General features: G+C 44.9%; 49 protein-coding genes and 1 other annotated feature (2 of these 50 only partly in view). Of the genes, 44 read left to right on the top strand and 5 right to left on the bottom strand.

All coding sequences use genetic code 11. The features are described 5' to 3' along the window. The 6 genes from dnaX to DWX57_RS05685 all read left to right on the top strand — a co-directional run. Positions 1–1,226: the 3' portion of a DNA polymerase III subunit gamma/tau gene (dnaX, locus tag DWX57_RS05710; protein WP_120123213.1), read on the top strand. 421 nt of this gene lie to the left of the window's left edge; 1,226 of the gene's 1,647 nt are visible here — the last part of the coding sequence; its start codon lies beyond the left edge, outside the window; the stop codon is at positions 1,224–1,226. A gap of 48 nt (positions 1,227–1,274) precedes the next feature. Beyond that, positions 1,275–1,625: a YbaB/EbfC family nucleoid-associated protein gene (locus DWX57_RS05705; RefSeq protein WP_015534286.1), complete on the top strand. Its 351-nt coding sequence runs from the start codon at positions 1,275–1,277 to the stop codon at positions 1,623–1,625. Then, the gene (recR, locus tag DWX57_RS05700) at positions 1,625–2,224 is read left to right on the top strand and encodes a recombination mediator RecR (RefSeq protein ID WP_022217523.1); all 600 of its coding nucleotides are present in this window, start codon (positions 1,625–1,627) and stop codon (positions 2,222–2,224) included. The genes DWX57_RS05705 and recR overlap by 1 nt, the downstream gene beginning before the upstream one ends. 53 nt (positions 2,225–2,277) lie before the next feature. Continuing rightward, positions 2,278–3,354, top strand: coding sequence for a 6-phosphofructokinase (locus DWX57_RS05695; RefSeq protein WP_015534284.1), 1,077 nt, complete (start codon positions 2,278–2,280; stop codon positions 3,352–3,354). Positions 3,355–3,450: 96 nt separating this feature from the next. Next, complete coding sequence (locus DWX57_RS05690; protein ID WP_015534283.1) at positions 3,451–4,008, top strand: hypothetical protein; 558 nt, start codon at positions 3,451–3,453, stop codon at positions 4,006–4,008. Then, entirely contained in the window at positions 4,009–6,726 is a 2,718-nt protein-coding gene (locus DWX57_RS05685; RefSeq protein ID WP_120123212.1) for a hypothetical protein, read from the top strand. A gap of 99 nt (positions 6,727–6,825) precedes the next feature. On the opposite strand, the gene DWX57_RS05680 is transcribed toward DWX57_RS05685, so the two are convergent. Further along, complete coding sequence (locus DWX57_RS05680) at positions 6,826–6,996, bottom strand: DUF362 domain-containing protein (RefSeq protein ID WP_004852414.1); 171 nt, start codon at positions 6,994–6,996, stop codon at positions 6,826–6,828. Positions 6,997–7,191: 195 nt separating this feature from the next. On the opposite strand from DWX57_RS05680, the gene DWX57_RS05675 reads away from it, so the two are divergent. Beyond that, complete coding sequence (locus DWX57_RS05675) at positions 7,192–7,404, top strand: DUF1858 domain-containing protein (protein WP_015534281.1); 213 nt, start codon at positions 7,192–7,194, stop codon at positions 7,402–7,404. 35 nt (positions 7,405–7,439) lie between these two features. Next, entirely contained in the window at positions 7,440–8,219 is a 780-nt protein-coding gene (locus DWX57_RS05670; RefSeq protein ID WP_015534280.1) for a CpsB/CapC family capsule biosynthesis tyrosine phosphatase, read from the top strand. A 64-nt stretch (positions 8,220–8,283) separates the two neighbouring features. Here DWX57_RS05670 and DWX57_RS05665 read toward each other — a convergent pair whose 3' ends face one another. Both DWX57_RS05665 and DWX57_RS05660 read right to left on the bottom strand, forming a co-directional pair. Beyond that, a complete protein-coding gene (locus DWX57_RS05665) occupies positions 8,284–9,177 on the bottom strand; it encodes an adaptor protein MecA (RefSeq protein ID WP_015534279.1) in 894 nt (297 codons plus the stop codon). Between the two features lie 553 nt (positions 9,178–9,730). Beyond that, on the bottom strand, positions 9,731–10,501 hold the full coding sequence (locus DWX57_RS05660) for an N-acetylmuramoyl-L-alanine amidase (protein ID WP_117549731.1): 771 nt from the start codon (positions 10,499–10,501) through the stop codon (positions 9,731–9,733). Between the two features lie 176 nt (positions 10,502–10,677). On the opposite strand from DWX57_RS05660, the gene DWX57_RS05655 reads away from it, so the two are divergent. The 21 genes from DWX57_RS05655 to DWX57_RS05555 all read left to right on the top strand — a co-directional run bounded on the left by DWX57_RS05655 (position 10,678) and on the right by DWX57_RS05555 (position 31,931). Continuing rightward, positions 10,678–11,730: an L-threonylcarbamoyladenylate synthase gene (locus tag DWX57_RS05655; RefSeq protein ID WP_015534277.1), complete on the top strand. Its 1,053-nt coding sequence runs from the start codon at positions 10,678–10,680 to the stop codon at positions 11,728–11,730. A gap of 42 nt (positions 11,731–11,772) precedes the next feature. Continuing rightward, on the top strand, positions 11,773–12,198 hold the full coding sequence (gene rpiB, locus DWX57_RS05650) for a ribose 5-phosphate isomerase B (protein WP_015534276.1): 426 nt from the start codon (positions 11,773–11,775) through the stop codon (positions 12,196–12,198). Between the two features lie 378 nt (positions 12,199–12,576). After that, a complete protein-coding gene (locus DWX57_RS05645) occupies positions 12,577–12,888 on the top strand; it encodes a vacuolar (H+)-ATPase G subunit (RefSeq protein ID WP_015534275.1) in 312 nt (103 codons plus the stop codon). Between the two features lie 37 nt (positions 12,889–12,925). Next, positions 12,926–14,953 carry a V-type ATP synthase subunit I gene (locus tag DWX57_RS05640; protein WP_120123211.1) on the top strand — a complete coding sequence of 676 codons (2,028 nt, stop codon included), beginning with the start codon at positions 12,926–12,928 and terminating at the stop codon, positions 14,951–14,953. A 28-nt stretch (positions 14,954–14,981) separates the two neighbouring features. Then, entirely contained in the window at positions 14,982–15,455 is a 474-nt protein-coding gene (locus tag DWX57_RS05635; protein ID WP_004850778.1) for a V-type ATP synthase subunit K, read from the top strand. Positions 15,456–15,479: 24 nt separating this feature from the next. Continuing rightward, a complete protein-coding gene (locus DWX57_RS05630; RefSeq protein WP_118649458.1) occupies positions 15,480–16,082 on the top strand; it encodes a V-type ATP synthase subunit E in 603 nt (200 codons plus the stop codon). 14 nt (positions 16,083–16,096) lie between these two features. Next, positions 16,097–17,068 (top strand): V0D/AC39 family V-type ATPase subunit, encoded by a 972-nt coding sequence (locus DWX57_RS05625; protein WP_120123210.1) that lies wholly within the window; start codon positions 16,097–16,099, stop codon positions 17,066–17,068. After that, positions 17,061–17,381, top strand: a complete 321-nt coding sequence (locus DWX57_RS05620; RefSeq protein WP_119999270.1) for a V-type ATP synthase subunit F — start codon at positions 17,061–17,063, stop codon at positions 17,379–17,381. The genes DWX57_RS05625 and DWX57_RS05620 overlap by 8 nt, the downstream gene beginning before the upstream one ends. A 36-nt stretch (positions 17,382–17,417) precedes the next feature. Further along, positions 17,418–19,181 carry a V-type ATP synthase subunit A gene (locus DWX57_RS05615; RefSeq protein ID WP_120123209.1) on the top strand — a complete coding sequence of 588 codons (1,764 nt, stop codon included), beginning with the start codon at positions 17,418–17,420 and terminating at the stop codon, positions 19,179–19,181. 4 nt (positions 19,182–19,185) lie between these two features. Further along, positions 19,186–20,556 (top strand): V-type ATP synthase subunit B, encoded by a 1,371-nt coding sequence (locus tag DWX57_RS05610; RefSeq protein WP_004850771.1) that lies wholly within the window; start codon positions 19,186–19,188, stop codon positions 20,554–20,556. 284 nt (positions 20,557–20,840) lie between these two features. Next, positions 20,841–21,515 (top strand): V-type ATP synthase subunit D, encoded by a 675-nt coding sequence (locus tag DWX57_RS05605; RefSeq protein ID WP_117549719.1) that lies wholly within the window; start codon positions 20,841–20,843, stop codon positions 21,513–21,515. Between the two features lie 82 nt (positions 21,516–21,597). Continuing rightward, positions 21,598–21,771 (top strand): hypothetical protein, encoded by a 174-nt coding sequence (locus DWX57_RS05600; protein ID WP_243106178.1) that lies wholly within the window; start codon positions 21,598–21,600, stop codon positions 21,769–21,771. Positions 21,772–21,793: 22 nt separating this feature from the next. After that, positions 21,794–23,251, top strand: a complete 1,458-nt coding sequence (locus DWX57_RS05595) for a glycoside hydrolase family 32 protein (RefSeq protein WP_120123208.1) — start codon at positions 21,794–21,796, stop codon at positions 23,249–23,251. A 315-nt stretch (positions 23,252–23,566) separates the two neighbouring features. Continuing rightward, positions 23,567–24,349 carry a TraX family protein gene (locus DWX57_RS05590; protein WP_117875099.1) on the top strand — a complete coding sequence of 261 codons (783 nt, stop codon included), beginning with the start codon at positions 23,567–23,569 and terminating at the stop codon, positions 24,347–24,349. Then, entirely contained in the window at positions 24,346–25,500 is a 1,155-nt protein-coding gene (locus DWX57_RS05585; protein WP_120123207.1) for a M20 metallopeptidase family protein, read from the top strand. The genes DWX57_RS05590 and DWX57_RS05585 overlap by 4 nt, the downstream gene beginning before the upstream one ends. Positions 25,501–25,552: 52 nt before the next feature. Beyond that, positions 25,553–26,446, top strand: a complete 894-nt coding sequence (locus DWX57_RS05580; protein ID WP_120123206.1) for a hypothetical protein — start codon at positions 25,553–25,555, stop codon at positions 26,444–26,446. Positions 26,447–27,050: 604 nt separating this feature from the next. After that, positions 27,051–27,275: a hypothetical protein gene (locus DWX57_RS05575; RefSeq protein WP_015534264.1), complete on the top strand. Its 225-nt coding sequence runs from the start codon at positions 27,051–27,053 to the stop codon at positions 27,273–27,275. A 33-nt stretch (positions 27,276–27,308) separates the two neighbouring features. Further along, positions 27,309–28,757, top strand: a complete 1,449-nt coding sequence (gene potA, locus DWX57_RS05570; protein ID WP_117549711.1) for a polyamine ABC transporter ATP-binding protein — start codon at positions 27,309–27,311, stop codon at positions 28,755–28,757. A 14-nt stretch (positions 28,758–28,771) separates the two neighbouring features. Beyond that, positions 28,772–29,572 (top strand): ABC transporter permease, encoded by an 801-nt coding sequence (locus DWX57_RS05565; protein ID WP_015534262.1) that lies wholly within the window; start codon positions 28,772–28,774, stop codon positions 29,570–29,572. Then, complete coding sequence (locus tag DWX57_RS05560; protein ID WP_120123205.1) at positions 29,572–30,363, top strand: ABC transporter permease; 792 nt, start codon at positions 29,572–29,574, stop codon at positions 30,361–30,363. Before DWX57_RS05565 ends, DWX57_RS05560 begins: the two co-directional genes overlap by 1 nt. Next, the gene (locus tag DWX57_RS05555) at positions 30,360–31,931 is read left to right on the top strand and encodes an extracellular solute-binding protein (protein ID WP_120123204.1); all 1,572 of its coding nucleotides are present in this window, start codon (positions 30,360–30,362) and stop codon (positions 31,929–31,931) included. The genes DWX57_RS05560 and DWX57_RS05555 overlap by 4 nt, the downstream gene beginning before the upstream one ends. A gap of 125 nt (positions 31,932–32,056) precedes the next feature. Here DWX57_RS05555 and DWX57_RS05550 read toward each other — a convergent pair whose 3' ends face one another. Continuing rightward, positions 32,057–32,698 carry a phosphoribosyltransferase gene (locus DWX57_RS05550; RefSeq protein WP_022217543.1) on the bottom strand — a complete coding sequence of 214 codons (642 nt, stop codon included), beginning with the start codon at positions 32,696–32,698 and terminating at the stop codon, positions 32,057–32,059. A gap of 55 nt (positions 32,699–32,753) precedes the next feature. Continuing rightward, the gene (locus tag DWX57_RS05545) at positions 32,754–33,824 is read right to left on the bottom strand and encodes a pyridoxal phosphate-dependent aminotransferase (protein WP_022217544.1); all 1,071 of its coding nucleotides are present in this window, start codon (positions 33,822–33,824) and stop codon (positions 32,754–32,756) included. A 186-nt stretch (positions 33,825–34,010) separates the two neighbouring features. Between DWX57_RS05545 and DWX57_RS05540 the strand changes: the two genes are divergently transcribed. From DWX57_RS05540 to DWX57_RS05470, 15 genes are all read left to right on the top strand, one after another. After that, the gene (locus DWX57_RS05540; protein ID WP_022217545.1) at positions 34,011–37,577 is read left to right on the top strand and encodes a DUF5717 family protein; all 3,567 of its coding nucleotides are present in this window, start codon (positions 34,011–34,013) and stop codon (positions 37,575–37,577) included. Between the two features lie 33 nt (positions 37,578–37,610). Then, complete coding sequence (locus tag DWX57_RS05535; protein ID WP_120123203.1) at positions 37,611–39,620, top strand: DUF5716 family protein; 2,010 nt, start codon at positions 37,611–37,613, stop codon at positions 39,618–39,620. Positions 39,621–39,627: 7 nt separating this feature from the next. Continuing rightward, a complete protein-coding gene (locus DWX57_RS05530; RefSeq protein WP_117549702.1) occupies positions 39,628–40,464 on the top strand; it encodes a hypothetical protein in 837 nt (278 codons plus the stop codon). 61 nt (positions 40,465–40,525) lie between these two features. After that, positions 40,526–40,742: a binding site (T-box leader), on the top strand. A 95-nt stretch (positions 40,743–40,837) separates the two neighbouring features. Beyond that, positions 40,838–43,480, top strand: a complete 2,643-nt coding sequence (locus DWX57_RS05525; protein WP_120123202.1) for a valine--tRNA ligase — start codon at positions 40,838–40,840, stop codon at positions 43,478–43,480. A gap of 130 nt (positions 43,481–43,610) precedes the next feature. Next, complete coding sequence (locus DWX57_RS05520; protein ID WP_117875111.1) at positions 43,611–43,919, top strand: rhodanese-like domain-containing protein; 309 nt, start codon at positions 43,611–43,613, stop codon at positions 43,917–43,919. A gap of 32 nt (positions 43,920–43,951) precedes the next feature. After that, the gene (locus DWX57_RS05515; RefSeq protein WP_118017954.1) at positions 43,952–45,109 is read left to right on the top strand and encodes a THUMP domain-containing class I SAM-dependent RNA methyltransferase; all 1,158 of its coding nucleotides are present in this window, start codon (positions 43,952–43,954) and stop codon (positions 45,107–45,109) included. Further along, entirely contained in the window at positions 45,106–46,800 is a 1,695-nt protein-coding gene (locus tag DWX57_RS05510) for a lectin like domain-containing protein (RefSeq protein WP_022217549.1), read from the top strand. Before DWX57_RS05515 ends, DWX57_RS05510 begins: the two co-directional genes overlap by 4 nt. Before the next feature lie 38 nt (positions 46,801–46,838). Next, positions 46,839–47,441 (top strand): XTP/dITP diphosphatase, encoded by a 603-nt coding sequence (locus DWX57_RS05505; protein ID WP_022217550.1) that lies wholly within the window; start codon positions 46,839–46,841, stop codon positions 47,439–47,441. Between the two features lie 61 nt (positions 47,442–47,502). Further along, on the top strand, positions 47,503–48,027 hold the full coding sequence (locus DWX57_RS05500; protein ID WP_118017950.1) for a metallophosphoesterase family protein: 525 nt from the start codon (positions 47,503–47,505) through the stop codon (positions 48,025–48,027). 180 nt (positions 48,028–48,207) lie between these two features. After that, positions 48,208–49,593 carry a hypothetical protein gene (locus tag DWX57_RS05495; RefSeq protein ID WP_117549687.1) on the top strand — a complete coding sequence of 462 codons (1,386 nt, stop codon included), beginning with the start codon at positions 48,208–48,210 and terminating at the stop codon, positions 49,591–49,593. Between the two features lie 2 nt (positions 49,594–49,595). Next, entirely contained in the window at positions 49,596–51,737 is a 2,142-nt protein-coding gene (locus tag DWX57_RS05490) for a phospholipase D-like domain-containing protein (protein ID WP_158547591.1), read from the top strand. After that, positions 51,712–54,768, top strand: coding sequence for a helicase-related protein (locus DWX57_RS05485; RefSeq protein ID WP_120123201.1), 3,057 nt, complete (start codon positions 51,712–51,714; stop codon positions 54,766–54,768). Before DWX57_RS05490 ends, DWX57_RS05485 begins: the two co-directional genes overlap by 26 nt. 41 nt (positions 54,769–54,809) lie before the next feature. Beyond that, a complete protein-coding gene (gene rlmD / locus DWX57_RS05480) occupies positions 54,810–56,189 on the top strand; it encodes a 23S rRNA (uracil(1939)-C(5))-methyltransferase RlmD (RefSeq protein ID WP_118017948.1) in 1,380 nt (459 codons plus the stop codon). A 190-nt stretch (positions 56,190–56,379) separates the two neighbouring features. Then, complete coding sequence (locus tag DWX57_RS05475) at positions 56,380–56,973, top strand: DUF6037 family protein (protein WP_242992633.1); 594 nt, start codon at positions 56,380–56,382, stop codon at positions 56,971–56,973. A 158-nt stretch (positions 56,974–57,131) separates the two neighbouring features. Continuing rightward, positions 57,132–57,671, top strand: partial view of a hypothetical protein gene (locus tag DWX57_RS05470; RefSeq protein ID WP_117875125.1) — the 5' portion only. Its footprint extends 54 nt past the window's final position; the window shows 540 of its 594 coding nt (coding positions 1–540); the start codon lies at positions 57,132–57,134; its stop codon lies beyond the right edge, outside the window.

Genomic DNA, 57,671 nt, shown 5'->3' with positions numbered 1-57,671 from the left:
AGACTCTCGAGGAGCCGCCATCATATGTAATATTCATACTGGCTACCACGGAGTCCCACAAGATACCTATAACCATATCGTCAAGGTGTCAGAAGTACGACTTCAGACGTATCCCGGTGGATGTCATCTCGGATCGACTGGAGGATCTTATGAACAGGGAGGGACTTGATGCGGATAAGAAGGCGATAGATTATATCGCAAAGTCCGGTGATGGTTCCATGAGAGATGCCTTGTCTATTCTGGATCAGTGCGTTGCATTCAATCTCGGACAGAAGCTTACATATGATAATGTGCTTGAGACCATAGGAGCTGTGGACATAGATACATTTGCAAGACTTCTGGAGTGCGTGCTGGAATCTGATGTTGAACATGCAATAGATGTGGTTGACGAAGTTGTGTGGCAGGGACGTGAGCTTGGCCGTTTCGTAAATGAATTTACATGGTTTCTCAGGAACATACTCGTTGTCAAGCTGTCCTCGGCGGAGGGCGACAGATTGGATATGACCAAGGAGAATCTGGAACGCATAAGAGAGATATCCGGTCATATGGAGGAGAGCACCATAGTAAGATATATAAACGTGTTCTCGGATACAGCCGCCAGCATCAAGTATTCCTCACAGAAGAGGATAGTGCTTGAGATGGCTGTCATAAAGCTGTGCAGACCACAGATGGAGGTTGATACCACAAGTCTGATCGAGAGGGTAAGGATGCTTGAGAAGAAGCTTGATGACCTTGAGGCAAATGGCATACAGGCTGCGCCGGTTCAAAGTGCTGCCCCCGTAAGCCCAGCTGACGATGTGATAGATCAGAAGGGCATGAAGGAATATCAGGACAAGCTGGCAAGGGAGCTTCCAAAGGCAGAGTTCGAAGATTTGCAGAGAGCTGCGGAGAACTGGAATGATATACTGGAGAAGCTGTCGGTTCCTGCGAGAAGATATCTCAAGAGAAATGATGCTGATCCGGCCATAAGGACGAAACTCATACTGTCCGATGATCACAGAAGACTTCTGCTCATGATCCCGCTGACGGATGACGATATGCCGAAGTTATACTTTGACAAGCCTGAGAATGTGGAGCATGTGAAGAGTGTGATCGAGGAATATCTTGGAAGAGAGATTGAATTTGAGATACTTTGTACAAGGAATTCCCACAGTGATAATGGAAGGCTTGAGACGGAGAATATACTGAACCTAAACAAGATCAACTTTCCAATAGATAAGAAATGATGATATCATATTATAAATTATTTAATCAGAATAAGGAGGACTATTGTAATGGCTAAGAGAGGCGGTTTCCCAGGAGGTATGATGCCTGGTAATATGAACAATCTTATGAAGCAGGCACAGAAGATGCAGAAGCAGATGGAGGAGACAACTAAGACACTTGAGGATAAGGTGTATGAGTCATCTGTAGGTGGCGGAGTTGTCACTGCAAAGGTGTCAGGTAAGAAGGAACTCATGGAGATCAAGCTTGATCCTGAGGTTGTTGATCCTGATGATATAGAGACACTTGAGGATCTTATCATATCGGCTGTGAACGAGGCACTGAGAGCACAGGAGGATGACTACAATAGCAGTATGGGCAAGATCTCAGGTGGAATGGGACTTGGAGGATTGCCGTTCTAATGGAAGTTTATGGAGGAGAAGTAAACAGACTTATAGAAGAGCTGGGAAGACTCCCGGGAATAGGCTCCAAGACGGCTCAGAGACTGGCGTTTCACATAATCAGTATGCCTGAGGAGAGGGCGCTGGCGTTATCCGATGCCATTGTGAATGCAAAGAAGAACATAAAATACTGCAGTTGTTGCTACACGATAACTGACAGGGAGGTATGTCCTATATGCAGCTCACCAAACAGGAATCACAAGGTGATAATGGTGGTGGAGACCCCGAGGGATCTGGCGGCATATGAGAGAACAGGACAGTTTGATGGTGTTTACCATGTGCTCCACGGAGTTATAAATCCTGCCCTGGGTATCGGCCCGGCGGATATCAGGATATCCGAGCTCATGAGAAGGCTTCAGAATGAAGATGTGGATGAGCTCATAATCGCTACAGGTTCAGGCCCGGAGGGTGAGGCGACTGCGATGTATATATCAAAGCTTGTGAAGCCGGCCGGTATCAAGGTCAGCCGTATAGCAAGCGGTGTGCCTGTAGGCGGAGATCTGGAATGTATAGATGAGGTTACGCTTCTGAGGGCTCTTGAGGGAAGAGTATACTTATAATGTATACAGACAGTCTGTGTACATAGGAAAAATAAAAGGAAGAGGTGCAGAGTATGTTAAGAGTAGGTTTTTTGACTAGTGGTGGTGACTGTCAGGCATTAAATGCAACTATGCGCGGAATCGCAAAGGGTTTGTATGAATTGTTTGACGAGGTTGAGATCTATGGATTCCTTGAGGGTTACAAGGGACTCATAAGAGGCAACTATATCAAGATGAAGCCGGCTGATTTCTCAGGTATTATCAACAAGGGTGGAACGATCCTCGGCAGTTCAAGACAGCCATTCAAGCTCATGGGAGAGCCAACTGAGGATGGTCTGGACAAGGTAAAGTCCATGAAGGATACCTATAAGAAGCTGAAGTTGGATTGCCTGTGCGTTTTAGGTGGAAATGGTTCACAGAAGACCGCAAATCTCCTCAGTGAGGAGGGACTCAATGTCATCGGTCTGCCAAAGACCATAGACAATGATCTGTGGGGAACTGACATGACATTTGGTTTCCAGAGTGCTGTTGATATAGCGACCCAGACAATAGACTGTATCCACACAACCGCTGCATCGCATAACAGAATCTTTATCGTTGAGATTATGGGCCACAAGGTTGGCTGGATAACTCTCCACGCCGGAATCGCCGGTGGCGCAGATGTGATCCTGCTCCCGGAGATCCCATACGATATCGATAAGGTATATAAGGCTATAGACAAGAGAACAAAGGACAACAAGGGCTTCACGATAGTTGCAGTTGCCGAAGGTGCTATTCCGAAGGAGATCGCAGAGCTTCCAAAGAAGAAGAGAAAAGAAGCGATAGCCAACAATCCATATCCATCAGTTGCGTATGAGCTGGCTGATAAGCTCAAAGCGTACACAACACAGGATATAAGAATAGCAATACCTGGACATACCCAGAGAGGTGGAAGTCCGGATGCATATGACAGAGTCATATCATCAAGATTTGGAGCAAAGGCAGCAGAGCTCATAAAGGCAAAGGATTTTGGAAAGCTTGTTGTATTCCTTGACAACAAGGTTACAGCTATCCCACTCTCAGAGAGTGCAGGAAAGCTCAAATACGTATCTCCTGATGACGACATCATCAGCGAGGCAAGAACACTTGGAATCTCATTCGGAGACAGATAAAGTAAGCTCTGAAAAAAGTAACAGAGATATTCACACATTCTCCCCATCTGCATATCTATGTAATAGACACACAACAATGCAGATAGGGAGATTTGTATGAGTGAAGAATTTAAGTATATTCCTTACAGCCCGGACGATGAAAACCTCAGGGGGCTTATAAGGGATGGAAATGTCTATAATATCAAGACACCTGTGATACCCGGTATGGGTGAGACTGGTGGATACAGTATGAGTTCTACAGGAATCATGCTTCCTGACTGTGATGATGGGACAGATGAAATGATGAGGGATATTGAGTACATGAAGGAGATGTACCCGGAAGAACTCCGAAAGGTCAGTATGGCCGTGGAGGAGGAGTGTGACAAGCTCGAGTATGAGGGCAGTCCGATGCTTGTTCAATATCCTGACAGAGAAGAGATGCGCCGTGTTGCGCGAAGGGTGTACGATGATCTGAGCGAAAGTGGACAGATATCGGAGGATTGTTATGCAGGAATGGCTTCGGCAGGTGAAGCTTCGTACGAGGAACCGCCATATGTCCCAGAGGGACCCGGATGCGCCAATTGTGTTATGAGAAATATAATCGAACTGCTTGTGTGCAATGAATTCTGTATGAGACGCGACAGGCATAGAAGACGTAGAAGAAGGTTTTATTAAGTGAAGAAGAAAATAAATGTACTTGTAAGAATACTTGTGATGGCAGCAATATTTGTGATCACAATATATTTGGTCAATATATTTCAGAATAGAAGTTACAAGAATCTGGCTGCGGAGATGAAGGATGCAGAGCTGCCATTAGCTTATGTGAGCTATGGCGATTCGCTTCTCAATTGTATGCATGGTTATACAGGGGAGGTCGACCTCACACTTCTCAGGGACTCCGTGACGCCGATAGATGAGAATAAGAATCTTGAGATAATGGTGGAGAATGATGCATTTAAGGATGCGTCGTATTCGTATGAGATCAGGTCGATATCCGGAGATTCCCTTATAGAGAAGGGTGATCTGGAGGCGGCCTCGGGAACTGATGGCTACGATGTGCTTGATATAAGTGCGAGAATGGATCTCAAGCAGGATATGGAGTATATGCTGGTTGTCAAACTTAAGAGCGGTGATGGCAGGAGTGCTTCATACTATACCAGAGTGGTCGTAAATGACAATTATCATGAGTCCCAACTGCTGAATGCCGCAAAGGATTTCCACGATGCGACATTTGCATTTGACAAGCTGGAGTCGGAATCGGTCATAGGAACCTACAAGCAGGAATACACGGGCGGCGGAACGGGAGATTCCTACGGACTGGGACATGTGAACCTTGCAAATGCATACTCGGATCTCCTCTGGGATGGACTTAAGCCTACGGTTATAAGCGATGTAAACACATATATAAAGGAGATAGATGTCAACTATGCGGTGATCGAGATGGAATATAAAGCCATGTCCATCACATCGCAGGATGTCATGAGCTATTACACAGTTAAGGAGTTCTATAAGATCAGCTACAAGGATGTGCCTGTTGCCAGCCAGACTGATGAGGCGGACGGAGCCGGCACTGATGGAATATATTTTGACGAAACAGCTTCGTATGATGAGGCCTATTCGGATGAACAGGATGCAGATACTGTTACGGAGACTGAGCCGAAGATCACCATGCTCAGCTATGACAGATATGTGGACGAGTATTTTGACAAAGACGGCATAGATGCCATAAACAATGTGTATGAGATAGGTATCGTGTCATCGGATGATCTGGAATACCGCTATACAGAGGATAACAAGAAGATCGCATTTGTGAGAAATGGACAGCTCTGGATGTATGACTACGGCGATGGACAGATAACTCTGGTGTACGGATCAGGAATGGATGACCATGCAAATGACTCAAACACTTACGCCGACCATGACATGAACATCATAAGCTTTGACAAAGATGGAAATATGACATTTGCGGTGTATGGATATATGAACAGCGGAGATCATGAGGGAAAGCTCGGAGTTGCGCTGTATACATTTGATTATACGACTCTGGAGGTGGACGAGCTTCTGTTCGTCGAGTGCAATGTGCCTTATGAGGCTATGAAGAGCGAGACCTCCAGACTGACATATTACGACGGAGATAAGTTTTATTACATGCTCGGCGGAAAGGTGAACGCCGTGGACATGAAGACGAGACAGCAGTCTTATATTGCGGAGGGACTGTCAGCCAGCGATGTCAAGGTGTCGGTGAACATGGAAGTTATGGCGTATGGAGAGAGCGAGGACCAGAGCAGCAATACAAAGCTGACTCTGATGAATATGCATACCGGAAAGAGTTATGAGATAACCGCCGGAGCAGGGGAATGTCTGATATGTTATGGCTTTAAGGACTCAGATATGGTATACGGAGTGTCGAGCATATCTGATGCGCAGGTTGATGTGGATGCCGAGTCATTTGTTGGTACGAGGTACAGCGAGGAGTCCAGAGATAACATACCTGCATCCAGATTGTATATAGTAAACAGTGATGGCGAGCAGATAAAGGAATACGCAAAGAGCGGGTATTATCTGATGCAGGTTGATGTGGATACGAATCTGCTGTATCTGACAAGAGGAGAGAAATCCGACAGTGGCTTCAAGTCTGTGGACGATGATTTCATAACCTTCAAGGAGGACGATACAAAGGAGACGATAGGAACTACCCATCTGTCATCCATAACCGGATATGACAGGCTGTATTTTACGGTTCCGTCAAATATGTATCTGAGCTATATACCGGCGCTGAACATAACAAAGGAAAAGATAGATCCTGATGCTGCAAGTATGATAATGACAGTAGTGCGTGATAAGGTGACCTATCATGTGTACGACAATCTTGGACTTTCAAAGATATATGACGTGGCGGGTGATGCGATAAATTATGCAGTGTCTGTATCAGGTATAGTGGTGTCAAGCGAAGGCGAGGTAATATACAGGCAGGCTGAGAGCCAGGAATACAACACCATTGCCTCTGGAATATTCCATCGCAGTACGGGAAGTGTGGATGCGTCACTCGGCGACTGCCTGTACATGGTTCTGACGTATCAGGGAGTACAGGTGACAGAGGATGATATAGCACAGTATACAGATCCTGTCGAGGCTCTTAACTCTCTTGGAAAGAGACAGGGCATAGATGTTACAGGTCTTTCGCTGGATATGCTCCTCGGTTATGTGAGTTCGGGAATACCGGTAATATCGAGGATAAGCGATGGCAGATATGTTCTCATAGTGAGCTATAATGAGGCAGACATAAGATATTATGATCCTGTCGAGGACAAGGAGATAGTTGTGTCAAGAGATGAGTATACGGATATGATGCTCCAGTGGCACAATGAATCCTACACTTATGTTGAGGAATAAAGATAAAAAGAAAACGGAGCGTGTTACCGCTCCGTTTTCTTTATAATAGTTGTAGTATAAGTTACTTAGCATGGATCCGAATGTTACGGATCATGTAGATTACTCCTCTGAGATTGTTCCTACTGGACAAGAACCAGCACAAGCACCACATGAGATACACTGTGAACCATCGATAACAAATACGCCGCCATTATCGCTGATAGCACCTACTGGACAAGAGCCAGCACATGAACCACAACCGATACATGAATCGCCAATAACGAATGCCATAATTGTTTCCTCCTTATAAAGTAAAAATAATCACACGCTTATTGTAAAACAAAACTCATTAATTAGCAAGTGATAATAATATTTATCAACAACGGGTTTTATCAATAAGTAACAATAAAAGGGATAGACATTTAAAATTGGGTATAATATAATGTGAATGCTGAGTAAGAGTGCAATCTAAGGAGGATATAAATAATGGTAAAGATAAGTAAAGACATGCTTATAAATGACATTCTTGCAGTTGATGCAGGAAATGCAGCAATACTGATGGCAGCAGGTATGCATTGCATAGGATGCCTTGCAGCAGCAGGAGAGAGTCTTGAGGAGGCAGCAGCCGTTCACGGACTTGATGCAGAGGAGCTTGAGCAGGAGATCAATGATTATCTTGCAAAAAAGGAGGCTGAGTAGTATACTTGCCAAAGTAACCAGGTGTACTATAAAGGATGGAGAGATATATGAAGACAGACGGAACAAATCCTCCCGGGCAGGGAATATTTGGACTGATAGATATTAATTGTCATATTTTACCGGGAACAGAGGATGGACCGGATAATTTCCGGGAAGCGGCAGAGATGCTCAGAATAGCGTATGATGAGGGAATAAGGACGATAGTTGCCACCCCGCCATACAACAAGAAGAATCCGATAATGGATGGAGACAAACTGGACAGACTTGTGGAACAGCTCAACGTTGAAGCTGGAAAGATAGATCCAGATTACAGAGTCTATCTTGGAAGAGAGATAGAGTATAACGATGAGAACCACCAGAAGATCATATCTGGTCAGCTGGATTCCATGGCAGACAGCAAGTATGTTATGATCAGATTCCCTTATGATGTGGATTTTGAGACGATATCTGAAGCTATAAGAGACATCAATATGGACGGATATATACCGATAGTTGCCAATGTAGAACAGTATGAATGTCTTGAGGAAGACGAGGACAAGGTCGAGGAGCTCATTCAGTTTGGTGCATATGTACAGATAAGTGCATCGGCTGTGGTTGGAGATCTTGGACATGACATCAAGAATTTTTCGAGAAAGCTTCTCAAGGGAGAGCTTGTTCACTTTGTGGCAAGTGATGCATTGGATTCAGAGGATAAAGCACCATACCTCAGGGAGTGTGCTGAGTACATAGAGCGAAAGTATGGAGAGGATTACATGACGGAGCTCTTCTACACCAATCCAAAAGCAGTTATCGAGAATGATGATATTGACATATAAAACAAAAAGACGTATCGCTTGTGCGGTACGTCTTTTTTGCTGCGCCGGAATCTCTGGCTATTACTTATAATGCTGACAGTGTCTGAAGTGCTTCCTCCGGCATAATAGCGGTGAAGTGCTCCTTGAAATGTGCCGGCATTGCATATGTGAGCTTCTGTGCTGTTCCGTATTCTGCAAGGATATTGCAGACTCTCACAAATTCCTGGCTCGTGTTATTGCTGTTCGTGAGAACCAGATAATATCTTCCGTTGGAAGGATTCTTGTACAAGCAGTTCTCGCTGAAATAGAAAGAAGCAACCTGTTTTGCTGCACTTATGATGGTTGCAAGTGAGTCAAAGATGTACAGTGAGCACATGCTCTCCCTTGCTGAACCTGATTCCTTTGTGCTGCCTGTTGTACTGGCGGCAGTGCCTGTGGTGCTGTCATCAGATGATGTATTGCTGCCATTTGCCGCAGCGGCAAAATCTCCTGCGGTTCCGGCAAGTCCGGATATGGTGTTGAAAATGCCCTCAAGTGCCTCTCTTACGCCCTGTGGAACGGAACCGGATCCACTGATCTCAAGTCTTGCGATGGTTCCGTTGTTATCCCTGGACTCATCGTTGTCGTCAAGATCGTCATCTATGTCATCATCATCCATGTATTCGTCATCGTCATCAATATCATATTCGCTGGTCTTTGAGAATCTGGAAAAGCGGGTATCCAGTTCTTCCGGATCTTCAACCTTTGTCACAATGAGTATGAGACAATCTGGTGATACCGGTATGGCTTCGATCATAAGTGGAGTGTCGTCAGCCTCAAAGCCTAATTCTACAGATGCCTGTTGCATCATATCCTTGAAGAGCTCTTTTGCCTTCGGTGTGCCATAGGCAAGCTCGGAGATCTTGAGCTGCTTTTCGGTGAGATCGGCTTTGTTGAGTGTGCATCTTATCTGATTTTCACTTAGACGTTCAATCTTCATAGAATCGACCCCCTTCAATAATTTAATGGTATTAAAATGTGTATTATAGTTTACCACATTTGTCAAGCAAGTAAATAGGATATATGGAGAAAATATTGGAATTTTCCGTGAAAAAATATCCCTAATTCTACGTTATGTATACTTTTATGAAAATTTCATAAAATATGCTCAAATGGGGTTGGAAAATGGCTTTTTATGCGTTATTGTGGAGTTGTGAGCGGGACGTGCTCAGGATATTTAGATGAGCTCATTTCTTTATTTTTCTACAAATTCTGTCTGATTCTTATCGTCTCAGATACAATTCCCAGAGATAGTGATATGACAGTGCTCACACATTTCCATAACTGACACATGGCACATAAAAGGAGAATAATACATCACAACACATCTGTCTTTACATTGCATGGCAGGGATGGAAAAATAAACTATTTGGGGGTGATGCCTATAGGGGGGTTAAAAGGCAGCAGTAGCATATAGAACATAATTATATGCACAGAATTACACTTAACATCTATTTGGGGGCTCTGCCGCTGTCACAGCAGAGCCCCTGGTTTTATTTGGCGTGCTGTTCATGCCATGTACAGACTGCATTGCAGATGGCGTTTGCTAGGGCGGTCTGGTATTCATCATTGCACAGATCGGAACATTCCTTTGTGTTGCTCAAAAAGCCGCACTCAACGATGACGGCGGTGCATGGACTTTCCCGTAAAACAAGGTATTCGGAATTGCCCTTTGCCGTCCGTGTGTTGGATGGATCGGCTTCGGAGATGAGATGCTCCTGGATGCACTCCGCCAAGGCTTTACCACCGGAGGAAGTGGAGTAATAAAATACCTGCGCTCCGTGGACATACTCAGCTGAATAGCTGTTCTGGTGGATGCTGATGTAGAGATCAGCGTTTACATTTGTGGCGAGGTTGGTGCGGGCTTTCAGATCTGAAGTCTTCTTGCTGGATGCATTTTCACTGTTCAGGGACTTGTCGGAGTCTCTGGTCAGATACACGGAAAATCCCTGATCCGTAAGTGCCGATGCCAGCTTTGAGGCGATGGCCAGATTTATATCCTTTTCCATGATCCCATCCGGGCTGACCTTACCCGGGTCAAATCCGCCGTGTCCCGGATCGATGAGGATCGTAAATGATTTTGCCGCATCTGTGGTGTCCAAACCTTCGGTGGATGTGCGCTCATTTCCTGTATTGGTGGAAGTATCCTGCCCGGCTGTATGGTCTGCGGGACGGACTATAAATATGTAGCAGAGGATAGGAGGAAGTATTACTGCAAATATTATGGCAAATACAAGTATGTATAATTTGGTGGAAGTACGCATCGGTGATCCCCGGGAAGTGTAATTACTATTTTATATGACGGCGGCGGACGTTATATGATATATGTTACCCAAATATAGCCTAAACATTTGACACACATGCGGTGCTGGGCTAAAATATGGGCGTATATGCAATAATATAGAAGCGATAACAATTTATTATAGAAGAAGGTAAAGTGATGAACACTATAATTGCAAAAGCAGGAGTGGATGACGATCGCATGTATGAGCAGGCGGCGGAGATACTTAAGAGAGGTGGTCTTGTAGCATTCCCGACAGAGACAGTGTATGGCCTTGGAGGAGACGCGCTGAACCCGGATGCGTCACATCGGATATATGCGGCAAAGGGCCGGCCATCGGACAATCCGCTCATAGTCCATATAGCAGAGACATCAAGCGTGTATGAACTGGCGGAGACAGTGAGTGACGACACGAAGAAGCTCATGGAAGCATTCTGGCCGGGACCACTCACCATCATACTCAACAAGAAAGAGGTCGTTCCGCACACGACCACTGGCGGACTTGATACGGTTGCCATCAGGATGCCATCGCATCCGGTTGCCATGAGGCTCATAAAGGATTCGGGAGTGTATATCGCAGCTCCAAGTGCCAATCTGTCCGGACGACCATCCCCGACCACTGCGCAGCATGTGCAGCAGGATATGGACGGCAGGATAGATATGATCATCGACGGCGGGGCAGTCGGAATTGGTATAGAGTCGACGATAGTGGACATGACCGGAGACAGACCGACTATATTGCGGCCTGGATATATCACTCCGGAGATGATAAGGGATATCGTTGGCGATGTGACTATAGATCCGGCGATAACAGGTATGAACAATGCTCTGAGACCTAAGGCTCCGGGGATGAAGTATACACACTATGCTCCAAAGGGAGAACTCAGCATAGTAGAGGGCGATAGACTGGCTGCGGCTGAGAAGATAAGAAGTCTTGTTGCGGAGAAAAAGGCACAGGGATACAAGACTGCGATACTGTGTGACACTGACAATGTCAGTCTTTATGATGACGGAGTATGCGAGAACGTATACGATGCCGGAAGCAAGAAGAACGAGATAACTGTGTCTGCCGGACTGTACAGTCTGCTCAGAACCTGTGATGACATAGGTGCACAGTATATATACAGCGAGTCATTTGAGGAGGGGGACATGGGCTACGCCATCATGAACCGTCTCATTAAGGCTGCAGGACACAGGATAATAAGCTGTTAGTTAATTTCGAAAAAAATATTATATAAAAAGGAGAATCAGAACATGATAGCACTTGGATGTGACCACGGCGGATATGAGCTTATGCAGGAGGTTATAAAGCATCTTGAGGAGAGAGGCCTTGAGTACAAGAACTTTGGCTGTTACAGCACAGAGTCAGTTGACTACCCGGTATATGGACAGGCAGCAGCAAAGGCAGTAGCCTCAGGTGAGTGTGATAAGGGAATCATCATCTGCGGAACAGGAATAGGAATATCGATCTCAGCGAATAAGATAAAGGGAATCAGAGCTGCACTCTGCCACGACTGCTTCTCGGCACAGGCGACAAGAGAGCACAACGATGCAAATATGCTGGCTATGGGTGCCAGAGTCATAGGACCTGGACTTGCACTTAAGATAGTCGACATATTCCTCGACACACCATTCTCAAATGATGAGCGTCACGTAAGAAGAATCGGAATGATTGAGTAGTATAATAAGTTATGCCGTAAGGGGGACCCCGTTCATACTCAAAAAAGAATCCCATGACAGTATGGTCAAGACTGTCATGGGATCTTTTTTATGCGGTTTTCGTCAAACTGCATCATTTGTTCGACATATAACCGCGTTAAAAGGAAGAAAAATGATTAATGGATAAACATAAGTATTATCAACATAGTCACATTGTACATTAACAATAAAAAAATATCAAGGGGGTTGTACAAACTTTACAAAATGTTTATTTACAATATAGCCAACTCATTATAAAATAATATTACTTGAGTTTTGACATAATAATCTAAAGTGATGCTTTGATAAAGTGTTTATGGAATTGAGTCTGCTCATAAATTTTTATAAGGGAGGAATGTTATGCTGCAGGAGACTATGAAGAAGATAACCGATGCAGAGTCTGAAGCTGACGAGATCATTCGCAAGGCCAAGGAAGAAGCCGACTATACAGTAGCTGCTGCAAAGAAGGAGGCTGCGGATATGATCGCGGCCGCAGGATCAGCTTCGAGAGAAAGCATGAAGAGTGCCGAGGGAGCCGGCAGATCTGAGGAGGAGAAGCTCACGGTGAAGGCGATGGATATTGCCACCGCTGAGATCGCACATCTCAGGGAACGTGCAGCGTCCATGGAAGGCGAGGTTACTTCCATGATCATCGCAGAGCTGGTGGGATGAAAAGTCCTGCAGGCATTTTAAGAAAGGGGGTAAATGTATGGCGGTACTTCCTATGAAGAAGATTGAGATCTGTGCCATGAAGAGGGACAGAAAAGCAATTCTTGAGAAGCTCCAGTCGCTGGGAATGGTTGAGATACAGACTGATAACGAAGAGACTGATGACTTCAGGAAGATGAGTACCACAAGCCAGAGAGCAAAGTACGAGAAAAGAGTACAGAATACAGATGAAGCCTTACAGATAATTGATAAATATGCTCCGGAGGAGAAATCCATATTTGCCAGCCTGGAAGGACGGCAGGAGGCGTCAGAGGCTGACATTCAGGAGATCATAGCTGGAAGATGGGATTATAACCGTGAGGTTAAAAAGATCCAGGAGATCAGCAAGGACATAGCCGGCTGTGAGGCGGGAATAGTCAAATGTCAGGTGGCTATAGACGGATTGGCGCCGTGGCTGAATATGGACATACCGATCAATACCACAGGGACCGAGAAGACGGATGTGATGATCGGAACTATGCCACCGGGGCTCACGGAGACGGATATTCAGGGGTATATAAGCTCTGCGGAACCGGAGATAGCGGGATACACAGTCACTGTTGTAGGATCTGATAAGGACCAGACTTGTATGGTGGCAATAGCCATTAAAACTGTATCACAGAGGGTGGAGGAGATATTGAGATCCCATGGATTTACAAGAATTTCGTATTTCTCCAAAAGAACACCTGAACAGAAGATGGATAAGTACAGGGCGGATATAAGGGAGTTCGAACAGTGGATAGAGGACAAGAAGAATGAACTAGTATCCATGGCTGATGACAGAGACAAGCTGAGACTTCTGGCTGACTATTACCGCATAAGGGCGGATAAATATAAGGTCCTTGGAAATATTCTCCAATCAAAGAGCACATTTGTCATATCGGGATATGTGCTGGAGAGAGACGTAGACAGGGTAGTGGCTGTACTCAATGAGAAATTTAGCCTTATGGCTGATGTATATGATGTTCCTGAGGATGAAGCGGCACCTATACAGCTTCAGAATCCGAAGATGTTCGCATCGGCGGAGGGCGTACTGGAGTCATTTGGACTTCCGGGAAAAGGTGAGATGGATCCAACCACACCGATGGCGATATTCTATATATTCCTGTTCGGACTCATGTTGTCCGATGCGGCGTATGGACTCATCATATTCCTGGCATGTTTTATTTTGATCAGGAAATTCCCGAGGATGGAGAACGGACTTCAAAAGTCCCTGCGTCTGTTCATGTACTGTGGTATATCCACACTGATATGGGGAATATTATTTGGTGGTTTTTTCGGAGACCTGATAACGGTGGTATCGAGGACGTTTTTCCACCACGAGGTGACGTTCAAGCCGGTATGGTTTGCACCGCTGGATGACCCGATGAAGCTTTTGTTATTCTCTTTGCTGTTCGGACTTATACATTTGTTCGGCGGACTGGCACTCAAGGGATATATGTGCCTGAAGAAGGGAGATGCGAAATCATTCATATGCGACGTGCTGTCGTGGTTCATGCTCATCACAGGACTTGTGCTGATGCTCATGCCGACGGAGCTGTTCGCATCCATAGCACAGATGCAGTTCAATTTCCCTGGCTGGCTTAAGAATACAAGCTACGGACTGGCGATTGTGGGAGCTGCGATCATCGTGCTCATGTCGGGAAGAGACCACAAGAATCCGGTGCTCAGACTTGCACTTGGACTGTATGACATATACAACCTGACAGGCTGGCTGTCAGATCTGCTGTCGTACTCAAGGCTTCTTGCTCTGGGACTTGCGACGGGAGTTATAGCACAGGTAATAAACCAGATGGGAAGCATGGCTGGCGATGGAATATTCGGAGCCATAGTGTTCGTCATCGTATTTATAGTAGGACATCTGTTCAACCTTGCGATCAACATGCTGGGAGCATACGTGCACACATGCCGTCTCCAGTATGTAGAGTTCTTCGGCAAATTCTACGAGGGCGGCGGCAATCCATTCAGGCCGTTCAGGGAGAATACGAAGTACGTTGATATAGTAAGTGGTACAGAAACACAGAAATAAGAAACCAATTTTAGGAGGAGAAAATATTATGACAATGGGAACGGTTTTGGCATTAGTGGGAGCTGCGCTGGCAGTAATTCTTGCAGGCATGGGATCTGCATATGGAGTAGGAGTTGCTGGTCAGGCGGCAGCAGGTGTAGTAAGTGAGGATCCAAGCAAATTCGCAAAGGTTCTTATCATCCAGCTTCTTCCGGGTACACAGGGTATCTACGGACTTCTTGTTGGATTCATAGCATTGTCCAACATAGGAATCCTTTCAGGAACACCGAAGGAGCTCACAGTAGCACAGGGACTTATGATGCTTGCAGCATGTCTTCCAATAGCGGTAGTTGGTCTTGTATCAGCAATGCATCAGGGCAAGACAGCAGTTGCAGCAGTTGGAATAGTTGTAAAGAAGCCTGATCAGTTTGGTAAGGCGATGCTTTTCCCAGCCATGGTTGAGACATATGCGATCCTTGCACTTCTGGTATCAATTCTTGCGGTAAATGGAATCAAATTATAACTTTTTGTAAGGAGGATGTACTTTATGACGGGATTGGAAACAATCGTAGAACAGATCCTTCAGGAAGCGCAGAAGGAAGCTGAAGAGATCAAAGCTCAGGCTGCCAGAAACGCGGATTCCATCATTGCAAATGCCAAAAAGACTGTGGATAAGATGAATGAGGAGACCAGAGAGAAGGTTGCCCAGGCAGAAAAGTCCGGATCATTCAGGGCAAAGTCCTCATCAGAACTTAAGAAGAGACAGGCGATACTTGCGGCAAAGCAGTCCATAATTGGGAATATGCTGGATAAGGCATATGACGCAATGGTGGCGCTCCCGGATGAGGAGTATTTCCAGGTGATCGTCAAATGTCTGGAGAAGTCGGTACAGCCGAAAAGCGGAGAGATATGTTTCTCCGGGAAAGACAGAAAACGACTTACACCACAGACTGAGAAGCAGATAGAGCAGATAGCTGCAGCTCATGGAGGAAGCCTTACGGTGTCCAATGGGAACTGTGATATAGATGGAGGATTTATCCTGATCTACGGAGGAATCGAGGAAAACTGTTCATTCAGGGCAATGCTGGACGCGAACAGAGAACATTTGGCAGACAAGGTAAATGAATTATTATTTGTTGATAACAGATAGCTGGAGGTAGGCAGATGGCAGACAAATATATATATGCAGTTGCCAGGATCAGGGCGCTTGAGATGACGCTTATGAGTCAGGCAGCTATAGAACAGCTCGTGGCCACGGATTCCTACAAAAAGGCGGTTCAGTTCATCATAGAGAAGGGCTGGGGCGATAGTGATAAAGCCAGTATGGATGAAAATGACATACTTAGGGCGGAGGCCGACAAGACGTGGGCTGCTGTGGCTGAGATGGTGGATGATATGTCCGTGTTCGATGTCATAAGACTTCCAGATCTGTATCACAACCTCAAGGCGGCGATCAAGACTGTGGTTGCCGGGGAGACTCCTGCCCATGTGTTCTTCGACAATGCCGAGATAGACGGTCAGAAGATGCTGTCCATCGTAAGTGACAAGGCGTGGGACAGACTTCCAGAACACATGAGAGACTGCGCGAGGGAGGCTTGGGACTGTATGGCACAGGCTGGAGATGGACAGATGTGCGATGCTGTGATAGATCGAGGAACACTGCTGGCGATCATGCAGGCTGCAAAGAAGGCAGATGACAGCCTGCTCAGGGATTATGCAGAGACGACGGTGGCTGTTGCAGATATCAAGATAGCGGTGAGATCCATGAAGACAGGCAAAAACAAGGATTTCATGAAGAGAGCCATGGCGGAGTGCAACACTCTGGATATTGACAGGCTGGCGACGGCTGCGGTGGCCGGCATGGAGGAGATAGAGAGATACCTTGCGGACACAGCATACGCCGGTGGGGCAGAGGCACTTTCTGAGTCGGCATCGGCATTTGAGAGATGGTGTGACAACCGTATCATAGAAACGATAAAGCCTCAGAAGTACAACCCATTTACGGTGGGACCGATAGTGGCGTACATTCTGGCAAGGCTCAACGAGATAAAGACAGTGAGGATCATATTGACATGCAAGCTGAACCAGCTTCCGGAGGAGGCTATCAGGGAAAGGGTAAGGGAGATGTATGTATAAGATAGCTGTTATGGGCGATTATGACAGTATATACGGATTTGCAACTCTGGGCCTGGATACATTCCCTGTAGATAATCTGGATTATGGGGCTACGTTGCTGAAAAGGCTGGCGGAGGACAATTATGCAGTCATATATATGACCGAGGCACTGGCTTCGGATCTCAATAAAGAGATAGACAGATACAGAGAGGTTATGAAGCCTGCGATCATTCTCATACCTGGGATATCTGGCAATACAGGGGCCGGAATAGCGGGAGTAAAGAAATCCGTTGAGCAGGCTGTAGGCTCGGATATTTTATTTAATGAAGAATAGTGGAGCATACAAATAGAAGGGAGCGTGAGCTGTTAAGTGGCTACAGGAAAGATTAAGAAGGTCGCCGGACCACTGGTCATCGCTGAGGGCATGCGTGATGCAAATATGTACGATGTGGTGCGTGTAAGTGAGAGCAGACTTATCGGCGAGATCATAGAGATGCACGGAGATCAGGCATCAGTTCAGGTATATGAGGAGACATCAGGACTTGCACCGGGAGCACCGGTCGAGTCAACGGGAATGCCTCTGTCAGTTGAACTGGGACCGGGACTTATAAGCAGTATATACGATGGAATCCAGAGACCGCTGGATGATATCATGAAGATATGTGGCAATAACCTGAAGCGAGGAGTTGAAGTCCCATCGCTGAAGAGAGATATCAAGTGGACATTTGTGCCGACTGCCAAGGTGGGTGATAAGGTGTCGGCAGGCGATGTGATAGGAACAGTTGAGGAGACTGTGGTCGTCACACAGAAGATCATGGTGCCTTATGGTGTGACAGGAACCATCAAAGAGATAAAGGCAGGAGAATTCACAGTTGAGGAGACTGTGTGTGTGGTTGAGACAGACAAGGGTGACAGGGAGCTGACACTCATGCAGAAGTGGCCGGTTCGTAAGGGCCGTCCATATCAGGAGAAGATACCACCGATCATGCCACTTATCACAGGACAGAGAGTTGTAGATACATTCTTCCCTATAGCAAAGGGAGGAGTGGCTGCGGTTCCCGGACCTTTCGGAAGCGGCAAGACAGTTATCCAGCATCAGCTTGCAAAGTGGGCTGAGGCGGATATCGTTGTCTACATCGGATGCGGAGAGCGCGGAAATGAGATGACAGATGTTCTGAACGAGTTCCCAGAGCTGAAGGATCCGAAGACTGGACATTCACTCATGCAGAGAACAGTCCTCATAGCCAACACATCGGATATGCCGGTTGCGGCCAGAGAGGCATCTATATATACGGGTATAACTATAGCTGAGTATTTCCGTGATATGGGTTACTCGGTGGCACTCATGGCGGATTCCACATCGCGTTGGGCTGAGGCACTCAGAGAGATGTCAGGACGTCTGCAGGAGATGCCAGGTGAGGAGGGTTACCCTGCTTACCTCGGTTCAAGACTTGCGCAGTTCTACGAGAGAGCCGGAATGGTCAAGACTCTCGGCAGCGAGGGCAGAACTGGTGCACTGTCGGTTATCGGTGCGGTTTCTCCTCCGGGTGGTGATATTTCCGAGCCGGTTTCACAGGCAACACTTCGAATCGTCAAGGTATTCTGGGGACTGGATTCATCGCTTGCGTACAAGAGACATTTCCCTGCCATCAACTGGCTGACCTCATACTCTCTGTATGTGGACAATATGGGCAAATGGTTCGAGGAAAATGTAAATGAAAAGTTCATGGTCGACAGACAGAAGATGATGACCCTGCTTCAGGAGGAGGCAGAGCTCGATGAGATCGTTAAGATGGTAGGTATGGATGCCCTTTCAGCGGGAGACCGACTGAAGATGGAGGCGGCGAGATCCATCAGAGAGGATTTTCTTCACCAGAACTCATTCCATGATGTGGACACATACACACCGCTTCACAAGCAGTTTCTGATGATGGAGCTCATCATGGCATTTTATGAGGAGTCAGCGCAGGCACTGGCCGGTGGAGCAAGCATAAGAAATATTCTGAACATGCCGATCAGAGAAAAGATCGGACGATTCAAATATGTGCTTCCTGAGAATGTGGATGAAGAGTACGAGAAGATATCCAGGGAGCTTGACAAAGAGCTTCAGGAAGCTATAGAGAAGGAGGACTAAGACTATGCCAAAGGAATACAGAACTATACAGGAAGTTGCGGGTCCTCTGATGCTGGTGCACGGAGTTGAGAATGTAGCTTATGATGAGCTGGGTGAGATCGAGCTGGCGGACGGCGAGATCAGACGATGCAAGGTCCTTGAGATAAATGGTGAGGATGCCCTGGTACAGCTCTTTGAGAACTCGACGGGTATAAATCTTTCAAACAGCAAAGTAAGATTCCTTGGAAGGAGTATGGAGCTCGGCGTATCAGAAGATATGCTTGGCCGTGTATTTGACGGACTTGGAAGACCTATAGATGGCGGCCCTGAGATACTTCCTGATGAGAGAAGAGATATCAATGGTCTGCCGATGAATCCGGCTGCCAGGAACTATCCGTCTGAGTTCATTCAGACAGGTATATCAGCCATAGACGGACTGAACACACTGGTAAGAGGACAGAAGCTGCCGATATTCTCGGCTTCAGGACTTCCGCACAGCCAGCTTGCAGCACAGATAGCAAGACAGGCGAAGGTGCGCGGAACAGATGAGCCATTTGCCGTTGTATTTGCGGCTATGGGTATCACATTTGAGGAGGCAAACTTCTTCACAGAGAGCTTCAAGGAGACTGGTGCCATAGACAGAACAGTCCTCTTCATCAACCTGGCAAATGATCCTGCGGTTGAGCGTATCGCCACACCTAGAATGGCACTTACCGCCGCTGAGTATCTTGCATTTGAGAAGAACATGCACGTTCTGGTAATCCTCACGGATATCACGAACTATGCGGATGCACTTCGTGAGGTATCAGCCGCAAGAAAAGAGGTTCCGGGACGCCGTGGTTATCCTGGATACATGTACACTGACCTGGCAACTCTGTACGAGAGAGCAGGAAGACAGAAGGGCAAGAATGGAAGTATCACCATGATACCGATCCTGACCATGCCTGAGGATGACAAGACTCATCCTATACCTGACCTTACGGGATATATCACGGAGGGGCAGATCATTCTCTCAAGAGAGCTGTACAGAAAGGGAGTCACACCGCCTATCGATGTACTTCCATCATTGTCCAGACTTAAGGATAAGGGAACAGGTGAGGGCAAGACCAGAGGAGATCACGCCAGCACCATGAACCAGTTATTTGCAGCTTATTCAAGAGGAAAGGATGCCAAGGAGCTCATGACTATCCTGGGTGAGTCGGCACTTTCGGATATAGATATCATATATGCAAAGTTTGCAGAGGCATTTGAGAAGGAGTATGTATCCCAGGGGTACGGCACTGACAGAAGTATCGAGGAGACACTGGCCATCGGCTGGAAGCTTCTCTCCATTCTTCCTAGAGCCGAGCTGAAACGTATCGACGATAAGTGGCTTGACATGTATTACGGAAAGTAGTGGGCGTGGGCAATTTCGAAAGATATGGGTTGTGTTCGGCCCCTCTTGCGGCATATATTGCCAACCGGGGGTCGCTTCCGCTTATTTCGGTCTGCAGCGGTACTAAGGTGCCGCCTTCACGGCGCCACCTAAGGACCGGCGACCTCAAATTCCCCCTATTGGCAATATATGCCGCAAAGGGGGACACAATTCAGTGTATAACATTCGAAATTGCCATATGCACGTTGATTTTATAATACATGTCAGGCAACTGGAAAATATATTTGGAAGGAAGGAGAAGACGGATGGCTAATGTGGTTGTCAATCCTACACGTATGGAGCTGACAAGGCTAAAGAAGAAGCTGGTTACGGCGTCCAGAGGTCATAAGCTCCTGAAGGATAAGCGAGATGAACTGATGAGGCAGTTCCTTGACATGGCAAGAGAGAATATGGAACTGAGAAAGAAGGTTGAGGCTGGCATCAAAGCTGCCAACACCAACTTCGTAATAGCGAAGGCGGGGATGAATGAGCAGACATTGAGTACGGCGCTCATGGCTCCGAAGCAGGAGGTGCGGGTCGCTCTTGGCGACAGGAATGTAATGAGTGTTGACATTCCGGTGTACGACTATAAGACGAAAAGCGCAAATTCAAATGACATATATTCATATGGATTTGCATTTACATCCGGAGAGCTGGATGATGCAGTGAAGTCCCTCTCGGATATACTTCCTGATATGCTGAGACTGGCGGAGGTTGAGAAGTCCTGCCAGATGCTTGCAGCGGAGATAGAGAAGACCAGAAGGCGCGTAAATGCTCTTGAGCATGTCATTATCCCGGAGACCCGGGAGGGCATAAAGTATATAAGCATGAAGCTTGATGAGAATGAGCGAAGCACCCAGGTCAGACTTATGAAGGTCAAGGACATGATGCTGGAGGAGGCTCATCACTACAAAGAGCATCAGTTCGAGCATGCGCAGTAGACAGAATGATATTTAAACTTATAGGACAAAAGTTTTGATAAAAACCGCCCACACCTCAGATAACTAAAGGGGTGTGGGCGGTTTGATCTTCTTGTGGACGGGAAATGAAAATAATCTGTATTTCCAGTTTGCGGGAAGCAAGACTGTTGCAAGAGTATCAAAGTATAAGATAAGCCAGATAGGCGACAAGGTTTCGTTCGTATTCATGCCACATAAGCTGCACTTCTTTGACAGCACAACCGAAAAAACAATCTAATCAAACAGAAGGAGGTCACAGTATGTATACATGCCAGAAGGCAGATGAATATATAGAAAAGAACAGAGTAGACAGAGCAGACAAGCCGGAGTTCCATCTTACAACTCCGGTGGGCTGGTTAAACGACCCTAATGGATTTTCCCTATATGGAGGAAAGGCACATTTGTTTTATCAGTTCCATCCATACAGCACGGAGTGGGGACCTATGCACTGGGGACATTCCACCTCAGATGATTTTATAAGATGGGAGGAGCTTCCAACAGCACTGGCGCCAGACTCGGAATTTGATTCATTTGGGTGCTTTTCAGGAACTGCTATAGAGAATGACGGGAAGCATGTATTGTTCTATACAGGAGTAGTTGAGGAAAAACTGGCTGATGGAACTAAGAATGTTATACAAAACCAGTGTATGGCTGTAGGCGATGGAATTAGTTATGAAAAAATATCCAGCAATCCTGTTGTTGATGGGAAGATCATGCCGGAGGAATGCAGCCGTGCTGATTTCAGAGATCCGAAGGTCTGGAAGGACGCGGACGGCAGGTACTATATGCTGGCTGGAAACCGGACATATGATGGAATCCCTCAGGTTGTACTGTTCTCTTCAGATGATATGTACAACTGGAAATTTGAATCAGTATTTGCAAAGGATGAAACAGGCAGATTTGGCGCAGTGTGGGAGTGCCCAGACTATTTTGAGATGGATGGACATAAGGTGCTTATAGTATCCCCACAGGACATGTCAGCAGATGGAGAGTTTCACAATGGAAATAACGTGGTATTCTTCACAGGCGATGTGGATGAAGAGAAACATATTTTCAAGTATGAAAAAGCAGTATCTGTGGACAGTGGATTTGATTTTTATGCACCACAGACTATAAGAACACCTGATGGACGAAGAGTGATGATTGGCTGGATGCAGTCTTGGGACAGCGTAAATACGCTGCCACGTGGACAGAAGTGGGCATGTATGATGTCAGTTCCAAGAGAACTAATGATCTCTGACGGCAAGCTGATTCAGACTCCGGTCAGAGAGCTTTGTGGATACAGGCAGAACAAGCTGGTAGTTAATGATACTTTGCGTGGTGAGAAGACATATGAAGGCATTAACGGCAGAGTTATTGATATGACAGTTGATATAAAGAAAGCTGACTGCGGACATTTTACAATGCACTTTGCAAAGGATGAGATTCATGAAACCAATGTCAGCTATACCCCGGGAACACAAATGCTTGAGATAGACAGAACATTTGCGGGATGGATACGTGATACAAACTGTGTGCGCAAGGTCAAAATCAAGAATGGCAATGGCCTTTCAAAAATGAGAATAGTGATGGATTGGAATTCCATAGAGATATTTGTAAATGATGGAGAACAGGTGCTGTCTACAGTTATATATACACCGCGCAATGCTCAGGATATTGTATTTGAAACTGACGGATGTGTGGAACTTGAGGTGGAGAAATACGATCTGAACATATAGGTCATATGCTCTGATTGACACAGAGGGTGATCGGATACCAGCTTGCAAAGATTAGAAAAAACATCTGATTTTGCAGACTGGTATTTTGTTTATTTATCCAGCAAATATGCTGACTACACGTAAATGCGCAATGTCATAAATTTAAGCGTATTGAAAAAAAGTTAAGCTCTGTTATTCAATGCAGTTATGTTATACTTATTGTGAAAACACTGTTGAAAAGTGTGGTAGTGCATAAGTGCGGGGGCCTAAAAACGACTACTGTACTTATTAGGACTAAAACATCAGTAAATGTTGGGAAAACAAAGGAGAAATTGCATGAAAGTTCATAATTATAAAATAGAAAATAACTTTGAGCAGGCAGAGGGTGCAACTTGTGAAACGTGCAGAAAAATAACATTGAACGGAATAGGTCTGCTTTCCGGAGCACAGCTTAAGTATATAGCGTTCATTTCAATGCTCATAGATCATACGAATAAGACATTGCTGTATCCGTATCTGGACGGTGGAATAATATCGGCTGTAAGTGATGTATTTGATGTCCTGGGGCGGATAGCTTTCCCGATATTCATATATATGCTGGTGGAAGGATATTTTCATACGAGAAACAAGTGGAAGTATCTTGGAATGCTGCTTATATTTGGCGTGATATCTGAGATCCCTTATGACATGTTCTCCAGTGGCGTATTCTTTGAATGGAATGCAAATAATATTATGTTTACATTGGCGATGGTGCTGGCAATGATATGGATCATTGATGTGCTTAGGAAAAAAATGGAGAAGCTTCCCAAGGCAGTTTGGTTTATAGCAACGATACCGATAGTTGCCATAGTGTGTCTTATATCGATGAATCTTGCGGTTGATTATGACTACCACGCCATACTTATAGGATATTTCCTGTATATATTTCATGAAAAGTCCGCAATTGCAATACCGTTCTGCTACCTGGCGATGTTCAAGGAACCGTGGGCACTGTTGGGGTTTGGACTGACTTTGACATACAATGGCAAGCGCGGCAGGCAGAATAAGCTGGTGAATTACCTGTTCTATCCAGTGCATATGCTGATACTCGGTATTATAAGGATGTGTCTTGGGCTGTGATAGATGAGAAGGAGCACGGAGACGTTATGGAAATTGACAAAGAGCTGATGATAAAGATATATGATCTCAGGCGCAGGCTTCACAGCATTCCTGAGGCTTCGCTGCATGAGATGCAGACTAAGGCGGTGCTCATGTCGTTTCTCAGGGAGAATACTGACCTTGAGATCGTGGATAGAGGTGCTTGGTTTTATGCGGTGCTGAAATCTTCTGATGACAGAATAGGGGATGAAGAAAGAACGTCGATCGCGTTCAGGGCAGACATGGATGCAGTGTGTGGGCAGGATGGAAAGCCGGGACATTACTGCGGGCATGATGGACATAGCAGTATATTATGTGGGGCTGCGACCTGGCTGTCCCGTGCAAGCCAGAATCAGATAATTAACAGGGACGTCTATTTCATTTTCCAGCCCGGTGAGGAGATCGGTGCCGGGGCAAGGCTGTGCAGAGATCTTATAATTGAGAAGAATGTAGGTGAGATTTATGGACTTCATAACATACCGGGATATCCGAGAAATCATGTGCTGACGATAGATGGAACATTTGCATGCGCATCAACGGGGCTTGAGATACATATGATAGGGACAGCCAGCCATGCGGCATATCCTGAGGCGGGAAAGAATCCGGGGCCTGCGCTTGCCAGGCTGCTGCTGGAGGTAGAGAAGCTTACTGAGGAGTACAACCGCAGCAGGGGATTTGTCAGGATGACGCTCATCGGAATGGATATTGGAAGTGCCAATTACGGTGTGGCTGCATCAGAAGGAACGCTGCGCATGACGGTGAGGGCTGAGAGAGAAAAGGTATTTGCCGGGTATGTGGATGAGATAAAGCAGATTGCACAAAATACTGCGGACGATGGGGGCTTCACCCTTGATATACAGGAGATAGAGCGGTTCCCGGCAACGGAAAATCATGCTGTGAATGTGGACAAACTTAGAAAATGTGCTGCTGACCAGAATATTGTGGTTACAGAACTTACTGAACCGATGAGGTGGTCGGAGGACTTCGGATACTATCTGCAGGAGACAAAGGGAGCATTCTTCGGCGTAGGCGATGGTGAGGATCATGCCCAGCTCCATACGGCGGGATTCGAGTTCCCGGATGAGATCATAGAGACAGCAGTTAAGATGTTTGTGGGGCTGGCATTGATGTAGTGCAGGTAGGAGATAATAAGTTATTTGATGTTCAAAAATGGGGTGAAGTCGTATGAAGATAAAATATGACAGGCGCGTAATGCGTATAATTCTGATTGCTGCGGTGGTGGTATCTGTCCCTACACTTGCAGGAATGATCTGTGGTGTGTTTTTTGATGATATTGTCAGTACATTTTGCGATGTTATGATGGTGACCAGCGTTATTACATTTTGCCCTATGGTTGGTTTGTGGCTTGCCTGCCTGGACGCATGGCTGTACCTGAGAGAACTGATCAAGGCCGGATATGAGGTTCCAGATGACAGAAGGAAATATAATTGTGTGCTGGAAAATCTGCCGAGAGAACGAGAAGATTATTGCATCGTTGATGGAATGGACAGGGATAGCGTGATATCAGCATGTATCACGGCTGCATGTGCACTTTGTTTTGCAGTGGTGGTCATAAAGTATTATGTAGGGTGGTGGCGCTGGCTCCCCGGAGTGTCGATTCCTGGAATATGCCTGTGTATTGTTGCTGTATTCTGGGTGGCTGGGGCAGTTGTATATTATAGACAGTCTGACAATAGAAGATATAGAGGAAGGCTTGAACCAGTCGATGACAGAAAGGTAAGAACCTATCTGTTTAAGAAGATAATGACTGTACTTTTGGCTGGCTTTGTATCCGTGATTTTTGATCTGGCTATGTTTTCTGCGGCTGGTTACATGGCCAAAGCGCAGGTGGAGGCGGATGTTGAGAAGGTGAGATACGAGGTCGCTGGTATCGGCGATGTATCTCGTGACGGTCAAGATGGAACATACCAGCCAGGAGAGATAGACACGGACAAGCTGGGCATAGATTTTCGGATGAAAGACGGACATCTTGAATGGCAGTCAGAGCACGGGCAGATGAAGCTTACGTATGTATATACATGGAAATATGGGAAAACGGAAAGAAGTATCATCAGATGATTTTTGCACGATCTTTGCGTAAACTTGTGCCTGTTCAGGCATAAAATCCCTCTCGTAGAACATAATAATAACAAGTTGTAAAAGGGATGTGTGTGGAGGTTCGACATGACAAAAGCGGCAAAGATATACCTGGTGGTTCTCATATGGCTGTCAGCACTGGTGCAGCTGGCGGTACTTCTGATCTAGAATTTATTAACTGTTATCTGAATAGCGATTCGGATTTGATGGATTCAGTAAAATGTGACTGCCTCTTGAGTCATTCCGGAATTGTTCAGAATGAAATAACAGGTAACGACCTGTTTTGTTAAAGAATTAAATGAAAATATATATCATTACCAATGATTATATGTTAGAATAAATCGACTTTGTTTCAAATTGCAGGGATGCAGCCGCGAATATGCGGAATGTTTGGAGACAGGGTCGATTTTTCTGCATAAAATGCAGGATGATCTTCGTGGATTTTGGGAAAAATAGGAAGTCTGTTAGCTATTTTACCTTTGATATCGTGCCTTAAAATGTATCTCGACATGGAGAGGCAGGTGGATAGGGCTACTAACCATGATCCATGCCATCACCCGGTATCATAAAGGGGTTTTTTCTTAACATGTTTTTGATTCCCCGACAGTATGAGGGCAAGATAAAGTTGTGCTCATGCGAGGAGAGCTATCAGATAGGCTTTTCGTTATTTGCTCCCCGGGCTGGTGAGATATACAGCAGTGATACATGGAGCGTGGATTTGTTGTCCGCTGACGGCGGGGCGGTCGCTCTTGTCGTCCATTTGGAATGGCAGATGACAAATGCGCTTTGTTGGGGCACTGTAAGTAAGTGACGGAGTATGTCACGATACTTAAGGAGGAAATAAATGGAAAAAAACAACAATAATTCCAACAATATCATTGAATTGAAAAACATTGTCAAGACCTATGACAATGGATTCACAGCAGTTGACGGCTTTAACCTCGAAGTGAAGAGAGGCGAGTTCGTCACGTTCTTAGGCCCTTCAGGCTGCGGAAAAACCACGACACTTAGAATGATAGCAGGATTCGAGATTCCTACTTCAGGAGAGATATTACTGGATGGACAGGATATCAGCAAGCTTCCACCAAATAAGAGACCTATCAACACGGTCTTTCAGAGGTATGCGCTGTTCCCACATCTGAATATCTTTGACAACATAGCATTTGGCCTCAAGCTCAAGAAGCTTCCTAAGGCAGAGATCGTGAAGAAGGTCAAGAAGGTCCTTGAGATGGTTGACCTTGAGGGCTTTGAGGACAGAAAAGTCGCCACGCTTTCGGGTGGACAGCAGCAGAGAATAGCTATAGCGAGAGCTCTTGTCAATGAGCCAGAGATACTTCTTCTGGATGAGCCTCTTGGCGCACTGGATCTCAAGATGAGAAAAGAGATGCAGATAGAGCTCAAGGGAATGCATGACAGGCTGGGAATCACTTTTATCTATGTAACACATGACCAGGAGGAAGCACTCACCATGTCAGACAAGATAGTTGTCATGAGCGAGGGTGAGATACAGCAGATAGGAACTCCTGAAGATATATATAATGAGCCAAAGAACGCATTTGTTGCGGATTTCATAGGCGAGAGTAACATCTTTAACGGAATCATGACGGGCAAGTTAAAGGTAAGATTCTGTGGTGCAGAATTTGTCTGTCTGGATGACGTGGAGATTGGAACAAAGGTGGACGCCGTAGTAAGACCGGAGGATGTGATGATTACTACACCTGAACAGGGCGCTGTAAAGGGAGTTGTGACATCTGTTGTGTTCAAAGGTGTACACTATGAGATCACCGTTGAGTCCGGAAGGAATGAGATAGTTATTCAGACCACAAAGTCCGCCAAGGTTGGAGACAAGGTTGGCCTCAATGTTGAACCTGATGGAATACACATCATGATATCGGAGACTGCAATCAACAAGATTGAGAGCTCAGTCAATAGAAATTATGCCCTCGGCGTATTTGACGGTAAGGTATCATGCGACCTCACGGAGATCGTTCCGGGTTCAGCCATGAAGGATGGCGTGCTGGTGGATGCAAATGGTGAGGCGATAGACCGTGAGAAGATCAAGGTAATAGTATCTATACTTCCAGAGGATATCGACATGAGTGATGACGAGGAAGCTGGTATACTCTGCGGACATATCATCAATCTTATATACAAGGGAGACCACTACAGCTATGTGGTGAGAACTGACAATGAGGAGGACTTTATCGTGGATGACGAGTACCTGTGGAACATGGAGGACAGAGTCAGCCTGATAATTCCAGAGGATAAGATGAAGTTTTCACTTAAGAAATAGATGGAGGGATGAAAATGAACGGCTTACGTTTTTCAAGAAAACAGCTGGGCATCCCATACGCATTATTTCTCATATGCTTTGTAGTTGCACCACTGTTTGTAATTATTTATTATGCCTTCACCAACGGCGAGGGCAGGTTTACATTTGACAATCTGACGGGATTCTTTACCAGCCCGAACACTATAGGTACTCTGGCATACAGCTTTTTGCTTGCCATAGTGACTACTCTGGTGTGTCTGCTGCTGGCATATCCGATCGCATATATACTTGCGAGAAGTGAGATGAAAAGGAAATCGGTAATTGTCATGATGTTCGTGCTCCCGATGTGGATCAACTTCACACTGAGGATCACAGCACTCAAGGAAGTACTCACGGTTATAGAGGGCAATCTGGCATTCCACCCGTTTCTCAATTCGGTTATAGGAATGACATATGATTTCCTGCCATTTATGATACTTCCTATATACACAACCATATTGAAGCTTGACGGCAGCCTTATGGAGGCCGCTGTGGATCTTGGGGCAAATAGCTTCCAGACATTTGTCAAGGTCACACTTCCGCTCACCGTTCCGGGAATCGTCAGCGGGATAGTTATGGTATTTTTGCCATCTATGACTAACTATGTTGTGCTTGACATGCTTTACAACAGCACATACATCATGGGTAGTCTGATAGGAAGCTACTTCTCAGCATACAACTGGAACGGCGGTTCCATGATAGCACTAGTTCTTCTTGTGATAATACTTGTATTCACACTTGTGACAAACAAGTACACGGATGACGACGGTGGAAGCAGAGGAGGTGCGTTGTTATAATGAAGAAATGGTCTAAGATTATATTTATATGCATTATGCTGCTTCTCATATATATGCCTATACTGATACTGGCTGTGTACAGCTTTACGACATCGGCAAATATCGGAAGCATTCACGGATGGTCGCTTCACAATTATGTGACTCTGTTCACCAAAGATGAGCTGAGGTCAATGATCGTTGGAACTGTTCTTCTGGCTGCCGGTTCAGCACTGATAGCAACCATTCTAGGAACACTCGGTGCTATAGGTGCTTTTTATTCAAAAAAATGGGCTTCAGCATCGATAAATGCCATGAATGAGGTGCCTGTTGTAAATGCAGATGTTGTGACAGGTTTCTCTATATGTATACTGCTCATAGTTGCATTCGGCATGAGCAAGGACAGCTATGTTCCACTTGTCATCGGCCATGTGGTTTTGTCGGCACCTTTCGTATATCTGTCAGTGGTGCCAAAGCTCAAGCAGATGGACAGCAGTCTGTATGAGGCTGCGTTAGATCTGGGAGCTACACCTTTCCAGGGACTCACAAAGGTAGTGATACCTCAGATACTTCCGGGTATTATTTCGGGATTTGCGCTGGCTGTTACACTGTCACTGGATGATTACTTCATCGCGACATACACCAAGCCTGCGACATTTGACACCATAAGTACTTACGTTGTAAATGCGACAAAGGGTTCACAGACGGAAGTTAAGACAGCCCTGTGGGCGCTCTCAACAGTCATATTTGCACTGGTTGTCATAATCGTTGTGGCTATGAATGTGGCCGGAAAAAAGAAGGAGGTGGAGCGATGATAAGACATATATGTTTTGGACGTTCGATTTCCAGAAAGCTGGCGGCAGCAGTCATGGCTGTTTCATTGCTTGCCGGACAGATGCTGCCGGTAATGGCAGCGGAGGATACAGAAGATGCGGCTTCTGTCAAGAGCGACGGTGCATCTGATACTGAAAAAGAGGTCACTCTCAGGGTGTGCAGCTGGGAAGAGTACATTGACGAGGGTGGTTGGGATGAAGACGAAGCCCTGGAACTGGACAATGGAACAACTATATTTGGTGAGAATTCCATGGTGGAGGATTTCGAGAACTGGTATTACGAGAATTATGGTGTGAAGGTGAATGTTCAGTATTCGTGCTTCGGCACCAATGAGGATCTCTATAATATGCTGACTCTCGGCGATGTGTATGATCTTGTATGTCCTTCGGAGTACATGATCATGAAGCTTATGTCTGAGAACAAGCTTGAGCCTTTGTCTGATGGCTTTTTCGATGAGAACAACGACAAGAATTATTATATAAATGGTGTGTCGCCATATATTCGAGATACATTTGAGACGCATGAGATAAATGGAGAGACCTGGAGCAAATATGCAGCTGGCTTCATGTTTGGAATTACGGGAATTCTGTACAATCCGGAGAAGATGACTGCTGATGAGGCGGGAACATGGACAGTCCTCAACAACCCTAAGTTTTCAAAACAGATCACCATAAAAGACAATGTCAGAGATTCCTACTTCGCCGCAGTCGGAGCACTGCAGAGGGACAAGCTGATGGACACTGAATTCAGGGCTCAGGATGATTACTCAGAGCAGCTCAAGGATATCATGAACGATGTCAGTCCTGAGACTATAGCAAAGTCACAGGATCTTCTACAGGACATAAAGGATAATGTGTATTCATTTGAGACTGACAGCGGTAAGGCAGACATGATAACAGGAAAGGTTGTTGCGAATTACCAGTGGTCAGGAGATGCAGTTTATGCCATGGATCAGGCTGAGGAGGATGGTGTGAAGCTTGACTTTGCGGTCCCTGAGGAGTGCACAAATCTGTACTTTGACGGATGGGTCATGCTGAAAAATGGAATAGACGGTGACGCTGACAGAAAGCAGGCGGCCGAGGCGTTTATCAACTTCGTGTCAAGACCTGACAATGCAGTCCGCAACATGTATTACATTGGTTATACCTCAGTCATAGCAGGTGGGGATGACGATACGGTATATTCTTATCTGGATTACACTTATGGTGCAGAGGATGACGAGGAGGATGTTGTTGATTATCCACTTGGATATTTCTTCACAGGGGACAACTCAGATCCTGACTACGTTCTCAGAGCTCCTGCGGAACAGGTCAACAGACAGCTTGGGGCTCAGTATCCGTCACAGGACGCCATAGAGAGAAGTGCGGTCATGGAGTATTTCGATGAGGATGCCACCAAGGATATCAACCAGATGTGGATCAACATCAGATGCTACAATATCAAAGATGTGCCGACATGGGCATGGTTTATTGTGGCAGCGGTGATCGGTGCACTGGCCGGAGTGATCGTATATCATAAAAGGTCAAAGAAATTTTATCTTGGGAAATAGAATAATATAAAATAAACGGCTGCCCTGATGGTATGTGGTTTTCGGTAAGAAAGGCCATATGCCATCGAGGCAGCCGTTTTAGTTTATGTGAGCGGCGAGGGAAAGGTTGTGTTGTTTCTGTGGTATTACAGCATCGAATAACCATAGCTGTTGACAATGGCTTCTATCTTCTTGCCGGCCTTACACATAGGGCACTCGTCAACGGAATAAGAAGCATAGTCGTCGATATCCTTCTTGCTGAACAGAGAGTGAACCTCGTGGCCTGCAACCTCGTCTGTAGCTGAGAAGATAGCTGATATTCCTGAGATGCTTCCGCCGTAGTATTCAATACATTCGATGCTCTGCTTGATTGTCTTGCCGGTGGTTGCCGATGCAAGGAGAAGGAGAACGTTCTTGTTCTTGATCATTGGCTGAAGGTTATCACGGAATATGAGCTGGCCTGAAGAATGAACCTCAGGTGTCATGATGTATATGGTCTGGTGCTGGTTCATGGACACGATACCGTTCTCTGTGAGGGCATTTGCAAGGTAAGCACCGATAACCTCTGTTCCGTCCATGCAGACGATGGTGTCAACGATCGTTGTTGCAACATACTCTGTAGCCATGGATTTGGCAGCAGCGAGAGCCATCTTTCTTCTGCTTTTGATGGTTGTCATATCGATGTATCTGTTGATGTGGGAATGGTTAGTTGCAAAATGTCCGTCAACTACTTTGATGTCCAGTGCATTGTTATAAGACGATGTGATCTTGGTTGTCATGTTTTCCATAGTTTAAATTCTCCTTTTCTATTATTATGTTGTCTGTAAATAAAACAGTAATTTCCTAGACTATTTCCAGCACGGTGTTGACCAGCAGGTCATCCTGTTTTGGATTCATAAAACAGAATCTTATGTATTTGTTGTCAAGTCCGCCTATATCAGCACAGCTTCGTATATAAAGACCCTTTGGCATGCAGTAATCCACCACATCACCCGCGGAAATAGCATCCCTCAGGATACGGATCAGTATGAAGTTGGCGGCCGGTTTGTACAGCTTGATCGACTTGTGGGTGGACAGTGCCGAGTACACAAGGTTGCGCTCGGTTCTGATGAGCTCTCTTGATTCGGCAATGTATTTTTCGTCGGTGAACATGGCGACTCCGGCGGCCTCCACAAGCTTGCCTATCGCAAATGGCAGTCCGGTGATCTCAAGTGTTTTCTTGAGAACAGGATTCGATGTGATCATATATGCCAGCCTGAGTCCGGGAACTGCAAAAAATTTCGTTGTGTTTCGCAGCACGATAACATTCTCGTATTCCGATGTGAGAGGAATGGCAGAATTACTCTCCAGATCATCAACAAAATCCATGTATTCCTCGTCAACGACCATGGTTATGTTATTGCCATCGCATATCTTGGCTATAAATTCCAAAGACTCTGCATCGATTATCTGTGATGTTGTACCATTAGGATTCGATATGAATATAATATCGATGTCCTCTGACAACTTCGATATAAAATCTGCGATGTCGAGGGTGAAATCCTCCTCCTCAGGTGTGGAGTAGTAGATTATCTCACAGCCGTTCATAGAGAGCAGCTTTTCGTAATTCTGTGCTCCAGGTGTTATCAGGATAGCTTTCTTAGGCGAGGTAAATTCGCACAGTATCTTGACAAATTCATAGGAGCTGCCGCCGACGATTATGTCGTCTGTCTTTGCTCCGGAGTATGCGGATATGGCCTCCTTTAATTTCTTTGTGTTGTGATCAGGGTATACTGATAACTGACTCATGTTGTCCGCAATAGCTTTAGTAACAGATTCGGGAACTCCCAGTGGATTCATGTTAAGATCTGCACGAACAGTTTCGACCTGACTGAGGAGATTCTCTGTTTTTAGATTGATAACCCCATTTTTCATAAAAAAACCCCTTTTTCAGTTGTTTTAAGTTATTTTTCTGTATATATTGTTTAAAAAGAGACAATATTTTGTTATAATCTGAATATATGTCTTTTTGTCAATTATACCGATTGGAAGCTTCAAATACAACCACTATGAGTGATTTTTGACAAAAAGACAATAGAAATAGATACAGGAGACCAGACGATGAAGGGAATAGTTGAACAGTATGCTCGTGGTGAGTTTAAGGTTGACAGACCAGCGGTAGCCATATCAGTCAGCAAGATAGAATTGAATATCGAGGCGGGAACTGTGTATGATGGAGAGTTTACAGTGGATTCTTCAAACAGTTGTGCAGTGAAACTGATGGTATACGACAGCCGCTATATACTGGATTTCAAGAGTCACACATTTGTGGGCAGGAAGAACAGAGTCAGCTATTCATTTGACGCCCGAGGAATCGAGCAAGGCAAATCCTTCAAGGGTCATATAAATATAATCACTGATGGGGGAGAGTTTATCATCCCTTATCATATAGCTATAGTCGCTCCATATATTCAGGTCGAGGGTAAGAAGCTCGAGGATCTGTTCCAGTTTGCAGCATATGCAGAGGAGAACTGGGAGGATGCCATAAGGATATTCGGAAGCGAGGATTTTGTGCGCACTTTTATAGGCAGGGATGAAAAGCTTCAGAGGGTGTATGACACACTGGGAATGTCACTGTCCATAGGACAGGCCATGGAGGAATTCCTTGTGTATACACACAAGAAGAGGGCACTCACACTGTCCGTGGCTCAGAACGATCTGCTGGTTGAGATGCCATCCGAATTGGTCAGGGCATCGGTTACGATCACCAAGAACACCTGGGGCTACACGAATACCAAGATAGCATCGGACTGCGATTTCCTCATACCGGAGACCAGCGTGCTGAAGTGGAACAGCTTCGATGGCAACACATTTGACCTCAGTTTCCTCATAGATCCGCAGAAGATCCACGACGGGGAATCATCGGGTTACATTTATATATGGAACACTTATCAGAATATGAGAATACAGGTGAGCATCAGAAAGCCTGAGGTCATCAAGATGACTCCAAAGAGCAGGCAGACGAGATTCACCATCAAGAGGGCGGAGGAGGCTCTGATCCGTGCATATATTGACTTCAGAACGGACAAGATCGATCTGAAGAAGTATATAGCGGAGACCAGGGATGCCCTGAATACCCTTATAAAATACAGACCGGAGTATGGAATGTACAGGCTGGGACTGCTTCATATGCAGATTCTGGAGGGACACACAGAATTTGTCGAGCAGGAATTCCTGAGAATAGATGCGGACGCCAATTTCACCAGCATGGAGGACATGGAGAAGTGTTATCTCAGTTACCTGAAGTCGCTTCTGCGCAGGGAGAAGTTCATCATAGACAGAACTGCTGCCATGGTCAGAGAAAGATTTGAGGCAAATGACAAGAACAGGCTGTTCTATTTCTGGATACTGTTATTTGTGGATGTGAATTATACAGAGGACAAATGGGTTCTCTACGAGGATATACAGAAGCTGTTTAACTCAGGTGTAAACAGTCCGGTAATATACTTTGAGATATGCGACATGTTCAACAAGCAGCCTCTCATGATGAAGAAGATCGCACCGCTTGAGATCGCAGCCCTCAGATGGGGCATGAGAAATGAATTTGTCTCAGAGGATGTCATCGTGGAGTTTGTCAAGACTGCTTCGAGACAGAAGGATTTTGACGAGCAGGCATTTAAGATGCTTGAGCAGATATACGATATGAGGCATGACAGGACGACTCTGGATGCCATTTGTGGAATACTGATCAAGAATAAGATGTACGATCCGTGTTATCACAGATATTACAGTGACGCATCGGACAAGGATCTCAAGTATGTTGGTCTGAATGAATGCTTTATCAGGAGCATGGACAAAAACCACTACGATGAGATACCGGAGGCTATACTCAGATATTTCAGTTACAAGAACGTTTTGACGGACGAGGAGCTGGCGTATATATATGCAAATGTCATCATGAACAAGGAGAACCAGAAGTCGGTGTACAGGGATTTTGTCCCTGCCATTGAGCGTTTCATGGAGAAGATGATACTTCAGGGAAATGTGAGCGATGACCTGACAGTCATATACGATGAATTCCTTGATCCTGATACGGTGAAACCGGAATTTGCCACAAAGCTCATCAACATAATATTCAAGAGAAAGTTCGTGTGTGATAATGAGAATATAACACACATACTGGTATCCCACAGTGAGCTTGGCGGAGAGGTCAAGGTTCCGGTGGTTAATGGTGAGGCATATGTAGAGATAATATCGCCGTCTGCCATAGTCACACTTCTGGATGACAACGGCGGCAGATATGTGAGCACCGTACAGTACAGAATGGAGAGGATCGTAGACGAGAGGAGCTATCTGGACATTTGTCACGAGTACAGTCCAAGGGATTACAGATACCTGTTGTTCCTCTACAACGATATAGATATATTTACACACAGGGATGCAAAGGAGATAAATCTTGCCAGAGATATCGCACTCTGCCCTGAGGTGAGCTACAGGGTGAGACAGGAAGCGCTTACCCATATGGTTGAGTATTATCATGAGAATTTCGATGCGGACATTCTCGGAAAATATTTGTCCAAGATAGATCTGGATTACGTGGATCCTTCATATGCTTCCAGGATAAATACATATTATATAGCTCTGGATATGTATGAGAATGCATTTGAGGGAATGTATAGATTTGGCTATGTGGATGTGGATATAGATGAGCTGATCAAGATAGCCGAGTTTGGAATCGATGACAAGAGATACGATGAGAGCAGGCTGCTCATATCCATATGCGTGTATATATACAGGAGAGGGTACGCCGGACAGAAGATACTGTCATATCTCATCAACAATTACAACGGATCACTCGAGGAGATGGCAAATCTCTTCAAGTCGGTCAATTCAAATTACAGAAATATTGATATGCTGTCTGAGAACATACTCGCACAGATGATGTTCGCGGACGGATATATAGAGTCCATATACGATATATTTGAGGTGTACTATCGCGGCCGCAGCCGAGGCATGGTGGTGAAAGCTTTCCTCAGATATTGCGCGCACCAGTATTTTATAAAGGATCAGAAGATCCCTTCATATATAATGGAGGATCTGTACAAGGAGATCGCCAAGGGCAATATAAAGGACGAGATATCCAGAATGAGCCTGCTGTATTATTTTAGCAACCGAAGTGGACGATACACTGAGGAGCAGCAGGAATGGATCAAGGCAAATGTAAAACAGTTTATAGAATACAGCAAGATACTTCCGTTCTTCAGAAAATTTGAGTCGATCGTAAAGCTGCCAGGGGATATGAGATTCAAGACATATGTCATATTCAAGGGAGAAAGCGGAAAGCAGGTATGGGTCAGCTACAGCTTTGGCCAGGAGAGCAGCAGTATGGCAAACTACAAATCCGAGAGGATGAATGAGATAATTCCGGGAGTGTATGTTAAGGAAGTTGTCGTATTCCACGGAGAGTCGCTTGTCTACTCCATCGATGGAGTGGTTGGAACTTCAGTCGTGGTTGAGAGCGACATACTCAAAAATGAGACATTCCATAAGGATGGAAGCAGCAGCTTTGAACTTATCAATAGCATGCTGGTTAGCCAGGAGACAAGAAATGACCATGAGCTCATACAGGCAATGGACACATATCTGTACAACAGCCATTTCTTCGACGCCAATTTGATGTTGCTTTAACTTTTTGATTTTTCACAAGGAGGGGCATAATTTATGTCTGACACACAGTTATATCTGGGTCTGGATCTTGGCCCGGAATATACACAGCTTAGTTATTATAATGTTGACACGCGGGAGCCGGAATCGGTGTACCACAAGGAGGCGAGGGATACATATATGCTCCCTAACATCATGTTCTACAGCGCGTACAACAAAAAGACGGATGACGGACAGAGTGAAGCTTACAAGTTCATAGATCTGGCTGGCTGGTGTGCAGGGGCGAAGGCTTCAGCCTGCAGGTTCGAGGAAAATGGAACGGTTGTGGATCAGGTGTATGAGCGTACCCTGAGAAATGAGAATATAGAAGTTGCGGGGCGTAATTATAAGGCGGGAGATCTTCTTGTGAAGATGATGATACTGCATATAAGACAGTTTACCGAGCAGTTTGAGAGTTTTGTGATAAAGAAACTGACAGTCACAGTGGCTGACACAGATCCGCGCATCATAGCTGCAGTCAGAGGACTTAAGTCGGCACTCCGTCTGACCCATGACCAGTTTAATATAGTGAGCCATCTGGACAGTGGCCTGTGCTATATATTTGCACAGCCTGAGCCGCTCAGGAATAACAGCGTGGGGCTGTTTGATTTCGGCAGGAGCGGGCTGGATTTTTACAGGATAGATATGACAAGGAAATATCCTTTGATAGTGACCGTTGAGCATGTGAACTTCCATGACAGGATGAACATGAAAAGATTTGGAAAATACCATGAGGATATGGATGAGGCATTTGCGGATATAGTTAAGGAATGTATGTCACAGGTGTTTATATCCTCTGTATTCCTCACGGGAATAGGATTTGCTGACAACTGGATGAAGCAGTCGGCGGCGGTCCTGTGTCAGGGCAGAAGGGTATTTGTTGGACAGAATATATATACAAAGGGTGCATGTTACAGATCGCTTGGCGGTGTGTACACGGAGGCGCTCAGCAGATATTTTATAGATACGGAGCAGACGGTCAAGACAAATATCGGAATAAATCTCATGGATGAGAAGAAGACATTTTGGCCGATAGCATACGGCGGGCTTGAGTGGTTCAACACCCGCGGAAGCATAGAGGTATTCCTCGACAACACAAGAAGGATACAGATTGTATACCAGGATATACTGACTGAGGAAGAATGGCGGGAGACTGTGGAGATATACGGACTTCCGGCGAGACCAAAGAAGACGACAAAGCTGTCGATATCCGTGGAGTATTATGGTGCGGATAAGGGCGCCATAGTCATCCGTGATCTTGGATTTGGAAGTTTGTATCCTACCACAAATAAGATATACAGAAAAGAATTTGACATAGAAGCCATCAGGAGAAAGCATGCGGAGAAGCTTGAGGCAGCGCGAAGGGAAGAGGAGCTCAGGATACGCATGGGTGACACCGAGGAACTGAGAGGCGAAGATCCGGCGGTGGAGCATGGTAATGCAAAGACGGTGGAAGCCGAGCAGGAGGTACATGAAGAGCCTGTGGTATATTACGGAACAGCGTCACCTGTGGAGCCGGAGACTGTGGAAGAGCCGGATGATTTCGGAACGGAAGCAGAGGATGTTGTGGAAGAGATTGATGACGATGCGGCGGATATGACGGAGGCTGAAGAGTTAGAAGATGATGCGGTCTCTGATCCTGAGAACATTTCAGATGAAATTGATGATGACGAAACGGAATCAGTGGATGCTGCATATGAGGTAGATGATGACGAAACGGAATCAGTGGATGCTGCATATGAGGTAGATGATGACGAAACGGAATCAGTGGATGCTGCATATGAGGTAGATGATGACGAAACGGAATCAGTGGATGCTGCATATGAGGTAGATGATGACGAATCAGAATCAGATGACATTACAGACGATGCAGATGACAGCGAGACTGAGATCGACGAGTCAGAGCCGGACGATGAAGAAACCATAGATGAAGAGGATCTGGATGACGAAGATTCCGATGAGTATGAGCAGAGTGCGTTCAGCATCCCGTCATACCTCAGAGGACAGCATTTTGATCCGGGAGAGTGATACACATATGAGTGGAATTATTATTTGTAAGACAAAGACAGCGGACAATCCGTACACATTCCTCAATACGAAGATAACCATATATTCATATGAGGAGCTGTGCTACTACATATTCAACAATATGGTGCTCATAGGTAAAGACGACCTTGCGGACAGACTCAGCAACTGGCTGAGAACGGCCATAGACATGGAGGATCTTGCGGACAAGATAGACGCGCTCAATGCCAAGAATGCGTATATCCAGGATATCATGGTGGAGATACTTACATTTGGTGAGTTCTACAGCAAGGATGAAGTGAAGGAATTCATGGATGAGTGCAAGAGGATCAGGACTCTCAAGCCGTATGAGCTGGACAAGAAGAGAGCTGACAGCTACATGATGTACAAGCATTACATCAAGGCTGACGCCATATACGATGACATCATAGAGTACAAGGAGTCACATGGTGAGTACGATGAGTTCCTTGGAAATATATATCACAACAAAGGCGTTGCGCTGGCGGGCAATCTTCAGCTTGAGGAGGCAAAGGATGCTTTCATCAGAGCATTTGCGCTGAATAAGAACAATGAGTCATTGATAGAATACTTCTGTGTAATGGCGGTGACGGTGGACACGGCGACACTCCAGAGGGAGATAAGAAAGCGCGGTATGCCGGCCGGATTCCTGGACGATCTGATGAACGAGATCGCTGATTCAAAGGAGGATGTACATGAGATGTCCATATACAACAAAGTCCAGAAGGCTGTGTACAACAGAATGCACGGCGACATAGAGGACTATGACAGGCGTATGAATTCCATCCTGAGTGCACTCAAGGATCAGTTCAGAAACCAGATAGGATGACTTTGTGCTTGACGTACAGCCAGCCTATGTTGTACTATCACAATGAATAAAGAAGATATATGCAAATGCTGTGACGAAGAGGAGTAGCATGTGGAGTCAGACAGAGAGAATGGTTCGTGGGCTGTGAGACCGTTCCTGACAGAGACTTGTGAAGGTAGCTTCTGAGCTGCATGGCTGAAAGATAATTAACAAGGATAAGCCATGCCGGGGCGTTCCCGTTATAGGATAAGATGAGATACAAAACAAGGTGGTAACGCGAATATTTACTCGCCCTTCTGACAGAATGTCCGGAGAGCGGGTTTTTTTGTGAAAAATTTTGTAAAAGTATATATCAACATGTAAGAGATCAGGAAGAATAGAAAGGAAGAATGAGATGAAAGAGTTAGAGAAGACATATGATCCTTCCCAGATAGAGGACAGACTCTACAGAAAGTGGGAGGAGAAGAAGTATTTCCACGCAGAGGTTGACAGGAGCAAGAAGCCATTTACGATCGTAATGCCGCCTCCAAATGTAACAGGACAGCTCCACATGGGACATGCCCTGGACAATACCATGCAGGATATACTTATCAGATTCAAGAGAATGCAGGGCTACTCAGCACTGTGGCAGCCTGGTACAGACCACGCAGCCATCGCAACCGAGGTCAAGGTTACAGAGAAGCTGAAGGAGCAGGGAATAGATAAGAAAGAGATCGGCCGTGAGGAGTTCTTAAAGCATGCATGGGCATGGAAGGAAGAGTACGGCAACCGTATCGTGAGCCAGCTCAAGAAGATGGGTTCATCCGCTGACTGGGACAGAGAGAGATTCACCATGGACGAGGGATGTTCCAAGGCAGTCAAGGAAGTATTTGTGAGACTGTACGAGAAGGGCTACATCTACAAGGGCTCAAGGATCATCAACTGGTGTCCTGTATGTAAGACTTCCATATCAGATGCTGAGGTTATACATGAGGAGCAGGACGGATTCTTCTGGCATATCAACTATCCTGTAGTTGGAGAGCCTGGAAGATTTGTGGAGATAGCAACCACAAGACCGGAGACACTTCTCGGAGATACAGCCGTTGCAGTAAATCCTGACGATGAGAGATACACAGATATAGTAGGAAAGATGCTGGAGCTGCCACTTACAGACAGACAGATCCCGGTTATCGCAGATCCATATGTTGACAAGGAGTTTGGAACAGGATGTGTAAAGATCACACCTGCACATGACCCTAACGACTTCGAGGTTGGAAAGCGTCACAATCTTGAGGAGATAAATATACTGGACGATGATGCAACCATAAATGAGCTCGGAGGCAAGTATGCAGGCATGGATCGCTACGAGGCAAGAAAGCAGATGGTGGCAGACCTTGACGCACTGGGACTTCTCGTAAAGGTAGTTCCACACAGCCACAACGTAGGAACACATGACAGATGTAAGACAACTGTAGAGCCTATGATCAAGCCTCAGTGGTTCGTCCGCATGAAGGAGATGGGACAGGCAGCACTTGACATCATCAAGACCGATGAGCTCTCATTTGTGCCTGAGCAGTTTGACAAGACATACATCCACTGGCTTGAGAACATCCGTGACTGGTGTATATCAAGACAGCTCTGGTGGGGACACAGAATCCCTGCATGGTACTGTGACGAGTGCGGCGAGACCATCGTCAGCCGTGAGACACCTACAGTATGTCCAAAGTGCGGATGTACACATCTCACACAGGATGAGGATACGCTCGATACATGGTTCTCATCTGCGCTGTGGCCATTTTCAACACTTGGCTGGCCGGATAAGACACCTGAGTATGAATACTTCTATCCTACAAGCGTGCTTGTAACCGGATACGACATCATATTCTTCTGGGTAATCCGTATGGTATTCTCAGCACTTGAGCAGACAGGCAAGAGCCCATTCAAGCATGTGCTGATCCACGGACTTGTAAGAGACGACCAGGGACGTAAGATGAGTAAGTCACTTGGAAATGGTATTGACCCGCTTGAGGTTATAGATAAGTACGGTGCAGACGCCCTTCGTCTGACACTTATAACAGGAAATGCTCCTGGAAACGACATGCGTTTCTACTGGGAGAGAGTTGAGAATTCCAGAAACTTTGCAAATAAGATCTGGAACGCAACACGTTTCATCATGATGAACATGGAGAAGGCAGATTTCACAAATGTGAAGCTGTCTGACCTGACAATAGCTGACCGCTGGATCCTGTCCAAGGTCAACACACTTGCAAAAGAGATGACAGACAACATGGAGAAGTTCGAGCTTGGTATCGCTGTATCCAAGGTGTACGACTTCATCTGGGAGGAGTTCTGTGACTGGTATATCGAGATGGTTAAGCCTCGTCTCTACAACGATGAGGATGAGACAAAGGCAGCAGCACTCTGGACACTTAAGACAGTTCTGATTCAGGCACTTAAGCTTCTTCATCCATACATGCCATTCATCACAGAGGAGATCTTCTGCAACATTCAGGACGAGGAGGAGTCGATCATGATCTCCAAGTGGCCTGAGTACACAGACGAGTGGAACTTTGAGGCTGACGAGGCCGCTGTTGACACTATCAAGGCAGCAGTCCGTGCCATCAGAAACCTTCGTACAGGAATGAACGTACCACCTAGCAGAAAGGCAAAGGTATATGTCGTATCTGCAAAGGAGGACGTGAGACATATATTTGAGTCATCAAAGAGCTTCTTTGCCACACTGGGTTATGCCAGCGAGGTACACGTTCAGGAGGACAAGACAGGAATCGATGAGAATGCAGTATCAACACTGATCCACGATGCCGCTGTATACATTCCTCTTGAGGAGCTTGTGGATATCGACAAGGAGATCGAGCGACTTGAGAAGGAGGCTGCTAAGCTTGCCGGAGAGATCAAGCGTGCATCAGGAATGCTTGCAAATCCAAAGTTCGTTGACAAGGCCCCAGCCGCAAAGGTTGAGGAGGAGAAGGCAAAGCTTGCCAAGTACACTGAGATGTCTGAGCAGGTTGCCGAGCGTCTTGCACAGCTTAAGAAGTAATTATAAGGTCCCGACAGACGGAATTGGCTTTTCGCCTGCCGGGATCTTCGTTTTTATTGTGTCGATGAGACATTTCCTTCATATCATATAACAGAAGAGGTTTTTCTGTCGGTATGAAGGAGGTGGAGAAATGGGATTCACAAGTATTCCCATACGCAACATCATACGTGAAGCTGTTGCAAGGGGCGGCATAATAGTGGATGTCAGGGACCGCGATGAATTTCTGGAGGGACACATCCCCATGGCGGTAAATATTCCATTTGAGTTGATAGAAGCGAGGGAGTATACTCTTCCCAAAAGCAAATATCTGCTGGTATACTGTGCTCATGGGGTGAGCAGCATGAAGGCTGCGCTCATCATGAGCGAGGATGGATACAGAGTTATCAACACGGTGGGAGGCCTGGCGCAGTACAGAGGCCCGCTCACAAGACAGCGATAGAACAAATATACAACCCACAGAAAGGGCAGGAAATGAGTAGAGTAGAACTTATAGCTCCATGTCATTTTGGACTGGAGTCGGTACTGAAAAAAGAAATACTTGATCTTGGATACGAGATAGTCCAGGTGGAGGACGGAAGGATCACATTTGCCGGAGACGAGAGTGCGATTGCAAGGGCAAATATTTTTATAAGGACAGCCGAGCGTATCATGCTTAAATGTGGCAGCTTCAAGGCCGCCACATTTGACGAGCTGTTCGAGGGAACAAAGGCCATCGCCTGGGAGAAGTATCTGACAAGGGATGCAAAATTCTGGGTGTCCAAGGCGACATCAAACAAGAGTGCACTCTTCAGTCCATCGGATATACAGTCTATAGTCAAGAAGGCTATGGTTGAGAGATTGAAGCAGACATACAGAGTGTCATGGTTCACGGAGGATGGCGCAAGCTATCCGGTGAGAGTATTTATATTCAAGGATATAGTGACCATAGCACTTGACACGTCAGGTGTGTCACTTCACAAGAGGGGATACAGAAAGCTGGTTGGAAAGGCTCCTATATCGGAGACGCTGGCGTCCGCGCTGATCATGCTCACGCCGTGGCACAGCGACAGAGTCCTTGTAGATCCGTTCTGCGGAAGTGGAACATTTCCGATAGAGGCGGCCATGATAGGCGCACACATCGCACCGGGAATGGACAGGGAGTTCACGGCCCAGGAGTGGTCCAAGATCTGTGACAAGAAGATATGGTACAATGCGGTGGATGAGGCTCATGATCTCATAGACCGCGATGTGAAGATGAACATACAGGGATATGATCTGGATGGCGATATGGTGAAGTGTGCCATGGAGAATGCCAGGGCAGCAGGAGTGGAGCAGCACATCCATTTTCAGCAGAGGGATGTGAAGGATCTGAGAAATCCGAAGAAGTATGGATTTATAATCACAAATCCACCTTACGGAGAGAGACTTGAGGAGAAGGAGGCTCTGCCTGAGCTGTACAGGACCATCGGCGAGAGCTATAGGAGTCTTGATGACTGGTCAATGTTCCTCATCACATCGTATACGGATGCGGAGAAGTATATCGGCAGAAAGGCCGACAGAAACCGCAAGATATACAACGGAATGATAAAATCATATTTCTATCAGTTTATGGGACCGAAGCCGCCTAAACGAAGGAGAGAAGAAGCTTGAAGAAATTTGTATATATAATTCTGATCCTTGCCATAGGTGCTCTGGCGTATTACGGAACAAAGGAGCCGTCGGGACGTCTGGAGAAGAACGAGGAGGATCAACACGCAGTTTCCGGCATGTCTGAGAAGCTTGCGGGCGATTACAATGAAGCGGGACTCACACTGTATGTAAATGGCAGTGAGGTGGAAGAGGACGAGTACAAGCCGTATGTAAGCAATAATCTTCACCTTATGATGCCGCTGAAGATGCTCAAGGATAAGATGAAGTGCACATACATAGAGTATGTGAATGGCAGTATCGTGATCAAGAGGAATGAAGGAGTCGCCAGACTGGTGCTTGATTCCCAGGATGCAGAGCTGGACGGCAAGGACGTGAAGATCGCGGATGCGCCGATAAAGAAGGATGACGAGACATTTGTCCCTATAGAGTATATAGCGGACACGCTCGACTATACATGTGAGTACAATTATGACACAGGCCGTGTATCCCTGCAGAAGGTCGGTGAGGACAGTAAGCTGCCGGCCGCCTACGACATGAGAAAAGAGGGCAGGGTCACAGAGGTCAGAGACCAGGGAGACTCGGGAACATGCTGGGCATTTGCGTCGCTGGCTGCGCTTGAGACAACTCTTATGCCGGATGAAAAGCTGCAGTTCTCTGTGGATAACATGACCATGAACAACGGATTTGGTGTTGAACAGTTTGAGGGTGGCCAGTACAGGATGAGTATTGCATATCTTGCATCCTGGAAGGGACCGGTTCTCGAGAAGGATGATCCGTACGGGGATGACAAGACGAACTCCAAGCTTAAGGCCGTGAAGCATTTGCAGGAGGCGGAGATAATTGACGACAAGAATCTGAAGGCTGTGAAAGAGGCAGTGTACACCAAGGGCGGTGTGGAGACTGCGATATACAGCGATATGATAGATGCCGACAGCAGCTCGGAGTATTACAACGAGGAGACTCATGCGTACTATTATGATGGTTCAGAGGGAATCAACCACGATGTGGTAATAGTAGGATGGGATGACAATTACAGCAAGAACAACTTTAACAAGGCGCCGAAGAAAGATGGTGCTTTTATCTGTAAGAACAGTTGGGGAACCGAATTTGGCGAGGATGGATATTTCTATATATCATACTATGATGCGCATATTTGCGAGACCAGTGTTGTGTACACCAGACTTGAGGGTGCAGACAACTACGATAAGATATACCAGTCGGATAAGCTGGGCTGGGTAGGAGTCCTTGGATTTGACCAGGAGGATGCCTACTTTGCAAATGTTTACACGGCAGGCAAGAGCGAGGAGCTCAAGGCTGTGTCATTCTATGCTACTGATGCAAAGACGACATATGAAGTATATGTGGCTACAAATTTTGAGGACACTGACGATCTGGCAAATAAGAAGCTTGTCGCGTCAGGCGAGATGGAGTACGCAGGATACTACACGGTCAACCTGGATGATGTGGTCAAGCTCCCGGATGAAAAGAAATTTGCGGTCATAGTACATATAACCACGCCGGGCAGCAAATACCCGATAGCCATAGAGTATGATGCGGATTCCATGACCGACAGCTTTGACATCTCCGACGGAGAAGGCTATATAAGTCTGTATGGAAATCAGTGGTACAGTGCGGAAAAAGAGAGAAAATGTAACGTCTGCCTCAAGGCATTTACGGATAAGACAGAATAAACAGGAAGTGTATGTAAGCTGTGGGAAAGGAGAATATTATGGACAAGCTGATATTTGCAACGGGAAATGAAGGAAAGATGAAGGAGGTCCGCATGATACTTGCTGACCTCGGATTTGAGATACAGTCCATGAAGGAGGCTGGGATTGATATAGATATAGTTGAGGACGGACAGACATTTGAGGAGAATGCTCTGATTAAGGCGAGAGCCATCAGCAAGGAGAGCGGATGTCTGGTGCTTGCGGATGACTCAGGACTTGAGGTCGATTATATGGACAAGGCGCCTGGCATATACAGCGCGAGATTCCTAGGCGAGGACACATCGTACAGGATAAAGAACCAGTACATAATAGACAAGCTGGCCGGGGTTCCAGATCCTGAGAGGACAGCAAGATTCGTGTGCGCTATAGCAGCAGTGTTCCCAGATGGAAGCGAGTACACAGAGCGCGGAACCATAGAGGGAATCATAGGCTACGAGGAGCGCGGCGAGAACGGTTTCGGGTATGACCCTATATTTTACCTTCCAGAGCTGGGCAAGACCACTGCGGAGCTTGATCCTGAGGAGAAGAACAAGATCAGTCACAGGGGAAATGCACTGAGACTGATGAAGAACGTCATCAGAGCGCACAGGGAGAGTAAGTGAGAATCAGGAATAAATCAGTTAATGATCAGTGGGATCGATGGATTCTCGTTAGGAGGAATAGATGAAAGTACTGATAATAAGTGATACTCATGGCAAGAGTAGCTGCTTAAAACAGATACACGATATAGTTGGCGACGTGGACATGCTGATACATCTCGGAGATGTTGAGGGAGATGAAAAGCTGATACATGATCTGTTTGACTGTGAGATCCACATGGTGAGGGGCAACTGCGATTACAACCCGGAGCTCCCGATATATGACGAATTCAACATCGGAGATAAGAGGGCATTTATAACGCATGGACACAGGTATGGTGTGAACAGCGGTATTTCATATCTGGAGGAGCTTATCGACACGGAAGGATATGACTTCGTAATGTATGGACACACCCACCGCCGTGACCTGACGAGCTACAAGGGTTCATATATAGTGAATCCGGGAAGTCTGGCTCTGCCGAGGGACAACCGGATTGGAACGTATATGCTGCTTGATTTTGACCAGCACGGAACGCCGTTTTTTGCGCAGAATGAGCTGCCGAGGGTAGAGTCGAATGTGTCAAGTTTTCGAAGAAAATTTGACATGTAGCATCAGCCCTGCCGAAGGTAGCTTTAAATGGCTGATGTTCCATACCGGAGGAGAAGAAGAGGAAGAAGTTTTTTGAGGATCTGTGGGGATAGAGCAGATATAAAGGTAGTATAATTGGTGCCGGGCACTTCATTGTGATGTAGGTGTCCGGCATTTTTGAGTATGGGAAGGGGGATACTTGTGGAGTTTGGCTTTTGCAGTTTGTATGGGAAAGGTGATAGGGGAATAAGCAATTTTTTTAAGGAGGCAAATAACAAGGATGTTCTGGGGCTCAGACCGATGAATAACAGGATCTCGGAGATACTGTTTCCAGAGTGTACGACACTTATGCCTAACCTTGTATATATATATTATCTCAATGCCATATATCATGTACTTAAAGAAAAAGGATCAGAGGATGATGTTGATTATTATGAAAGAATGATCAGTCATCATATAGTTGAAAAACATCGTGAGGAGTGCAAAGGAAAGGGATTCTTTGATGATGCAAAGGATCGCGCTTACAAGAAATATAAGAATAAGATGAAGATGCTGCATTATCTGGACGAAAAGTATTCGATAAATGGTGTATGCTTATTGGACATACTGAAAGAAACAGACCGATATAAATTTGTGAAAAATGTGATAGATAATGTTGAAGTTGGCTCAGATGTAGAGGATCTTACAGATTATGAAAAGGACTATATCTATAGCCCGGGGAAACTGGATGAAATAGAGAAACTGGATTATATAAGGCGGGTGTTGATGCCGGATGATGATAGAATATGCAGATATTCATATACATCAAATATTATCGCCAGTTTCCTAGCACCTGTATCAAATAAAAAAGATGTACTAAGGGAAGATTCTGTATCAAAATTATATAAAGAAGGTAAAGAGGGTAAATTCAAATATGAAAAACTTGAAGATTTACTTGAAGAGTTAAAAATAAAACCAAAGAGTAAGTATCTTTATGAATTTGAAAAAATTGACAAGTATGACAAGTATGGCGAGAGTATAGTAGGGAAAGATAATGGATTTTATATGTATGAATATCTTCGCCAGTCCCAGATATATTCTATTATCCAGTATATTGCCAAGCTCAGTTATAAATGGCTGCTGTTCAGCAGAGATGACGATAAACGTAAATCATATGAAGAAAAAATCAGATCTGAGATTGCAGTATATTTCGAGATTAGCACTGAAATAAAAGAAGAAAAAATAGAAAATTACTGGAAAAAGAAATATGAAGATTGTAAAAGTTTTATCAGTCAGGGGGAAGACGGGGATTTAGGTGAATGCTGGGATTTTATTAATAAATTAACCATAGAATTGGAGAAAGACATAAATACAAGTGATATAGAGAAAATTGCCAGTATCGTGGAGGAAAGAGAGAAACACGTGCAGGGGGCTGCGTCAAAATTAGGCACTAATCTAAGAAATATAGAAGACACAGAGGATTATATAGACACATTCAGGTGGGAGTATCGTCCTACAGAAAGTCAAAACAGATATCCGGGAACCATAACCATGTGTGTAAGCTATTATATATCAGAATTGTTTTATAATTATATAAAATGGGAGTAAATATGGAAAATATAGAGGATATATACTTATTGGACAAGCTTCGTCCACCAAAGGGATATGAAACCACGGGCGCATTGCTGTGCACATATAGTATTGATGCAAAAGCATTGTTGTCGGCACTGTTATATATGAGGGATATACCGGCAAAGGGTATGGACAGTGGTACAAGTCTGTCGATCACAGAGCGGTTGAAGATGCTGTTCGATAAAGGTATCGAGGACATGAAATGGATGGAGAAACACATAGGATTTGTATGTAATAATGGCTATGACAAAAGCTCGGCCTCCACGATGTATCAGTATACAAGACGATTTACGGCGTATTACACGATTTCGCTTGGAGAGCGCGATCACAGTTTCCATCCCAAAATGTATCTGGTGAAGTTTGAGAAAAAAGATAAGACGGCCGAGGGGGCAGATACATTGTTCCGATTGATTATAGGCAGTATGAATCTGGTGAATTCACACAACAAGGAATTTGCTGCATGTATGGAGCTTGAAGCGTACAGAGAACAGGACGTGCCTGAAACAGACAGGGACAAATATGTAAAACTGAAAGGCACAAAAGCTGATATATCAGGTGCGATAGATAGATTGCTTGGATATGAAAGAGAAAACGGCAGATCGGATAGTCCATATATCGACAACCGTAATATAGGCGAGGTAATAGAGAATCTTGCTGTGGACTCATATTACTTTAAAAAGGATGAGCTCCCGGAGATCACAGCATTTGGGGAAGCTTTCCCAGGTACAGAATTCAAAGATATGCTAAAAGGGGCAGATCACATTTTTTCACCGTTTTTATCAGAAAGTTTTCTGAGAGAATGCCCAAAGAAAACTAACATATATACTATGGAAAATGAACTGACAAAGCTGGGGTATGAACGTTGTGCTGAAAAGCAGATAGTGGAGGATGATGACAAAACTGACAGCCGCCAGTTCTTTGTGTATGAGATAGAGGAGAATCAGGTAAACAGAAAACCATCAAGTTCACATTTTAAGGCATATCTGTCAGATAAAGATCAATGGGTTTATGTGGGATCACTGAATTTTTCCAACAGAGCATTTGGAAATAACAGAGAACTGGTGGTGAAGCTTCAAGATATAACGGAACAGCGGTATGACTATATAAAGACAGTTTTTCAAGAAGATTATAGACTGTATACATATAGAAAAAGACCCCAAGGCACTGAGTCTGAAGAGTATGAACTCGATATAGATAGTGAGTTTAGAAAATTGGCACTACAGATAAGCCAGATGTATGCTGTGAAATTCAGCCAAAGTGATAATTATACGCTGACCGTTTGCAGGACCGGGATTGCGACGGCGCAAGAGAAGGATAATGTCGGTGAGCTGATCACTTCGATCAATGAGGGCCTGACTACTTTTGAAAAATCTATAGCAAAGCGAAATATCCCAGAAGAAAATAAATTCGTGAGGGATGAAAGTGCTGAATACGATCATATATCCGTAAAGATATGTCCTGTCGATTATCCGGAAAGAAGTGAGAATCTGCTAAAAATCACATTTGCTGATGAGATATCGGAAGATCCCAATTCTGATGTTCTGGAGACTGATATATCCTGGTCAGGACTTAACAGGAGAAAAGCAGGGCAGCAGTTTATCCTGACACTTGAATATAAGAACAAAGAATACGCTCGGGCAAACATACATATATGCTGGTGTGCTCAGACCAATGATAATGATGGAGACGAGACAGACGCGGCAGATAATCTGTTAGATGTGCAGAGAATATTGATATATGAGAAAATAGCAGGTTTGTTAAGCAGCAGAAATTATAAAGACAGCAGTATAGATAAGCCGGAGAATGACTCTGATGATTCTGGGAAACGGCTGGGCGTTAAGGAGTATGAGTGCTATATAAGAAATTGTATTCCTACGTTAGAAGAGCTGATTCAAAGATGTATAAACGAGAAGAGAAGCCTGGATTCAGTTCTAACAGGGTATAAGAATCGTGTGAAGTCCATATACGAAGTGCATGCGCTTCGAAATAAAGGTATGTCACAGGAGGAACAGGCAGAAATTGCATGTATGGATAAAAAGCTGGTCGAAAATATGATGGCGCAATTCGAATGCTTAAAAGGGGAAATTGGATATTATGGGCAAAGAAAAGACAGAAATTGAATATACAGATTATCAGAAACGTGCTATAAGAAGGATCGTTGACAGTTATATGGGAGAGTGTACCAGCGGAAGATTTCTTCTTGCAGATGAGGTGGGCCTTGGAAAGACTATTATTGCGAGGGGCGTCATCAGGTGCCTTATGTGTAAACTCCTTGAGCAGGAAATTGCCGGCAAGTCTGGAGAACAGATAAAAAACGAAGCGGATTATTATTATTTTAATGTTATTTATATATGTTCCAACACGAATATCGCCAAGCAGAATGAGGAAAAACTCGGACTTGGTAAAAATGAAGACGAGGGGTGGACGAATCGTGCCAGTTGTCTTTCGGGGAAAGAGTTCAATTCATCTAAATATGAAGTGGAATTTCAAGCGGTACTTCAAGATTATTATAAGGTATATGGAAATGATCACACATATGAATCTTTGGGCAGAGTCAATGCATTGAAGACCAGACTTAGAATATTGCCAATGACACAAAGGACATCTATCGATATAAAGGGACGGGGCAAGGTAGAAGAGAGAGAATATCTGTATAGACTGATACGGGCTTTTTCTGATGATGAAATTATTTCAGCAGAAGCAAGTCGGGGAAATGAAGATTTTGAAAAGATGATGGGTCTGTACATGACCAAGTGTAAGTGTGATGAAGAGTTTAATAAAGCATGTAATATTATCAGGGATAGCCGTAATGGTGATGAATATGAAATAGAAAACTTTTATAATACCTGGCAGATCGTAAGGAAAGGCTTTGCGGAGATCACGATGGACTGGCTGGACTGCGGGCTGGTTATTATGGATGAATTCCAAAATTTCAAGGAGATCATAGGTCAGGCTTCAGATGATGAGGAAAGTATCATAAGAAAGGTTCTGGAACAGGAGTCTGATGGGGAAGACAGAAATCCATATGTTCTGATGTTGTCTGCAACTCCATTTAGGATGTATATGAGTAAAAATGCAGATCAGGATGAGACGGATACCGATACAGCAGGCACGGAAAATGCAAGTATATATGATGTGTGCCGCTTCCTTGAAAAAGGAGGGGGAACAAATGGTATGTCTGTAATTTCAAGTTCCCTTGAGGCTTATAAGACTGCACTTGAAAAATATTCACGATCGGACAGAGAAAGCAAGGAAAATGTTCTGGAAAAGAAAAACACCTTTGAGAGGCAGATGGGATCAGTGTTTACCAGAATGGAGAGAATCAATGTGCTACGTGAATTGAGAGAAGACTGCACAGACGCTGAAGATACTGATAAACAGGAAATCGGATGTGGTGGGATTAAAGCCCTTCTTGATTATACGAATGAGCTTGTTGAATATGATACAGGCAATGGCAGGTATCATATAGGTACAGGTACAGCGACAGCATATGCTGAGAGAATCCCATATGTTCTCTCGTTCATGAATCGAGGGAACAAACAGGCCGGCGGCGATGATGGCTATAAAATTAAACGCAATTTTGATGAAGATGTTGGCGCTGGAAAAATAAGATATAAAAATAATTCAAAATGTTATATTCTTGAAGATGATTTTAAAGATATGTCCAAAACACTAGGGGAATGGCATGGAGTTTATGAGAAGGTGTTGGAGTATATTCTGGACATAGAATCTCTGGATATCGATTCTATGCTGAAATCTGGTAAGTATAATGGCATGACAAGGGAGGATGTACTTCTGAATCATCCAGGAGCAGCCAGACTTCTGTGGGTTCCTTCTGTGGTCGGTTGGAAAGAGCTTAAAGGTGCATTTGCAGAGCACAAAAACTTTGGCAAGACCGTTATGTTCTCAGACAGAGTTGTTGTACCGAGAGCTATGGCATGGCTTATCAGCCGAGAAGTGACACGGAGACTTATCTGGTGGATATTGAAACAGGAACAGGATAAGAGTATTACGGAGAAAGAACTTCAGGATTTTCAGGAAAGTGCAAAGGACATACTAGAACAAATATTAGAACAAATACTGGGCCTGGTGGCTGGTTTCGAAGAAAATCCGGAGCGGGGTAATAGTGGTGATGAAGGTATAAAAACGGTTGAAAAGATATTTACGACATCAGAGTCAGGTATGTTTGCCGTGTGGTCTGAGATGGGACTGCCGATAAAAAGGAATAAAGAAGGTTTTGCCCTTAGGGACAGTGGAGGCACTTTACAGATGGATGTGGATAGTCTCAGACAGTCTATAAAGGATTACTGTGAAGAAGGAAAGCTTCAGTATGTATTGCAAGAGCTGGAGTATATAGGGAACGCAGCATACTTGTCAGATGGACATAATGTACATGAGGCAACAGAAATTTATATTACATTGTATGAACATACAAAAGATGGCAGACTTCAGATATCCAGGACAGGCGATAATCAGAAAAGTGCGGAAAGGCCCGTAGAGACATACTATGCGCGATGTATAGGAAGCGGTAATGACGACGATAAAGTGAATAGTATATCCAAGCTTCAGGCTGCGTTTAACTCGCCATTTGCACCATTTGTATTTGCTACGACCTCTATAGGTCAGGAGGGACTGGATTTCCATAATTATGCGGATCGAATGGTACATTTGTCTATTCCTGCCAATCCTACTGATTTTGAACAGAGGGAGGGAAGAATAAACAGGTATAATTGTCTTGCGGTGAGAAAGGCAGTTATGGAATGGTATGGCAATAAAGAGGAGACCAGGATGTGCTCTGATGATATACCAAAGCTTCTGGATAATGCATTTGAAGCGGCAAAGGCTTCGTTGTGCGAAGAAAGCAATCAGAAATTAAACTGTGGCATTATACCACACTGGCTTGTTGCCAGAAAAAAAGATGATAATAAGCTTGAGGTGGCTGGAATAAAAAGGCTGGTGCCGTATTTTTATAACTCATCCATGATGGAGAAGTATCATAATATGCTCAAGCTGCTTCAGTTGTACAGATCTGTTATTGGACAGGCGGATGCAGACGAACTGCTGGAGAGACTTATGGTCAACAAAAAAGAGGCAGATGTGCAGGAGTTATATGTAGATTTCTCTCCGTACAATGAGCGGTTGCAGAATTAAGATGACGATAGAGACTGATAGAAAAGGACAGGTAAAATGATATGAAGAAACACGATATAGTTGAAGGTGTGATAGACACATATGAGTTCCCGAACAAGGGCAGCTTTCATATGGATGACAGAAAAGTAACAGTTAAGGGTGCGATAAAAGGTCAGAAAGTGAGCTGCCGTATAACCAAGCTGAAGAAGGGCAAGGCGGACGGAAGGCTCCTTGAGGTTCTTGAGAAATCTGAGCTTGAGGATGCTTCGCCAGTGTGTTCGCATTTTGGTATGTGCGGTGGCTGCAGTTACCAGACGCTCAGCTACGAGAACCAGCTCAAGGTGAAGGAGGAGCTTGTCAAAGGCCTCCTTGACGGAGTGATAGACAGCGAGGTTCACCCTTATGAGTGGCAGGGGATACTTGCATCTCCTGTGACAAAGGGATACAGGAACAAGATGGAGTTCTCATTTGGCGATGAGTATAAGGATGGTCCGCTGGCACTGGGACTTCACAAGAAGAACAGCACGTACGACATCGTACAGATGGATGACTGCTATATAGTAAATGATGATCTGAACAAGATAGTGAAATATACTGTCCAGTTCTGCAAGGAGGCGGGACTCCCATATTACAAAAAGATGCAGCACGAGGGGCTTCTGCGCCATCTGGTTATCAGACGTTCGGCGACAAATGGCGATCTGCTGGTGAATCTGGTGACAACCACCCAGAATCTGGCGGCTCTCGACCTTGATGCATACGTGAAGGGGCTGCTGGAGCTGCCGCTTGAGGGAAAGATCGCAGGAATCCTTCATACGGAAAATAACTCCATGGCGGATGCGGTCATCAGTGACAGGACAAATCTGCTATACGGAACAGAGTATATATATGAGACTGTCCTTGGACTTCAGTTCAAGATATCGCCGTTCTCATTCTTCCAGACAAATACCAAGAGCGCTGAGAGACTCTACGACAAGGCTCGTTCGTATGTGGGTGATACAAAGGATGCTGTCATATTCGACCTCTATAGTGGAACCGGAACGATAGCCCAGCTTCTTGCGCCTGTTGCAAAGAAGGTCATCGGCGTAGAGATCGTTGAGGAAGCTGTGGAGGCTGCCCGTGTGAATGCGGAGCTCAACGGCCTTGACAACTGTGAGTTCATCGCGGGGGATGTTCTTAAGGTCATAGATGACATAGAGGAGAAGCCGGATTTCATAGTTCTTGATCCACCACGTGACGGAATCAACCCAAAGGCTCTGACAAAGATCATTAACTATGGAGTGAAGGAGCTTGTGTACATAAGCTGCAAGCCTACATCACTTGCCAGGGATCTGGTGACTCTGCAGGAGAACGGATATTTCGTGACTAAGGCATGCGCTGTCGATCAATTTCCGGGTACTGTTCATGTAGAAACAGTCTGCCTTCTGTCGAGAAAAGCTCAATAAATCAAAGGATTTTGCCATTTGGGGAATAAAATAGATGTGCGTTTCTGTTTCCGTAGAGTGATGATATAAGTGGAGGTTTACCCCAGGGGATAGGCTTGGGGGAACAGGAGATATACATTTTGGCGAAAGGATACTTTTCGCCAAAGTGATATAATGAAATTGATATTGGTATAAGAACGAAGGTGATTGGATGAAAATGTTTGAATTTACTGGATTAAGAACCCTGCATAAAGACATGATGAAAAAGGGAGAAGAGAGAGCAACATTTCCATTTGGGTTTAATGGAAAAATTTTTAGTTGTATTTTCTTGACGGATATAATTCCATACCGCTTGTATTTGACAACTTTAGGATTATATCCGGTGGTATTTGAATTGGAAATAGAGAAAGGGTATAAGGCCAAATGTTTTATTGATGATTATAAAAAATTGGTAGATTATCTTGAAATAAAATATGATCCAACGCATAAATTTGTTCCGCTAGACTTTTTTGAAGCGTTAAATAAAAGAATTCCTAAAGAATTTATGATGCGCCCAGATTATAAAGAGACATTAAAAATTGCTTCTAAAAAAAGAAAAATTGAAGAAGAAGCTAAGGTATATTTTTGTGGTTGGAGAAGGAACGCAGCGGGGCAGAATGTACGAGAGAAAAATCTTGAAAAAACGAGAAGCGCATTTGGAGATGCAAAGGCAGAAATGTGTAAAAGAAAAAATATTAGTTCCTGTTGGACAGATTGTGCCTATGAAGAAGAATTGAAAAAATTGAATGATATAATTACAATGTGATTTAGAAAAGATATACTTTTTTGTGGTTTTGGAGGCAATAAGATGACTACAGAGTTAGAGCACAAGCCGCTACTTGACGGGAATGAACCAAATGGGCCCCATTGAAAGATACGAGGAAGCAGTTAGGCAGAGATATTAGTTTAAGCGGAGGATGGATCATGAGCTTTTTAAAGTTATTACATGGTACGAAAAAAAAGAAAGATTTATTTGATATTGCCTGTGATTATGATGGCTATGACATTGTTTATGAAGAAGAGACAACTGACATAAATTTGTATAAGTTTTTTAATGAGATTATCACTAATTCAAGATATGACATCACAGTTCTGCCTGAGTATCGATTATTAATGGAAAATAATACAGAAGATGCATTTAATGAGTTCTATGATGCATGGGTTGATGCATTAATTGATCGGGGGTTCCTGTTTCATTTGGATGGTGAGGTGTCTATGGAGCAGTTTACGAAGGGGATTAATCGTATATTATCCGATATTGGATGTGAGAAACAGTTAGATTTGACTTTATTGGATCGGATGTATCAGGAAGAATTACAAAACTACTGTTTAAATGGGAAGGAGATTCATGAAGAAATCAATTATGATATTTTACAAAGCAATGTGATTGCTCGTGAATTGAGGTTGATAGGTTACGAACTAATAAGTTTGTTCAATGGATTTGATAATTACGATAAAGCTGTT

Source organism: Coprococcus sp. AF19-8AC (assembly GCF_003603115.1).
Taxonomy (GTDB): Bacteria; Bacillota; Clostridia; order Lachnospirales; family Lachnospiraceae; genus Coprococcus; species Coprococcus aceti.
This window is presented reverse-complemented; position numbering and strand designations above follow the sequence as displayed.

What these genes read in the sequence shown, in the direction of transcription:
- DWX57_RS05605 (WP_117549719.1), top strand. Translation starts at nt 20,841, where the DNA reads ATGGCTAATGTGGTTGTCAATCCTACACGTATGGAGCTGACAAGGCTA.
- DWX57_RS05675 (WP_015534281.1), top strand. Translation starts at nt 7,192, where the DNA reads ATGGTAAAGATAAGTAAAGACATGCTTATAAATGACATTCTTGCAGTT.
- DWX57_RS05620 (WP_119999270.1), top strand. Translation starts at nt 17,061, where the DNA reads ATGTATAAGATAGCTGTTATGGGCGATTATGACAGTATATACGGATTT.
- DWX57_RS05555 (WP_120123204.1), top strand. Translation starts at nt 30,360, where the DNA reads ATGATAAGACATATATGTTTTGGACGTTCGATTTCCAGAAAGCTGGCG.
- DWX57_RS05550 (WP_022217543.1), bottom strand. Translation starts at nt 32,698, where the DNA reads ATGGAAAACATGACAACCAAGATCACATCGTCTTATAACAATGCACTG.
- potA (WP_117549711.1), top strand. Translation starts at nt 27,309, where the DNA reads ATGGAAAAAAACAACAATAATTCCAACAATATCATTGAATTGAAAAAC.
- recR (WP_022217523.1), top strand. Translation starts at nt 1,625, where the DNA reads ATGGAAGTTTATGGAGGAGAAGTAAACAGACTTATAGAAGAGCTGGGA.
- DWX57_RS05560 (WP_120123205.1), top strand. Translation starts at nt 29,572, where the DNA reads ATGAAGAAATGGTCTAAGATTATATTTATATGCATTATGCTGCTTCTC.
- DWX57_RS05565 (WP_015534262.1), top strand. Translation starts at nt 28,772, where the DNA reads ATGAACGGCTTACGTTTTTCAAGAAAACAGCTGGGCATCCCATACGCA.
- DWX57_RS05610 (WP_004850771.1), top strand. Translation starts at nt 19,186, where the DNA reads ATGCCAAAGGAATACAGAACTATACAGGAAGTTGCGGGTCCTCTGATG.
- DWX57_RS05575 (WP_015534264.1), top strand. Translation starts at nt 27,051, where the DNA reads ATGTTTTTGATTCCCCGACAGTATGAGGGCAAGATAAAGTTGTGCTCA.
- DWX57_RS05670 (WP_015534280.1), top strand. Translation starts at nt 7,440, where the DNA reads ATGGAGAGATATATGAAGACAGACGGAACAAATCCTCCCGGGCAGGGA.
- DWX57_RS05635 (WP_004850778.1), top strand. Translation starts at nt 14,982, where the DNA reads ATGACAATGGGAACGGTTTTGGCATTAGTGGGAGCTGCGCTGGCAGTA.
- DWX57_RS05695 (WP_015534284.1), top strand. Translation starts at nt 2,278, where the DNA reads ATGTTAAGAGTAGGTTTTTTGACTAGTGGTGGTGACTGTCAGGCATTA.
- DWX57_RS05540 (WP_022217545.1), top strand. Translation starts at nt 34,011, where the DNA reads ATGAAGGGAATAGTTGAACAGTATGCTCGTGGTGAGTTTAAGGTTGAC.
- DWX57_RS05640 (WP_120123211.1), top strand. Translation starts at nt 12,926, where the DNA reads ATGGCGGTACTTCCTATGAAGAAGATTGAGATCTGTGCCATGAAGAGG.
- DWX57_RS05705 (WP_015534286.1), top strand. Translation starts at nt 1,275, where the DNA reads ATGGCTAAGAGAGGCGGTTTCCCAGGAGGTATGATGCCTGGTAATATG.
- DWX57_RS05625 (WP_120123210.1), top strand. Translation starts at nt 16,097, where the DNA reads ATGGCAGACAAATATATATATGCAGTTGCCAGGATCAGGGCGCTTGAG.
- DWX57_RS05660 (WP_117549731.1), bottom strand. Translation starts at nt 10,501, where the DNA reads ATGCGTACTTCCACCAAATTATACATACTTGTATTTGCCATAATATTT.
- DWX57_RS05590 (WP_117875099.1), top strand. Translation starts at nt 23,567, where the DNA reads ATGAAAGTTCATAATTATAAAATAGAAAATAACTTTGAGCAGGCAGAG.
- DWX57_RS05535 (WP_120123203.1), top strand. Translation starts at nt 37,611, where the DNA reads ATGTCTGACACACAGTTATATCTGGGTCTGGATCTTGGCCCGGAATAT.
- DWX57_RS05530 (WP_117549702.1), top strand. Translation starts at nt 39,628, where the DNA reads ATGAGTGGAATTATTATTTGTAAGACAAAGACAGCGGACAATCCGTAC.
- DWX57_RS05485 (WP_120123201.1), top strand. Translation starts at nt 51,712, where the DNA reads ATGGGCAAAGAAAAGACAGAAATTGAATATACAGATTATCAGAAACGT.
- DWX57_RS05515 (WP_118017954.1), top strand. Translation starts at nt 43,952, where the DNA reads ATGAGTAGAGTAGAACTTATAGCTCCATGTCATTTTGGACTGGAGTCG.
- rpiB (WP_015534276.1), top strand. Translation starts at nt 11,773, where the DNA reads ATGATAGCACTTGGATGTGACCACGGCGGATATGAGCTTATGCAGGAG.
- DWX57_RS05690 (WP_015534283.1), top strand. Translation starts at nt 3,451, where the DNA reads ATGAGTGAAGAATTTAAGTATATTCCTTACAGCCCGGACGATGAAAAC.
- DWX57_RS05665 (WP_015534279.1), bottom strand. Translation starts at nt 9,177, where the DNA reads ATGAAGATTGAACGTCTAAGTGAAAATCAGATAAGATGCACACTCAAC.
- DWX57_RS05580 (WP_120123206.1), top strand. Translation starts at nt 25,553, where the DNA reads ATGAAGATAAAATATGACAGGCGCGTAATGCGTATAATTCTGATTGCT.
- DWX57_RS05525 (WP_120123202.1), top strand. Translation starts at nt 40,838, where the DNA reads ATGAAAGAGTTAGAGAAGACATATGATCCTTCCCAGATAGAGGACAGA.
- DWX57_RS05630 (WP_118649458.1), top strand. Translation starts at nt 15,480, where the DNA reads ATGACGGGATTGGAAACAATCGTAGAACAGATCCTTCAGGAAGCGCAG.
- DWX57_RS05680 (WP_004852414.1), bottom strand. Translation starts at nt 6,996, where the DNA reads ATGGCATTCGTTATTGGCGATTCATGTATCGGTTGTGGTTCATGTGCT.
- DWX57_RS05655 (WP_015534277.1), top strand. Translation starts at nt 10,678, where the DNA reads ATGAACACTATAATTGCAAAAGCAGGAGTGGATGACGATCGCATGTAT.
- DWX57_RS05520 (WP_117875111.1), top strand. Translation starts at nt 43,611, where the DNA reads ATGGGATTCACAAGTATTCCCATACGCAACATCATACGTGAAGCTGTT.
- rlmD (WP_118017948.1), top strand. Translation starts at nt 54,810, where the DNA reads ATGAAGAAACACGATATAGTTGAAGGTGTGATAGACACATATGAGTTC.
- DWX57_RS05645 (WP_015534275.1), top strand. Translation starts at nt 12,577, where the DNA reads ATGCTGCAGGAGACTATGAAGAAGATAACCGATGCAGAGTCTGAAGCT.
- DWX57_RS05505 (WP_022217550.1), top strand. Translation starts at nt 46,839, where the DNA reads ATGGACAAGCTGATATTTGCAACGGGAAATGAAGGAAAGATGAAGGAG.
- DWX57_RS05475 (WP_242992633.1), top strand. Translation starts at nt 56,380, where the DNA reads ATGAAAATGTTTGAATTTACTGGATTAAGAACCCTGCATAAAGACATG.
- DWX57_RS05500 (WP_118017950.1), top strand. Translation starts at nt 47,503, where the DNA reads ATGAAAGTACTGATAATAAGTGATACTCATGGCAAGAGTAGCTGCTTA.
- DWX57_RS05490 (WP_158547591.1), top strand. Translation starts at nt 49,596, where the DNA reads ATGGAAAATATAGAGGATATATACTTATTGGACAAGCTTCGTCCACCA.
- DWX57_RS05545 (WP_022217544.1), bottom strand. Translation starts at nt 33,824, where the DNA reads ATGAAAAATGGGGTTATCAATCTAAAAACAGAGAATCTCCTCAGTCAG.
- DWX57_RS05595 (WP_120123208.1), top strand. Translation starts at nt 21,794, where the DNA reads ATGTATACATGCCAGAAGGCAGATGAATATATAGAAAAGAACAGAGTA.